At 42.1% G+C, this 57671-nt stretch carries 47 protein-coding genes, 4 pseudogenes and 2 riboswitches (2 of these 53 cut by a window edge); of the genes and pseudogenes, 30 read left to right on the top strand and 21 right to left on the bottom strand.

What is annotated here, in order from left to right:
• A protein-coding gene (gene gabT / locus E2R51_RS14790; RefSeq protein ID WP_133377867.1) for a 4-aminobutyrate--2-oxoglutarate transaminase crosses the window boundary here: on the bottom strand, window positions 1-563 show its start. 787 nt of this gene lie to the left of the window's left edge; the window shows 563 of its 1350 coding nt (coding positions 1-563); its start codon is at window positions 561-563; its stop codon lies beyond the left edge, outside the window.
• A gap of 12 nt (window positions 564-575) precedes the next feature.
• The gene (locus E2R51_RS14785; protein WP_133377866.1) at window positions 576-1229 is read right to left on the bottom strand and encodes a GntR family transcriptional regulator; all 654 of its coding nucleotides are present in this window, start codon (window positions 1227-1229) and stop codon (window positions 576-578) included.
• 784 nt (window positions 1230-2013) lie between these two features.
• Here E2R51_RS14785 and E2R51_RS14780 point away from each other — a divergent pair.
• Window positions 2014-2877: an AraC family transcriptional regulator gene (locus E2R51_RS14780; protein ID WP_133377865.1), complete on the top strand. Its 864-nt coding sequence runs from the start codon at window positions 2014-2016 to the stop codon at window positions 2875-2877.
• Window positions 2878-3088: 211 nt separating this feature from the next.
• Window positions 3089-4705, top strand: coding sequence for an FAD-dependent monooxygenase (locus E2R51_RS14775; RefSeq protein WP_165967239.1), 1617 nt, complete (start codon window positions 3089-3091; stop codon window positions 4703-4705).
• Between the two features lie 131 nt (window positions 4706-4836).
• Here E2R51_RS14775 and E2R51_RS14770 read toward each other — a convergent pair whose 3' ends face one another.
• Complete coding sequence (locus E2R51_RS14770) at window positions 4837-5418, bottom strand: TetR/AcrR family transcriptional regulator (protein WP_133377863.1); 582 nt, start codon at window positions 5416-5418, stop codon at window positions 4837-4839.
• A gap of 274 nt (window positions 5419-5692) precedes the next feature.
• Between E2R51_RS14770 and E2R51_RS14765 the strand changes: the two genes are divergently transcribed.
• The 4 genes from E2R51_RS14765 to E2R51_RS14750 all read left to right on the top strand — a co-directional run bounded on the left by E2R51_RS14765 (window position 5693) and on the right by E2R51_RS14750 (window position 11248).
• Complete coding sequence (locus tag E2R51_RS14765; RefSeq protein WP_165967238.1) at window positions 5693-7633, top strand: efflux RND transporter permease subunit; 1941 nt, start codon at window positions 5693-5695, stop codon at window positions 7631-7633.
• Between the two features lie 2 nt (window positions 7634-7635).
• Window positions 7636-9459, top strand: a complete 1824-nt coding sequence (locus E2R51_RS14760) for a YhgE/Pip domain-containing protein (protein WP_240733097.1) — start codon at window positions 7636-7638, stop codon at window positions 9457-9459.
• 266 nt (window positions 9460-9725) lie between these two features.
• Window positions 9726-10181, top strand: a complete 456-nt coding sequence (locus tag E2R51_RS14755) for an SRPBCC family protein (protein ID WP_133378028.1) — start codon at window positions 9726-9728, stop codon at window positions 10179-10181.
• A gap of 236 nt (window positions 10182-10417) precedes the next feature.
• Complete coding sequence (locus tag E2R51_RS14750; RefSeq protein ID WP_133377860.1) at window positions 10418-11248, top strand: aldo/keto reductase; 831 nt, start codon at window positions 10418-10420, stop codon at window positions 11246-11248.
• A gap of 181 nt (window positions 11249-11429) precedes the next feature.
• On the opposite strand, the gene E2R51_RS14745 is transcribed toward E2R51_RS14750, so the two are convergent.
• Together E2R51_RS14745 and E2R51_RS14740 are read right to left on the bottom strand one after the other, a co-directional pair.
• Window positions 11430-11678 (bottom strand): HPr family phosphocarrier protein, encoded by a 249-nt coding sequence (locus E2R51_RS14745; protein WP_133377859.1) that lies wholly within the window; start codon window positions 11676-11678, stop codon window positions 11430-11432.
• A gap of 195 nt (window positions 11679-11873) precedes the next feature.
• Window positions 11874-13001, bottom strand: a complete 1128-nt coding sequence (locus E2R51_RS14740) for a 2-methylaconitate cis-trans isomerase PrpF family protein (protein ID WP_133377858.1) — start codon at window positions 12999-13001, stop codon at window positions 11874-11876.
• Between the two features lie 119 nt (window positions 13002-13120).
• On the opposite strand from E2R51_RS14740, the gene E2R51_RS14735 reads away from it, so the two are divergent.
• Both E2R51_RS14735 and E2R51_RS14730 read left to right on the top strand, forming a co-directional pair.
• Complete coding sequence (locus tag E2R51_RS14735) at window positions 13121-13984, top strand: LysR family transcriptional regulator (RefSeq protein WP_133377857.1); 864 nt, start codon at window positions 13121-13123, stop codon at window positions 13982-13984.
• A gap of 150 nt (window positions 13985-14134) precedes the next feature.
• Window positions 14135-15451: a CitMHS family transporter gene (locus tag E2R51_RS14730; RefSeq protein ID WP_133377856.1), complete on the top strand. Its 1317-nt coding sequence runs from the start codon at window positions 14135-14137 to the stop codon at window positions 15449-15451.
• Between the two features lie 71 nt (window positions 15452-15522).
• Here E2R51_RS14730 and yyaC read toward each other — a convergent pair whose 3' ends face one another.
• A complete protein-coding gene (gene yyaC, locus E2R51_RS14725; RefSeq protein ID WP_240733096.1) occupies window positions 15523-16119 on the bottom strand; it encodes a spore protease YyaC in 597 nt (198 codons plus the stop codon).
• 207 nt (window positions 16120-16326) lie between these two features.
• Here yyaC and E2R51_RS14720 point away from each other — a divergent pair, with 207 nt between their 5' ends.
• A complete protein-coding gene (locus tag E2R51_RS14720; protein ID WP_133377855.1) occupies window positions 16327-16710 on the top strand; it encodes a glyoxalase superfamily protein in 384 nt (127 codons plus the stop codon).
• Between the two features lie 141 nt (window positions 16711-16851).
• Here the strand turns inward: E2R51_RS14720 and E2R51_RS14715 are convergent, their stop codons facing one another.
• On the bottom strand, window positions 16852-17268 hold the full coding sequence (locus E2R51_RS14715; RefSeq protein WP_133377854.1) for a universal stress protein: 417 nt from the start codon (window positions 17266-17268) through the stop codon (window positions 16852-16854).
• 20 nt (window positions 17269-17288) lie between these two features.
• A complete protein-coding gene (locus E2R51_RS14710) occupies window positions 17289-18749 on the bottom strand; it encodes a SulP family inorganic anion transporter (RefSeq protein WP_133377853.1) in 1461 nt (486 codons plus the stop codon).
• 566 nt (window positions 18750-19315) lie between these two features.
• Here E2R51_RS14710 and E2R51_RS14705 point away from each other — a divergent pair.
• The 3 genes from E2R51_RS14705 to E2R51_RS19875 all read left to right on the top strand — a co-directional run bounded on the left by E2R51_RS14705 (window position 19316) and on the right by E2R51_RS19875 (window position 20918).
• Window positions 19316-19498 (top strand): helix-turn-helix domain-containing protein, encoded by a 183-nt coding sequence (locus tag E2R51_RS14705; RefSeq protein WP_133377852.1) that lies wholly within the window; start codon window positions 19316-19318, stop codon window positions 19496-19498.
• Window positions 19499-19706: 208 nt separating this feature from the next.
• Window positions 19707-20501 (top strand): class D beta-lactamase, encoded by a 795-nt coding sequence (blaOXA, locus tag E2R51_RS14700; RefSeq protein ID WP_240733108.1) that lies wholly within the window; start codon window positions 19707-19709, stop codon window positions 20499-20501.
• A 261-nt stretch (window positions 20502-20762) separates the two neighbouring features.
• Window positions 20763-20918, top strand: a complete 156-nt coding sequence (locus E2R51_RS19875) for a hypothetical protein (protein WP_165967237.1) — start codon at window positions 20763-20765, stop codon at window positions 20916-20918.
• 513 nt (window positions 20919-21431) lie between these two features.
• On the opposite strand, the gene E2R51_RS14695 is transcribed toward E2R51_RS19875, so the two are convergent.
• Window positions 21432-22325, bottom strand: a complete 894-nt coding sequence (locus tag E2R51_RS14695; protein WP_133377850.1) for a fructose bisphosphate aldolase — start codon at window positions 22323-22325, stop codon at window positions 21432-21434.
• A 448-nt stretch (window positions 22326-22773) separates the two neighbouring features.
• On the opposite strand from E2R51_RS14695, the gene E2R51_RS14690 reads away from it, so the two are divergent.
• Window positions 22774-22959 carry a hypothetical protein gene (locus E2R51_RS14690; protein ID WP_133377849.1) on the top strand — a complete coding sequence of 62 codons (186 nt, stop codon included), beginning with the start codon at window positions 22774-22776 and terminating at the stop codon, window positions 22957-22959.
• A 203-nt stretch (window positions 22960-23162) separates the two neighbouring features.
• Entirely contained in the window at window positions 23163-23816 is a 654-nt protein-coding gene (locus tag E2R51_RS14685; protein ID WP_133377848.1) for a C40 family peptidase, read from the top strand.
• A 96-nt stretch (window positions 23817-23912) separates the two neighbouring features.
• On the opposite strand, the gene E2R51_RS14680 is transcribed toward E2R51_RS14685, so the two are convergent.
• The 5 genes and pseudogenes from E2R51_RS14680 to nagE all read right to left on the bottom strand — a co-directional run.
• A complete protein-coding gene (locus E2R51_RS14680; protein ID WP_133377847.1) occupies window positions 23913-24638 on the bottom strand; it encodes a sugar isomerase domain-containing protein in 726 nt (241 codons plus the stop codon).
• Window positions 24639-24657: 19 nt separating this feature from the next.
• Window positions 24658-25389 (bottom strand): GntR family transcriptional regulator, encoded by a 732-nt coding sequence (locus E2R51_RS14675; RefSeq protein WP_306462126.1) that lies wholly within the window; start codon window positions 25387-25389, stop codon window positions 24658-24660.
• Window positions 25386-26126 carry a glucosamine-6-phosphate deaminase gene (gene nagB / locus E2R51_RS14670; RefSeq protein ID WP_133377846.1) on the bottom strand — a complete coding sequence of 247 codons (741 nt, stop codon included), beginning with the start codon at window positions 26124-26126 and terminating at the stop codon, window positions 25386-25388. The genes E2R51_RS14675 and nagB overlap by 4 nt, the downstream gene beginning before the upstream one ends.
• Window positions 26123-27295, bottom strand: coding sequence for an N-acetylglucosamine-6-phosphate deacetylase (gene nagA, locus E2R51_RS14665; RefSeq protein WP_133377845.1), 1173 nt, complete (start codon window positions 27293-27295; stop codon window positions 26123-26125). The genes nagB and nagA overlap by 4 nt, the downstream gene beginning before the upstream one ends.
• Window positions 27296-27367: 72 nt before the next feature.
• A pseudogene (gene nagE, locus E2R51_RS14660) lies at window positions 27368-28765 on the bottom strand (N-acetylglucosamine-specific PTS transporter subunit IIBC); the annotation flags it as partial.
• 205 nt (window positions 28766-28970) lie between these two features.
• On the opposite strand from nagE, the gene E2R51_RS14655 reads away from it, so the two are divergent.
• The 3 genes from E2R51_RS14655 (at window position 28971) to safA (ending at window position 31480) form a co-directional block, all read left to right on the top strand.
• Window positions 28971-29255 (top strand): YhdT family protein, encoded by a 285-nt coding sequence (locus tag E2R51_RS14655; RefSeq protein WP_133377843.1) that lies wholly within the window; start codon window positions 28971-28973, stop codon window positions 29253-29255.
• The gene (gene panF / locus E2R51_RS14650) at window positions 29252-30697 is read left to right on the top strand and encodes a sodium/pantothenate symporter (RefSeq protein ID WP_133377842.1); all 1446 of its coding nucleotides are present in this window, start codon (window positions 29252-29254) and stop codon (window positions 30695-30697) included. The genes E2R51_RS14655 and panF overlap by 4 nt, the downstream gene beginning before the upstream one ends.
• A 156-nt stretch (window positions 30698-30853) precedes the next feature.
• The gene (gene safA, locus E2R51_RS14645) at window positions 30854-31480 is read left to right on the top strand and encodes a SafA/ExsA family spore coat assembly protein (RefSeq protein WP_133377841.1); all 627 of its coding nucleotides are present in this window, start codon (window positions 30854-30856) and stop codon (window positions 31478-31480) included.
• Window positions 31481-31781: 301 nt separating this feature from the next.
• Here the strand turns inward: safA and ssuD are convergent, their stop codons facing one another.
• Window positions 31782-32837, bottom strand: a complete 1056-nt coding sequence (gene ssuD, locus E2R51_RS14640) for an FMNH2-dependent alkanesulfonate monooxygenase (RefSeq protein ID WP_133377840.1) — start codon at window positions 32835-32837, stop codon at window positions 31782-31784.
• Between the two features lie 170 nt (window positions 32838-33007).
• Window positions 33008-33112: riboswitch (SAM riboswitch) on the bottom strand.
• Between the two features lie 244 nt (window positions 33113-33356).
• Here ssuD and E2R51_RS14635 point away from each other — a divergent pair.
• Together E2R51_RS14635 and E2R51_RS14630 are read left to right on the top strand one after the other, a co-directional pair.
• The gene (locus E2R51_RS14635; RefSeq protein ID WP_133377839.1) at window positions 33357-33509 is read left to right on the top strand and encodes a DUF1540 domain-containing protein; all 153 of its coding nucleotides are present in this window, start codon (window positions 33357-33359) and stop codon (window positions 33507-33509) included.
• A 264-nt stretch (window positions 33510-33773) separates the two neighbouring features.
• Window positions 33774-35009, top strand: a complete 1236-nt coding sequence (locus E2R51_RS14630) for an SGNH/GDSL hydrolase family protein (protein WP_133377838.1) — start codon at window positions 33774-33776, stop codon at window positions 35007-35009.
• A gap of 162 nt (window positions 35010-35171) precedes the next feature.
• On the opposite strand, the gene E2R51_RS14625 is transcribed toward E2R51_RS14630, so the two are convergent.
• The 4 genes and pseudogenes from E2R51_RS14625 to E2R51_RS14610 form a co-directional block, all read right to left on the bottom strand.
• Window positions 35172-35537: a hypothetical protein gene (locus E2R51_RS14625; RefSeq protein ID WP_133377837.1), complete on the bottom strand. Its 366-nt coding sequence runs from the start codon at window positions 35535-35537 to the stop codon at window positions 35172-35174.
• 18 nt (window positions 35538-35555) lie between these two features.
• Window positions 35556-36459: pseudogene (locus E2R51_RS14620) on the bottom strand (LCP family glycopolymer transferase).
• A 41-nt stretch (window positions 36460-36500) separates the two neighbouring features.
• On the bottom strand, window positions 36501-37895 hold the full coding sequence (locus tag E2R51_RS14615; protein ID WP_133377836.1) for a glycosyltransferase family 2 protein: 1395 nt from the start codon (window positions 37893-37895) through the stop codon (window positions 36501-36503).
• A gap of 52 nt (window positions 37896-37947) precedes the next feature.
• Window positions 37948-38874 carry a polysaccharide deacetylase family protein gene (locus tag E2R51_RS14610; protein WP_165967236.1) on the bottom strand — a complete coding sequence of 309 codons (927 nt, stop codon included), beginning with the start codon at window positions 38872-38874 and terminating at the stop codon, window positions 37948-37950.
• A 511-nt stretch (window positions 38875-39385) separates the two neighbouring features.
• On the opposite strand from E2R51_RS14610, the gene E2R51_RS14605 reads away from it, so the two are divergent.
• From E2R51_RS14605 to E2R51_RS14580, 6 genes and pseudogenes are all read left to right on the top strand, one after another.
• Window positions 39386-40822, top strand: coding sequence for an alanine/glycine:cation symporter family protein (locus E2R51_RS14605; protein ID WP_133377834.1), 1437 nt, complete (start codon window positions 39386-39388; stop codon window positions 40820-40822).
• 93 nt (window positions 40823-40915) lie between these two features.
• Window positions 40916-41018: riboswitch (SAM riboswitch) on the top strand.
• A 318-nt stretch (window positions 41019-41336) separates the two neighbouring features.
• Window positions 41337-43187 carry an assimilatory sulfite reductase (NADPH) flavoprotein subunit gene (locus tag E2R51_RS14600; RefSeq protein ID WP_133377833.1) on the top strand — a complete coding sequence of 617 codons (1851 nt, stop codon included), beginning with the start codon at window positions 41337-41339 and terminating at the stop codon, window positions 43185-43187.
• A 40-nt stretch (window positions 43188-43227) separates the two neighbouring features.
• Window positions 43228-44940 carry an assimilatory sulfite reductase (NADPH) hemoprotein subunit gene (gene cysI, locus E2R51_RS14595; protein WP_133377832.1) on the top strand — a complete coding sequence of 571 codons (1713 nt, stop codon included), beginning with the start codon at window positions 43228-43230 and terminating at the stop codon, window positions 44938-44940.
• Window positions 44941-45220: 280 nt separating this feature from the next.
• Window positions 45221-47221 (top strand): acyltransferase family protein, encoded by a 2001-nt coding sequence (locus E2R51_RS14590; protein WP_133377831.1) that lies wholly within the window; start codon window positions 45221-45223, stop codon window positions 47219-47221.
• Between the two features lie 373 nt (window positions 47222-47594).
• A pseudogene (locus tag E2R51_RS14585) lies at window positions 47595-48093 on the top strand (GNAT family N-acetyltransferase).
• A 33-nt stretch (window positions 48094-48126) separates the two neighbouring features.
• Window positions 48127-48498: a VOC family protein gene (locus tag E2R51_RS14580; RefSeq protein WP_133377830.1), complete on the top strand. Its 372-nt coding sequence runs from the start codon at window positions 48127-48129 to the stop codon at window positions 48496-48498.
• A 133-nt stretch (window positions 48499-48631) separates the two neighbouring features.
• Here the strand turns inward: E2R51_RS14580 and E2R51_RS14575 are convergent, their stop codons facing one another.
• A complete protein-coding gene (locus tag E2R51_RS14575) occupies window positions 48632-49411 on the bottom strand; it encodes a DeoR/GlpR family DNA-binding transcription regulator (RefSeq protein ID WP_133377829.1) in 780 nt (259 codons plus the stop codon).
• Window positions 49412-49933: 522 nt separating this feature from the next.
• On the opposite strand from E2R51_RS14575, the gene E2R51_RS14570 reads away from it, so the two are divergent.
• From E2R51_RS14570 to E2R51_RS14555, 5 genes and pseudogenes are all read left to right on the top strand, one after another.
• On the top strand, window positions 49934-50923 hold the full coding sequence (locus E2R51_RS14570; protein WP_240733095.1) for a substrate-binding domain-containing protein: 990 nt from the start codon (window positions 49934-49936) through the stop codon (window positions 50921-50923).
• Between the two features lie 66 nt (window positions 50924-50989).
• Window positions 50990-52543, top strand: a complete 1554-nt coding sequence (locus E2R51_RS14565; protein ID WP_306462125.1) for a sugar ABC transporter ATP-binding protein — start codon at window positions 50990-50992, stop codon at window positions 52541-52543.
• A gap of 1 nt (window position 52544) precedes the next feature.
• Window positions 52545-53528: an ABC transporter permease gene (locus tag E2R51_RS14560; protein WP_133377827.1), complete on the top strand. Its 984-nt coding sequence runs from the start codon at window positions 52545-52547 to the stop codon at window positions 53526-53528.
• A 102-nt stretch (window positions 53529-53630) separates the two neighbouring features.
• Window positions 53631-54212, top strand: a pseudogene (locus tag E2R51_RS20655) (glycoside hydrolase family 32 protein); the annotation flags it as partial.
• Window positions 54213-56648: a glycoside hydrolase family 32 protein gene (locus E2R51_RS14555; RefSeq protein ID WP_483299950.1), complete on the top strand. Its 2436-nt coding sequence runs from the start codon at window positions 54213-54215 to the stop codon at window positions 56646-56648.
• 108 nt (window positions 56649-56756) lie between these two features.
• Here the strand turns inward: E2R51_RS14555 and E2R51_RS14550 are convergent, their stop codons facing one another.
• Window positions 56757-57671, bottom strand: the 3' portion of a protein-coding gene (locus E2R51_RS14550) for a glycoside hydrolase family 32 protein (RefSeq protein WP_133377826.1). It continues 615 nt past the right edge of the window; the window shows 915 of its 1530 coding nt (coding positions 616-1530); its start codon lies off the right edge, out of view — the gene reads right to left on this strand; its stop codon occupies window positions 56757-56759.

Here is a 57671-nt window from a genome sequence, read left to right as displayed (position 1 = left end):
CGATATGTATAAGGAAACTGTGCTTTATATACTTCCGGTGCAAATGGTCCAAAGCCGAATTTATATGGCTTTACTTTGCTGGTCATTGTCATCGTCATGAGTGTGCGACCGTGAAACGCGTTGGCAAACGTAACGATTCCTTGTCGTCCTGTGTATTTCCGCGCAATTTTAACCGCATTTTCCACGGCTTCTGCACCGCTATTTTGGAGCAAAACCTTTTTATCGTGATGGCCCGGAGCAAGCCCGGCGAGTTTTTCCGCTAATGCCACATATGGTTCATACATCATGACGTTAAAGCCCGTGTGAATAAACTTATCGACTTGTTCATGAAGTGCCTCTTTCACCTTCGGATGGCTATGGCCTACATTGATGGTCCCGATTGCACCAACGAAATCAATAAATGTATTGCCGTCAACATCCGTAATCTTTGATCCTGATGCCGTTTCTGCAAAAGTTGGAACACCGTAGCTAACAGCATTCGGCACAATCGCGTGTCGGCGCTCGAGAAGGGATGAGGCCTTTGGTCCTGGAAGTGAAGTTTTAATCGATGCATGATTTGTCATGTTTGTTCCTCCTTAACTGAAAATGGATTCTTGATTGGATAAATCACTTAATGTGGATAATAAATGCAATTCAATTGCTTTTTTAACGGCTGGTAAATCTTTTTTTTGATAAGCATCATAAATCGCTTTGTGCTCTGGAATCGACTTCACATTCTTTAATTCCGTGGTGTAAAATTCATCACGCAAAATAAGGTAGCAATCCGACCATTGGTTTAAGGTCTCAACTTGCTGCATCAAAAACTTATTGTCTGCAATCTTAGCGGCAAACGAATGGATAAGCCCATTTACATGCATAAACTCTTCAAAATCTCTGGACTTATAAGAGGCAATCTCTTGTTCAAGAAGCTGTTCAAACTCTTTCAAATCGTTCTCTGAAATATGATTGATTGCGAGTTGGGCAGCATAGCCTTCAAGCATAATCCGTAAGTGGAATACATCTTCAAGCTCCTTATTCGAAGGATTGCATACAAATGCTCCTTTATGCGGGACAAGCTGAATCAACCCCTCGCTCTCCAATCGTTTGAAAGCAGCACGAATCGGCGTCCGGCTCATGTTCAGCTCCTGACTTACCCAGTCTTCGGTGATGCGCTGTCCAGGATTAAGCCGCTTCAGCATGATCGCTCTTTTTACCTTTTCATAAGCCAATTCTTCAGTTCGTTTTTTCATTGTCATATGGGCACCCTCTAATTGTATTCGTAGATTGTATACAATATCCTCCTGTTGCTAGCCATCATATCGTAAAAATTTCAATGTTGCAATAGTGAAATCTGAAAAGATAGAAAATTATAAATATGCAAACGGGTGGATTTTCCTGTTGTTTCGCAAGTTGATGGGTAAAATGTATACCTTTTAATTAAAGCAAGATTTTAAAGAAAAGTATTGATAACAGAATAATGATTTTCATATGCAACTTTAATCTTCTTTTGCTTTCAGCAGCTCTATTACCTTGTAGCCTCCTGAATTCGTAGCAAAGAGGCAGGGACTAATGGGTCTACCTAATGTAGCCGGCTCACTGCGCTTCAAATGCGCTTTCCGCAGGGACGGCGCTGAGCCTCCTCATGCTACGCCTTGCGGGGTCTCAGCTTGCCGTCAAATCCTGCAGGAGTCGCCACCTTACGCTCCGTTCACCTCATCGTTGCAAATAAAGCAGACTCAATTTACATAACTTTTGGAGTTATGTCCCAACCTCTTGTTTGTGAAAAATAGTAAATCCATCCTTCTGCTTTAATAATGTCTGCTTCTTTTTCCTCTAGCGGGTATTGCAGTTCTGGCAGTACTTTCCCCTCGCTTCCAAAAGCCACAGCATAAAGCGTACTAATACTGCATCATAAGCGGCTGTTCCCGCTACAGCACTCCATTCAAAAACTCTCAGAAGTCTGTTTATAAAAAGCAAAAATCGACATGTTTTCACTTCAGTAATCCATTATGATAAGTACAAGGAGTGAAGCTCATGAACTGGATCCAGTCATTGCAAGCATCCATTGATTATATGGAAGATCATCTTTTAGAGGAAATTCAACTGGAGAAAGTGGCACAACAGGCAAAAGTGTCACCGTTTCATTTTCAGCGCATGTTTCTGTTGCTGACGGATATGTCAGTGGGAGAATACGTACGCAAAAGAAGACTTACACTCGCAGCGCACGAGCTGGTAAGAGAAGATGTGAAAATCATTGATGCTGCTCTGAAATTTGGTTATCACACTCCCGAATCTTTTTCAAAGGCCTTTAAAAAACAGCATGGACTCTCACCAAAAGATGCAAAAAGTGGCAAGGGGAAGCTAAAATTTTATAATCGTCTGGTTATCCAGGTGACATTGAGAGGAGAAACGGCTATGAATGTCGAAATGATCGAAAAAGGTCCAGTTCAAATTGTTGGATTAAAACAGGATTTGCGGTGTGTGAATGGTGAAAATTTGATCCGGATTCCAAAGATCTGGGAAAGGGTCAATCAGGACGGGACGACGGATGAACTCGTTTCGATGAACAATGGATCTATTAAAGGTATATTGGGTGTTTGTGTGGATAAGAGTACTGTGATGCCTGACACGATTGAATACTGGGTAGCAGCGGCACATGCCGGGGACAGCGCGGGACGGTTTCAAACGATGGAGCTGCCAGCCTCCAAATGGGCAGTGTTTGAAGTAAGAGGAGCCATGCCGCATGCCATACAGGATATGTGGAATCGAATCTATACAGAATGGTTTCCATCAAGCAACTATAAACATGCAGGAACGCCTGACCTTGAAGTCTACTCTGATGGTGATCCAACATCAGAATCGTACTATTCTGAGATCTGGATTCCGGTGAAGAGCTAATGAAAAGGACGGATAAGCAGAGTGAGCATTTAAACTGAATGCTCACTCTGTTTTTTAATTCAGGCAATTTATGTGTTTTGCACGTGAATAAGGGTATCGTATGGTAAGTTCTTTTTAAAAGGAAACAGGTCTGTACAAACAAACAGGCTATGTTAACGTGAATATAAGCTGAAGATAAACAGGGCGACCGATGATGAAAGGAGCTATTGATATGTCAGTGATCGAAACAGATGTGTTGATTGTCGGAGCAGGACCAGCCGGGCTGATGGCTGCGAACGTGATGCAGAAAAGAGGGGTCGATTATGTCTGCCTTGAGAAAAAGCCGGGACGGTCGGTACTCTCAAAAGCACTCGGTATTCAGGCGAGGTCGCTTGAATTGTTTGAGTTTCTGGGTGTGAATCAGCCGTTTCTGAAAAGAGGCTACCCTGGTCCGGGTGCCAAGCTTCATTTGGCAGGAAAAAAGCCATCCTATGTAGAGATGTATCATATTAAAAGCAGGTATCCATACCTTTTAATCATCCCCCAGCATGAAATCGAAGAAATACTTGAGAATCACCTGAATGACCGCGGAGGCGAAATCTCCCGGGAGCATGAGGTTCTTGAGGTAGTCCAAAAAGCTGGGGGCGTAGAAGTAACAGCCGTGCACAACGGGGAAACTAAAACCTATTTCTCAAAGTACTTACTTGCTTGCGACGGTGCCCATAGTAAAGTACGGCAGCTGCTCGATGTTGAATTTGAAGGGGAGGATGAGGGCATCACCTTTTTCACAGGGGATGTTGAGATTCCGACGATGAAAGAAATTCATATTAATCTTCATATTAACGACCGGGGAGCCGCTGCTTTCTTTCCTTATAAAGACGGGACGTATCGCGTTGTTGGATTTGACCGGACCAGACAGGGCGGACCACGCAAAAGGGAAATGAAGCTGCATGAGCTGCAGACAACACTGGATACAATTTTAACGACGTCTTATGAGGTAGAGAACCCTAAATGGCTGGCCTATTTTGGCACTGCGCACAGACAGGTGCCGAATTACAGGGAAGGCCGGGTGTTTTTCGTTGGGGATGCAGCCCATGTTAACAATCCCCTCGGCGGGCAGGGGATGAACATCGGGCTTGAGGATGTGGCGAACCTTTGCTGGAAAATAGATACAGTGTTAAAAGGGTATGCCGGCAATCCTTTTTTAGATACCTACCATGAGGAAAGGGCGCCAGTCGCCAGAGAAGTTATCCGAAATACAACGATGGAGCTGAAAATGATCCAGCTGAAAGGGCTTCCCGGAAAAATCCGCAATTGGGCAGGTAAAGCGGCGCTGTCGCAGAACTGGGTACAGGCGATCTTTGCACAAGCTCTATCGCATGTACATAACGATTATGATAAAACGCCGATTAACCGTTCGTTTAAGGACGCTTCTTTGCCAAGACGGGCAATTCAGGCAGGAGAACGTGTGCCAGATCAGCTGTTATTTATGAACGGAACAACCGATGAACGGCTCTTCCCACTGATCCAAAGGCTGGGCTACGTCTGTTTGATTTACATTGATTCTTATCAGCAGGATCTGGTTGACTATGCCTATGCCTTTAAAGAAAAAGCAAATGAAGCCTTTCCCGATATGATAAAGGTTTTTCTTGTGGCCAGAGGCGGAACGGTTCTGACAGACAGGGATGAGCTGCCTATTATTTATGATTCATATCGGCACCTGGATAAAAACCTGGGGATGAAAAAGGGAAGTACACTTTTTATTCGTCCGGATGGACACGCAGGGTTTCATGACGGATCTGCAGATTTGAAAAAGGTGATGGGGAAGCTGAAGCGGTATTTTATCTAACTGAATGAGGATGGTATTAAACTTATATAATGACAACAAGAGTGTCTTCATGAACGAATTCATGAGGGACACTCTTTATTTTGTACAGAATTTATTTTCCTTGTTTTTTGGAGAAATGGTCAGTGTCTCTATTATCGCTTTGCCGACTGCTCCAAGTATGAAAAACCATAATTAACGAAACTGTTAATCATCACCGCCATCTCAGCAGGCGATTGATCCATATCATTTTCAATCCAGTCCTTAATCACATGAATCGCACCACTCATAACAAAGGTGCTTAAATACTCTGATTCTGTGATTTTCACTTCATTGGCATTCATCCAGTTATTCATCAGGTACTGCCTGGTGAGCTTCATCAGCTTTTTTTCAAAAGCAGTGGAGCCATCGTTGGTCAGGAGGGTTTGAAGCATTCGTTTGTTTTCAATAATATATTCCAGTATTTTTTCGGTAATCTGAATGGCCTCTTCTTCCGCTTCATAGCTATAGCTGTGCAGGTAGGTGTTCATATCTTCGATGATTTCTTCTTCTATTTTATTAAGGAGGTCTAAATGATCGGAATAGTGGGTGTAGAAAGTTGATCGATTAATGTCTGCCATCAGGCAGATTTCCTTGACGGTAATGGACGAAATCGGTTTTTTTTCAAGCAGGGTAATGAGGCTCTCTTTTAACACTTTTCTTGTGTATTTCTTGCGCTGATCCAGTTTTTTATTCATTTTTATAGACCTCCTTATATTAACGATTTGTGAATATCCAACACTAAACAGCATTGTGTTGGAAAACTGACGCTAATGCTTGAACTGTTTGTTGAATATCCAACACAGTGTCAATACAATAGTAGAGTGTAGGAATGGTAGATGCAAGAGAGGATGACGCTTTATCGATTGGACAGCTCGAGTTATTAAATATAAAAAAAGTATCGTCATTACATTTTTCCTTGTTGCCCTGTTAAGTGTGGCAGCTCAATTCGCAGTATCGGTTAATTATAATATGGCTGATTATTTGCCGGAGGATGCCCCCTCCCTTGAAGCTATCGAATTGATGGAAGCAGAGTTTGATGATCCAGTGCCCAATGCGCGGGTCATGATACAGGATGTGTCGGTGACAGAAGCGTTAGACTACAAGAAAGAATTAGAGGACATTGAAGGCGTGAGTGCCGTTACGTGGATGGATGATGTAATGGATCTGACAGTTCCTCTCGAAATGGCCGATCAGGATATGCTGACATCTTATTATCAGGATGAGGCTGCCTTAATTTCGGTTACGATTCAGGAGGGTAAAGAGGTTGAGGCTACCAATGCAATCTATGAGCTGATCGGCGAGGACAATGCCATAACCGGTGAAGCGGTGACAACTGCGGTTTCCCAGGAAATGGCTGGACAGGAATCAATGTATGCAGCTCTTTTACTTGTGCCGATCATTATTTTGATTTTGATTTTATCAACCAATTCCTGGGTCGAGCCTGTGCTCTTTTTAACAGCGATCGGGATTTCAATACTGATCAATTTAGGAACAAATATTTTTATTGGAGAAGTGTCGTTTATTACCCAGTCGGTGGCACCAATCCTGCAGCTTGCGGTGTCGCTAGATTACGCGATTTTCCTGCTTCACAGCTTTTCTGATTACAGGAAAAAAGTGGCGGATCCGACTGAAGCAATGAAGCTTGCGATGCAGCGTTCGTTCCCTGCCATCGTAGCCAGTGCGTCAACAACCTTTTTTGGGTTTATGGCATTAACGTTTATGGAGTTTGGAATCGGTTCTGACTTGGGAATTAATCTTGTAAAAGGAATTTTACTGAGTTTTCTCAGCGTCATTGTCTTTTTACCTGCGTTAACACTGCTGTTTTATAAATGGATTGACCGGACAAAACATAAGCAGTTTATTCCTGATTTTAAACATATCGGATCAAAGGTAATGAAGCTGAGAATACCCAGCCTGCTGATCGTTTTGCTCCTAATCGTCCCTGCTTTTTTAGCGCAGAGTAATACAACCTTCATTTACGGTGCTGGTGAGCATCCGGAAAACACGCGCGCAGGCCAGGATGCTTCGGCAGTAGAGGACATCTTCGGCAAAGAAATGCCGATCGTACTTCTGATTCCGGAAGAAGACCGTGGAAAGGAAGAGCAGCTTGTTCAGGAGCTTGAAAGGATTCCGAATGTTTCAAGTGTCATTTCCTATGTGAATATGGTGGGTTCTGCTATTCCGCCTGAGTATTTAGAGGAAACGATGACCGAACAATTTTATTCCGGGAACTACGCCCGGATCACGCTGTATACCGAAACAGATGCAGAAGGAGATGCAGCCTTCGCCCTGATTGACCAGGTGAAGGAGACAGCTGATTCCTATTATGAAGATACCCATCTTTTGGGTGAGAGCGTCACCCTCTACGATATGAAGGAAATCGTACAGAAGGATAACACATTTGTAAATGTCATGACGGTAGTAACGGTCGCACTCGTGCTGCTGATTACGTTCCGCTCATTATCCATTCCGGTTGTGCTGTTACTGGCGATTCAGGCATCTGTCTGGATTAACCTTGCGATTCCATACTTTACCGATGCACCGCTTGTCTATATCGGCTATCTGCTCATCAGCACGATTCAGCTGGCAGCGACGGTTGATTACGGGATCTTATTTACGGAAAATTATTATAAGCTCAGACAGGAGATGCCTGCCATGCAGGCCATCAAGAAAACGATTGACGAAAAGCTTTTTGCGATTTTAGTATCAGCTTCAATTCTTTCCAGTGTTGGATTTATTTTATGGATTACATCATCAAATCCGGTTGTTTCATCAATTGGTCTCTTATTAGGACGGGGAGCGCTGCTGGCCTTTATCATGGTTCTGTTTGTCCTGCCGGCACTGCTCGTGATTTTCGATCGGATTATTGAAAAAACATCATGGAAAGCAAATTTTTATAAGGGGAAATGAACATGAAATTAAAACGCACGAGCGCAGCCTTCACGGCATTTCTTCTTGTCATGCCGACATTCGTTGTATCAGCGGAGACAAATCAGGATTCCAAAAAAGAGGATGCACCTAAAGGACAAGGCTCCTACACGGAAAAAAGCGAAGTGGTCTATGCGACACTGAATGCATCAGGCGGACAGGGAGCAATGTATGTCGTCAACAACTTCACGATCGATGAACCAGGAAAAATCAGTGATTACGGCCCTTACACCAGCGTACAGAATTTAACAGATCCATCAGCAATCCAACAAAAAGAGGACCGCGTCCAATTTACGACTGAAGAGGAAGAGTTTTACTACCAGGGGGATCTAAAAGGCGTTGCGTTGCCATGGGACTTTGATGTCGCCTACCGGTTGGAGGGAAAGTCTGTTAAGCCTGAGGATCTGTTAGGAAAAGATGGAGAGCTTGAGATCCAAATTGACAGTTCGAAAAACGATAAGGGAGAGGAGCTGTTTTTCGAAAATTATCTTCTGCAAATCACCCTGACATTTGATTCCGAACGCTATAAAAATATTGAGGCGCCGGATGGAACGATTGCGAATGCAGGGAAAAACAGACAGGTGACCTTTACCGCCATGCCTGAAAAAGAAGAAAGCTTTACGATCAAAACAGACGTCTCTGACTTGGAAATGGAAGCGATAGAAATTGCAGCTGTCCCATCCTCGATGTCAATTGATGCACCGGATGCTGACGACATGCAAAAGGATATGACGTCTTTATCGGATGCTACAGCAGAAATTAATTACGGTGTCGGCGAGTTGAAAAATGGCATTGCCGAACTCAATAATGGTGCAGCAAGCCTCTATGATGGTTCGGCTCAGTACCAGCAAGGAATCAATGAACTTCAGGGAAGTTCAGCCGGCTTGGTGGAAGGTTCTGCCTCCATCCAGTCAGCCCTGCAGCAAGTGAATGAATCAGTCCAAATAGCGGGCTCAGGCGGCATTGATGTAAGCCAATTCACTGAATTGGAGAATGGCCTGCGGGAATTTGCAGGAGGGCTGGAAGAAATCGAAAGCGGCCTTACAAATCTTAACGGTCAATACAGCCAGGCACATCAGACACTGGATGAAACGATTAAGTCGATTCCTGCGGAGCCTGTTTCAGAGGCTGATATCCAGGCATTATATGATAGTGGAGCCGATCAGGAAGTGGTAGACAGATTGGTGCAGCATTACGAGGCGGCACGCGCAACGAGAGAAACCTATGCCGGTGTTCAAGAAGCATTCAACGCTATCAATCCTGCACTGGAAACAAGCAGCGGCTCGCTGAATGAAATGAGTGCCAATGTTTATTCGATTGCAGATGAATTAAACAGCAGTCTCTCTGCCATCGATGTGGAAGCATCGATCGCCCAATTACAAGATGGGCTGCAGACATTGACGGCCAATTATAATAATTTTCACTCTGGCCTGGTCGCCTACACTGGCGGTGTAGAAGAACTGGCTGGCTCCTATCAGCAGGTTCACAACGGTATCTCCGGATTAACTGGCGGCACGTCTGAACTGGAGGCAGGTTCAGCTGAACTGCAAAACGGAACATCCCAATTAGCTTCATCAACCAGTGATCTGCCTGACCAGCTTCAAAAGGAAATCGATGACATGATTAGTGAATACGATAAATCAGATTTTGAGCCGGTTTCATTTGTATCTGACCAAAATGAAAAAGTTGAAACCGTGCAATTTGTCATTAAAACCGAAAGCATAAAGAATGATGAAAAAGAAAATGGTGCAGCAGAGGATCAAAAGGAAAAAAGCTTTTGGGACCGACTCAAGGCGCTTTTTAACTAAAGAAGAAAAGCGGTCAGGCAATCACCTGGCCGTTTTTTTGTGGTTCAATTTATATTATTGATTAAGTAGTAGTTTTTTGCTGGTTCACTATTGAATCCTAAAGACCTATATACCGGGTTAATTATTATCTTTAAGTATACTAATATCAGGTTCATAATCTGAGACTACTATGAAAAATTCATCTCGTGTGCTATACAAGTGGACCTGGCTATACGATAAAGTGGAGGAAATTGATCAATTTATTTTATCAGGAAAGGGTGAAGGAAATGATCCGCTGGAATGAAGAAATCATTATTAATACAAATATAGAAGAGGTGTGGAATCTATTTCGTGATAAAAACATTAGTAGAATTATGCCAAAAGTGATGTCTCATGAGTTGATTGAAGGAAGTGAAGAGGAAGCGGGAGCTAAACATCTGCAAACGTATCGAGAGGGAAAAAGGGTTGAAACCTATACAGTTCACACGCTGGCTTATGAGGACCATGAGACAGAGAAATATAAAAAAATTAATTTTGTTTTAGGCAAAGCGTTTGAGATTACCTTTTCCTTCACTTTAATACAATTGAATGATTGTCAAACCAAGCTAATTTATGAAGGAGAAAACAAAGGAGCCAATTTTGTTGGACGGGCGATGATGAGACTTGCCGGGAAAAATCAGGATAACAAAGTCGTTTTTGAGTTTTTGGAAAGAGTGAAAAAAGAAGCGGAGCAAGCTGGATAAGCGTCTTAAATGGAAACATATAATCCCATAAACACCCTAAACACAAAAAGAGCAGCTGCCAACTGCTCTTTTTTGTATTTGGGCTATCCGGCTGTGCTTTTGGGCACTTTAAAGTACCTATATTACTCGAAAGTGCCTACTGTTCAGTGGGAACCATATGCTTTAACATGAACCGTGTAATCACAGACTGGTTTAATCCACAGGAAATCATAGGTAATGAAAAGGGGAATAAAGCAATGACAATAAAGAATAGAACTTTAAACAATGGTTTGGAAATGCCTGAGGTTGGCTACGGTGTATTTCGAGTAGAGGAAGGGAAAGAGTTGGAAGAGGCGGTAAAAATGGCGATTCAGCTTGGGTACCGCAGCATTGACACTGCGGCCATTTATGGAAACGAGAAAAGTGTTGGAAACGGTATTCGCCTTGCTATCCAGGAAGGAATTGTAACGCGTGAGGAGTTATTCATCACGTCAAAGGTGTGGAATGATGGATTAACTTATGATGAAACAATCATGGCTTACGAAGAAACCCTGAAGAAAATGGATCTTGCGTATTTAAATCTTTATTTAATTCATTGGCCGGGACAGGATAAATACCTTGAGGCGTGGAAAGCGCTGGAGACACTTTACAAGGAAGGACGCATCAAGGCCATTGGGGTAAGTAATTTCCAGGTGCATCATTTAGAAAACCTGTTAGAGCATGCAGAAGTCACGCCGGTAATTAACCAGATTGAATTTCATCCTAAATTGACTCAGGAGAAGGTCAGAGAATATTGCCTCAAACACAATATTCAAGTAGAAGCCTGGTCACCGCTTATGAATGCAGAATTGCTTACTAATAAAAAGGTTCAGGAGATCGCAGAGAAACACACAAAATCGGCAGCTCAAGTAATTCTTCGCTGGGATCTGCAGCATGATGTGATTACCATACCGAAATCAATGACGCCTTCCCGAATGAAAGAAAACATCAGCCATAATTTCTCCCTCACAGAAGATGAAATGAGCCAGCTCGACGGGCTTAATGAGAACCTTCGAAGCGGGCCACACCCGGATGAATTTAATTTTTAAGATTAACTAAACAGTCAAGAGCCATTGTTTGAAGTGGGAAGCGTCCGCCTGCAACGGAAATCAACAGCCTCATTAAAAAAGATAATCAATAATTGAAAATGCTCACTAAAAGCCTCTTCGCCATTTAAAAAATGGCAGAGAGGCTTTTTTGTGAACTATACTTTATATAATGTTTTCTTCTTTAGCTCACTGATACGGGTAAACCGCTTTTTCTAAATATCTGCTGCATGGCTGTTTTAGCTTGATCCTCATCAGGACCATGAATATCAAGGTGAAAGGAGGAGGAGGTTAAAATACTATTTGTTAGTCCTAATATACTTTTAGCATCTATCATAGCTTTATCTGTTTTTATAACAATACTGGATTGATACTTATTAGCAGTCTGGTTGATTTGAACAACCACTTTTACGAGGGTTTTATCTATTGCCATCTTCATCCACCTCACTTATAGTTTATAACTGGATCATTATAATAGATTACTTGAGTCAGTACTTTACAACCACTTATCTTTGAAAAATTAAACATTGCTTCTTTCTTCGTATCATATTCAAACATTTGAATACGCTGACCTTTAAATAATGTAATAATCCACATAGTGACACCCCTTTTAAATTTTATATTTATATCAGGCATGCTGTTCAAGCAGGTGATAAGAGTTCTTTGTGTATACAGCACCTTCTAAAATCATTCTTGCCGTTCTGGCCACCTTAATTGCTGCAATATGTCCGCCAACTAACTCTACTTTAGTGTCCATGATTCCTGCAGGATGACCCAGGCGAAATACTTCATTTTTGATCTGAATGAAATCCGAAAGAATATTTCCATCCAGAAAGGCACAAGCCGTGGCACAGATTGCTCCAGTAATCGCAAGGGCCTGATGGGGCTTTTGCATTGACATCATCCGTATTAGCAGGTCCATTTCACGAGAAGAATGGAAATTACCATTCGTATCCATGTAGTCAGCTGGCTCAGCGACAATGGTCAATTTTGGAACGGCAGGTGATAGTTTAGTTGCATTCTCTCTATTAGAAAAACCACATTTCTCTGCAGCGAGTGCTCGAATCTGTTCAAATTCTTTAAGCTGCTCTTTTGTATACTCAGTTGGCAATTCTGTACCCAAAAGACCCAGATCACTTGCACGAACTAAAACCAGGGGATTGGCAACATCCACAATTGAGATGTTCAATAATCGATTGCCAAGCTTTATTTGGTCTTGGGGTTTGCCGGTGGGATATAACTTACCTGTTACAGCACCTTCTGGCTGTGAAAAAGACAGAAAAACAGGTGCACCTGTACCAGGAACTCCAGGAATCGAATAACAACCTTCTGTCTTAACTTCTCCTTTTTCAACTTGCACTTCAGCAACGATGATTTTATTAGTGTTAGTATTTAAAATACGCACGGATGTTACAGGTTCTTTCGTAGAAACGAATCCTTTCGATATCGCATATGGGCCTACTGCAGAAGAAATGTTTCCGCAATTTCCTTTGAAATCTACGAATTGGTCATGTATGCTCACTTGAGCAAACGTATATTCAATATCATAATTCGGCGATAACGACGGTTGAATAATTGCTACCTTACTTGTTAGTGAGTTCCCGCCACCGAGTCCATCTATTTGACGATGGTCTGGGCTCCCCATTATATCCAGTAAAAAAGCTTCCCATAACTCACGATGGATCGGCATATGCTGTTGATCAATGAATACCCCTTTACTTGTTCCACCCCTCATCAATGCAATTGGTATTCTCATGTTCGTTCGCCCCTTTTTTGTTAGTAACCACATCGTATGCTAAACTGCTTTATAAGTGAAATACATATTTTATTAGTAGTATGTAAAAAAAAACTTATAACAAGAAGAGGTGAGTATTCATGGATGAAAAGGACTGGCATGCACTGCATGTTTTATTAGAAGAAAAAAATATTAGCCGGGCAGCAGAACGGTTATATGTATCCCAACCAGCTTTAACCTATCGCCTTAAAAACATTGAACGAAAATTCGGAACAACATTATTTTTCAAGACGAAAACGGGGGTTGAACTAACTTCGGAGGGAATACACTTAGCAAATTATGCAATAGAAATGAAGAAACAGCTTCAAACAACGAAAGATTATCTCCAAAATATGAAGCCGGAGGTTCGTGGAACACTTCGAATTGGTGTATCTAGTAATTTTGCACAATATAAATTACCAGCTTTACTAAAAGCATTTTCCACAAAGTATCCCCATGTTCAATTCAGTGTGCGAACTGGATGGAGTACTGAAATTATGGATTTACTTAATTCCTCCCACGTACACCTTGGAATTTTAAGAGGAAACTATGATTGGTATGGTACAAAAACCTTATTGCATAAGGAACGATTGTGTTTAATCTCAAAACGAGAAGTTAAATTGGAAACCTTGCCTAAGCTTCCTTTTATTAATTACAATACAGACAGTTCATTAAAAGGATTAATTAATGGGTGGTGGCATGATCATTTTTCCACCCCGCCTCTTGTTACAATGGAAAACGATCGTCAAGAAACATGTAAAGAAATGGTTAAGCATGATTTAGGTGTATCAATACTCCCGGAAATTTGCCTGCAGCCTTCTGATCATCTGAATATTTATGGACTTTCTTATAAAAACGGAGAACCTGTATTGCGTAATACTTGGCTTATGTATAATGAGGATGCCCTAAAATTAACAACCATAAAAACCTTTGTTGATTTTCTGACTTCTTATGACGAACTTTAATGTTTTTACCTTTGTTCTATCAACGTTATAAATTTTTTTATAACTCCCCCCCTAAAATTATGTATTATACTTATGTGTTTATTTGAACTATTCTAACAATAATTTACGGATGATTTTTGTAAGCGTTTACTTTAAAAAGGGGTGGGAATTGTGCTTACATTTTTAGGACTGTCGATGGTGATTACCTTTACTTATTTGATTATGACGAAGAAACTATCACCAGTTGTTGCGTTAACGATTGTGCCAATTGTGTTCGGATTAATTGGAGGATTCGGTCCGCGGTTGGGAGAAATGATGTTCGAAGGATTAAAAATGGTAGCTCCTTCTGCGGCTTTGCTGCTCTTTGCGATTTTGTTTTTCGGGGTGTTGATTGATGCTGGATTATTCGATCCTTTGATTCGGAAAATGCTGCAAATTGTGAAAGGGGATCCTGTTAAAATTACAATTGGAACGGGGGTTTTGGCTATAGTTGCTGCACTTGACGGTGATGGCACAACGACCCATATGATCACGATTTCTGCTATGCTGCCACTTTATAAACGAATTGGCATGCGTCCAATTGTACTTGCCACTATTTCACTGTTGTCGTTAAGTATAATGAGCGGCATGACTCCTTGGGGAGGGCCTGCTACCCGAGCAATCACTGCACTCGGATTAGACGCAGGAGAGTTTTTCATTCCATTATTGCCGACAATGGCCGGAGGCATTTTATGTGTATTAATGATCTCTTTTGTGTTAGGAAAAGGTGAAAGAAAGCGCATTGGACTAATTTCATTCGATCACGTTCCAATGGAAGCTCCATCACTATCTGAGGCTGCAGCGGCATATGCTTTGCAGGAGAATACGAAAAGACCGCATTTAATTTGGATCAACTTCTTCTTAGTTTTAGTTGTTATGACTGTTTTGGTTATGGGATTATTACCGGTTCCTGTTTTGTTTTTAATCGGTTTTGTCCTGGCATCAATGATTAATTATCCTAACTTAGAACAACAAAAAGAAAGAATGATTGCGCATGCTGGAAACGCATTAACTGTGGTGACACTGGTTTTTGCTGCTGGAATTTTTACTGGTATTTTTGAAGGAACAGAAATGGTTGGAGCTATCGCCAATTCTCTTGTAACATTAATTCCTGAGTCTTTAGGTTCCTTTTACCCGCTTGTGGTAGCCCTGACAAGTATGCCATTCACGTTTGTATTATCCAACGATGCGTATTATTTCGGGGTTTTACCGATCTTAGCCGAAGCCGGAGCAGCTTATGGAGTTGAACCGATTGAAGTTGCACGAGCATCAGTACTTGGTCAGCCGGTGCATTTTTTAAGTCCACTCGTTGCTTCAACACTTTTACTTGTAGGTATGGTTAAAATCGATTTAGGAGAATTCCAGCGTTTTGCCATTAAATGGTCAGTGATCTGTTCTCTCTTTATCATTTTGGTCGCATTTTTGACGGGTGCTATCTCTGCATTTTAGTGACTATGATCTACGATGAATATACTTAATTGGCCGGTCTTTCACGACTGGCCTTTTTCATGGAGAAGATCTTAAAAAAGCTCTTTTTCCGAGATTATTTTTGTGATTATCTTTGACAACGAATACACAGTCAGCAAACGTGTGTCATTTAAAAATTGAGCTGAAGGCAAAGGGTCTAAATAGTTTACAACACCTAAGATATGATAGTCACCAATTGGTAATAACGTTTTCTTAAGTGCGGATCCCGGTTGAATAGGTCCTTTATTAAGAATAACTGAACCAACTACGTCCTTCTCAGCTAAACTTGCATCAATACAAATGATGAGGGGATTAAAAAATGTCTTTTTTATCTTTTTATAAACACTTTTTAGGTTAAATGAATGAACGGGTTCTTCCAATGTGCCATAGATATTAAGAGTGGGGTCTATGCTTCTTAAAAAAGTACCGGTGAGCGGACCAAGAGAATCTCCGACTGACCGATCAGATCCAATACAGATAAAAACACATTGTCTTTTCTCCATCATAGCTTTCTCCATTACAATAGAAAGTGCTTTTTGAAGTGTACTAAGCTGTCCAGAGTAATATGTGGAATTTGGATCGACCATTCCTATTAACTCAATGTTCGATTCATTTTTTTCAGCTTTATGATAATTAAACAGTTCTTTCATTTTACCACTCCTCTTCTTTCATTTTACCACTCCTTATTTTATTTTGACGTCCTCATTAAAAAAGCAATCAACTGTTATACAATATATGCAATGGTTTTAGTCCAAGTTATTTAGTTTTTTTGAAAACTAATAAGATAGTTAATGGTTTATAATAGTTTTGAAGAGAATCGCAGCATTTAAAATACATAGAAGAAAGGTGGCACCACCATGAGCACATCCGGCATCATAATGAAGAGTCCCACTCCCATTTTACGAATTTTTGATGAGGAGAAGGCGAAGGAGTTTTATGTAGCATTTTTGGATTTTAAGGTGGATTGGGAGCACCGTTTTGAGGAAGGTCTGCCATTATACATGCAAGTGTCAAATGGAGATTGTATCATCCATCTATCAGAAAATCACGGAGACTGCTGCCCTGGTGCGGCACTCAGGATTGAGGTAGAAAACATTGAGCTTCTCCATTCAAACCTTATCTCAAAGAACTACAAATTTGCCCGTCCCGGCATCGAAGAAACCCCTTGGAACACGAGGGAAGTGCGGATTGGAGACCCATTTGGCAATCGGATTGTGTTTTTTGAGAGTACTTTAAACTAGCACAACAGCTTACATCAATAAATGGGCGCCCTGCCAAAAATAATAGTCTCTTAACCTAGCTTGTTAAAAGTAAATCGTATTTAAAAGAGCAGCGCCAGGAAGTTAGCCTCCAAGCGCTGCTCTGATTATGTTTACTCACTATCATTTAACGACCATAACAGGGGCATCAATATGTTTTATCAGCTTGTGACTCACACTGCCTAAAAGCATAGTTTGCAGTTTGTTTCGGCCGCGGCTTCCGACTAACACTAAATCATAGCTGCCATTGTTTGCGTAATCGATCAGGGTTTCAGAAGCGGAACCATGAAGAATTTTAATGTCTGTTTGAAGTCCGGCTTCACGTGCAATCTCAGCCTGCTGCTCCATCATCTTCTGACGCTTGAAGCTTGCTGTATCTGAATCACCGTAATGCAGCACGTCAGCTTTTGATGTGTCACCATCCACCACATAGACAAGATCGATCGTGACACTTTCCTGTGAAGAACCAATTTGGATCGCTTTTTTAAGCGCTCTGGTTGAATGGTCTGAACCATCTGAAGCAACCATGATTTTTTTCATTTTGAAACCTCCATTCCTTTTTAATGGCCAGAACTTTTTGAAATGCCGCCAATTTTATTCATTAATTTTGTGCTCTCAATGTTCAAGCCTTTAACAATCACTTTGGTCCCGTTTTGTTCGAATTTCATTTCTATTTTATCGATGGCACCGGCAGCGGAATCATCCCAAAGATGAGCAGCGGTAAAGTCCAGCTCCACTTCATCAATGTTTTCCTGGAAGTCGAACTCAGCAAGAAAATCCGTAATCGAAGCAAAGAAAATCTGTCCTCTAATATAGTAAATGCGCTTGTCTCCGCTATTCACTAACAAAGACATTACTTTCACTTTTGAGATTTTAGCGGCGAAGAACAAGGCGCTGAGAACGACTCCAGCTAAAACGCCTTTAGATAAATCATGTGTGTAAACAACCACGGAAACGGTAGCGACCATAACGGCCACATCGGTTTTGGGAACGATATGCATCGTTTTAATGGATGACCAGTCAAAGGTGCTGATCGATACCATAATCATGACACCGGCTAATGCAGCCATTGGAATTTGTACGACCACATTACCCAAAAGAACAATTAATACCATTAAAAAGACACCGGCAACTAAAGTGGATAGTCTTCCTCGACCGCCTGATTTAACATTAATAACGGATTGTCCAATCATGGCACAACCAGCCATTCCACCGAAAAATCCGGCAGTAATATTGGCGATACCCTGCCCGCGTGACTCCATGTTTTTATCACTTTCCGTATCCGTTGCATCATCAACAATCGATGCTGTAAGAAGCGACTCTAAAAGTCCAACAACCGTCAATGCAATCGCGTACGGGAAAATAATTTGCAATGTTTCAAAATTCAAAGGAATATCCGGGATTAAAAACATCGGAAGAGTTTGAGTTAAAGCACCCATATCTCCAACGGTTCGCACGTCAATATTCATAAAGATGGCAACTGCTGTAATTGCAACGATTGCAACAAGTGTTGATGGAACAACTTTTGTCACAAGCGGCAATAAATAAATAATGGCTAACGTAGCTGCAACCAGTACGTACATAATCCAAGTTTCACCAACAAAATGCTGTAATTGAGAAGTGAATATTAAAATTGCTAATGCATTAACGAATCCGATCATAACGGATCGCGGTATGAACTTCATGTATTTAGCAAGCTTAAAAACACCAGCCAGGATCTGAAGAATTCCTGTTAAAATCGTAGCTGCAAACAGGTACTGCAAGCCATGATCTGCTACAAGAGTAACCATTAATAAGGCCATAGCACCTGTAGCTGCTGAGATCATCCCCGGTCTGCCCCCTACGAATGAAATCACGACTGCAATACAAAATGACGCATAAAGACCGACCATCGGGTCAACGCCGGCAATAATTGAGAATGCAATGGCTTCTGGTATCAGTGCTAAAGCAACCACTATGCCTGCAAGAACATCACCTCGAACATTCCCAAACCATTGTTCTTTTGTAAAAACACCTTTCATTTTCTTCCCTCTTTCTATTAATAAATTGCATCCGTATGCGATACATGCGCTAAATATAACGACATCATTTAAGAACGATGATAAGTATAACATGGTATAACTATTTAAAACTAGGGGTATTTAAGCATAATTAAGAGTAAATAAGAATTAATAAACAATATCACTTATTTGGCGGGTAATAGCGAAAATAAAAAAAATCCATGATATTTTCATGGATTCGAATGGATATATTTATCATGATAGGTTCCTGTAAACAATTTTTAGCCTAAGGTAGCCTTATCCCGAAGATTCTGATAGCACATGATCATATTAATTGAATTTTTGTCAGGTTTTTTTACATACTGTGTTAATACAATCCCTATTATTATAAATAGATATAATTGGGTATAATTTATTATAAATAAACGTAAAAAGAATGGTTTGCCGAACATGTTCTGTGAACCATTTCGTTATCAGCAATAAAGTAAAATAATTAACTTGAAGTGACCGACAGCTTGTATAACCATTGTGAACACGCTTCTATCTATAGTATGATAAAAAGAACCAACTTGCTTGGAGGAAAAGAAATGAAACATGAAATCATGACCATTACACAGGTCTCAGAATACTTGCAGCTAAGTGAAATGACGACGTATAAACTGGTGCAGACAGGCAAAATACCAGGTTTTAAAATCGGACGTCACTGGAGAGTAAGACGTGATGATTTAGATGAATTAATTGAACGGTTAAAAAATGGTGAACGAATCTAATGCGTTGCTGATCATATGACATGATCAGCAGCGTTTTTGTTTTGTTATTGATATCAGTGTAAATATTAAATTAAACTTGTTCCATTAACTATATGGTAAAATGTAGAAAACACCATAGATTTCCACAATATGAAATTTCCAATCACCCACCTGTCCCCTTTTAGTATTAAAAGTGAAAAATTAAAAAAGGAGGTACAAAATGAAAGTAATGAAGGTTGTTGGCGTTTTATTCCTTATTGTCATGCTGAGTTTCATAGGAACGATCACGGTGACGAAAGCACACCAGGAACAGGGAAAAGAAATGAACATTGAAAAGCTGTTCAATGGCAAACAGGGCACAATGGTTCTTAAAAATCTAAAAAAAGATAAAGTATATCTCTACAACAAGGAAAGAAGCTCGCAAAGGTTCACTCCTGAATCTACCTTCAAAGTAGCAAATGCATTAATTGGGCTTCAAACATCAGCTGTAAGGGATGAGTATGAAGTCAAGCGATGGGATGGGGTAGTAAGAGAATTTGACAGCTGGAACCGTGATCACTCACTTGCTTCTGCCATGAGGGAGTCTGCCATTTGGTTTTATCAGGATATGGCAAGAGACATTGGGGAAACAAGGATGCAAGAAAACATTGAAAAGCTGACATACGGTAATCAGGATATATCAGGCGGAATTGATTCTTTTTGGCTGGACAGCAGCCTGGCCATTTCAGCATTTGAGCAAACAAATTTTATTGAGAAATTAGTCGAGGAAAAACTTCCGTTTGAAGAACAGCATCAAAAAACGGTAAAACGGATGATGATACAGGACGAACAGGATGACTACACCCTGCACGGAAAGACAGGAACCAGGTTATCCGACTTCGGATTGGGCTGGTATGTCGGTTTTGTTGAAACCAAAAAAGAAACCTGGGTTTTTGCAGTGAATATAGACGGTTCAGGAACAGAAGCAAAAAATGCAGCACTCGAAGCATTGAAACAAATGGAAGTTATCAAAACAGAGAAATAAACTTTAGATCAAAAAAGATCTCCTGCTCATTTTATAGGATGGGCGGGAGGTCTTTTTGCTTTGCTCCTAGAGGAATATTTTGCTCTCATCAAACTTTAATGTGTTTCTAACTAATTTGCCCATTTTTTAGAGTTGGGTAAGTGGGGGCAGAACGATAAAACAGGAAAGATGATCGATATCCCGCTAAAGTTGATAGATAAAAGAGCAAAGATATACGATAAATCGAGCGAGAGGAGGAGAAAGTAAGATAAAACTGAGAAAGTGATCGATATTGCGCGGGAGATGTATGATAAAAGTGAAAAAGTGATCGATAAGTTCGAAAAGATGATCGATAAAATCGAAAACTGTGTAGCTATGGAGAACGATAAACCAGTAAAGATGATCGATAAAACCACAGGCCGTGTCGATATGCCCTAGCTTATCTGCAAAATCGACCCCTATTCATCAGACGAGACTGCCTTTCAAAGAAAGCAGTCTCATTCGTGTTCGCCATACTCTAATTAGCTTTTCTTTTCCGATAAAGCGTTTCTCTGAAATTTAACACCACAAAAAGTTCGTTTGAGTTTTTCTTTTTGTCATTTGATTTTTTCTTCATTTCACCATCACCTTTTTCCTATAGTGTGTACTGGGAGAAGTAAATTATCCATTGTGGATTCGTTTTTTTGCCGTCGGAAATAATCGAGAATCCTTTATTCAATTTTGAATATAGCAACAGCAATTTGGCATGCTAAAAACCATAAGAAATTTTAAAATGCAGTCCCGTATTAAGGTTAAATAAACGGTAAAAAGCGCTTGGAAAGAAATCCAAACGCTTTTTGAATCATTTATAGTTAAAGCATCAAATTTTAAAGCATTTTTGAGGTTATTAAATAGTATTAATCAAATAAAACCAGATGTTCTGGGAGGAACATCTGGTTTCAATTAAGCATCTTAACTGTTTTTATTTACAGAAGCATCATAAATCGACTCTACAGCATTTTTCAGCGCTTCATCAAACTCTTCACCTGAATGATTGGCTCTAAGGTCTGATGCTAACGCGCGGGAGAAACTGCCGATTAAGCCGTCGTTTTCTTTCAGTTTCTTATTCGCTTCGTCGCGTGAATAGCCGCCTGAAAGAGCAACAACACGCACAACGCGAGGGTGTTCGATCAATTCTTTGTAGGCATTTTTCTTTGTTGGTATAGTTAGCTTCAGCATGATGTTTTCATTTTCAGACAGGTTATTCAGCTGTTTCATGATCTCATCACACATAATTTCTTCACATTTTTCTTTGTTTTCACTGTGAATATTGACTTCCGGTTCAATGATCGGAACAAGATCGGCCGCAATGATTCGTTTGGCTATTTCAAATTGCTGTTCGACAACTTCTTTGATTCCGGCTGGATTTGGTTCGTTTATGACAGAACGCATTTTCGTGCCAAATATATTCCGTTCATTGGCGCGGCGCAATGTCTCATCCAAATCGTCAATGGATTTCATCAGCTGGACGCCATTCTTTTCCTCAGCCAATCCTTTATCAACCTTTAAAAAGGGAACAATGCCTTTATCGGCAAGATAATCTGCTGTATATTTGCCCTCAATTTCGCGGTCCATGGTTTGTTCAAATAAAATAGTTCCAAGAATATGGCTGGCATCAAAGGCAGGGGAGGTAATGATTCGGGTGCGCATTTGATGAACCTGGTCAAACATTTCATCGTCACCAGAATAAGCATCTTCCAGCACGCCGTAGGCTGCTAACGCCTTGGGTGTACTTCCGCCGCTTTGATCGAGTGCCGCAATAAACCCTTTACTATTTTTCATTTTATCAAATTGACTTTTGTTCATGTTTTCCACTCCTTTTTTTAGTGTGAAAAATATATCCACTTACTCTCTTCCCTGTTTTACAGCCCGCTTAACACAAATATGGCAAATAATGCTGTTTTCTTTTTTATATTAGCTTTGTTAAAGTCGATTGTTGATATTTGCACACTGTTGATTGGAGCTGTAGGTGTGAGACTCCTGCGGGATGCAGTGGGAAAGGTGAGACCTCTGAACATCATCGCTGTGAAGATGGCTCACCCCGCCCCGCGGAAAGCGAGCGCCTTCGTGCTGCAATCAACAGCCACGTTTAACAAGGAATTTATTTTAAAACTGTTTGTAAACTCGGCTAGTACTGATATTTACAAAATCATTACAATCGTTGTGCTATTTTAAGGCTATTTACAATATCTATATTAAATTAATTGAATTATCTGATATAATAGATTTAGTTCAGTTAGAGGAGGATTCTGATATGATGGATATTCGAAGCAACCCGCAAACAAGGCAGCCAGATCAAACTACTGAAAATATGTCCTCATTTGATCTGCTGAAGAAAAAACATGAAAAAGAAATGAATGACTTGTACCTTAGGCTTCAGGAACTATTGGAAGAGTTTAAGATGTGCCATTATTTTAAGGATGATAGGGAAGTTCGATAGATTAAAAGAAGAAGCCTGGCTTGGATGCCAGGCTATTTTTATGGATTAAAATGTAGATATTAAGGAAAATTTAGGGTGAAGTGTAATAAAAAAACTTGGAAAGATGTAGTATTTTGTAACAAAAGTGAAATATTCCTGATATTCTCCTGTAACCTCTTCCGATTATACTGAGTTTACTATAAAGCACTCGGGGGTAAACTACTTTGTTAAAAAGAATACTAGCATTATTGTTGATTTTTACTCTAGTAACCACTGTCGCACCGTCATTTGATAAAGCTTCTGCCGCTGGAACCAGCTACTATGTAAATATAGATTCGGGACACTTGAATTTACGAAAAGCTGCTTCTACATCGTCAGCGATTATTGGGAAGTTAGTAAGAAATCAAACCGTTACTGTTTACTCTCAATCAAATGGATGGGCAAAAGTAAAAGCTAGTGGAAAATCAGGTTTTGTTAGTACAAAATACATAACAAAGAAAAAGGCTGCCACAAGCACGAATTATAAATCAAAAGCAATATCTGTCGCAAAGAGTAATTTGGGCGTGAAATATCTTTGGGGGGGAACCACGACCAAAGGGTTTGACTGCTCAGGCCTTGTGAAGTATTCATTTGGAAAAGCAGGGAAGACTTTGCCGCGTACGGCTGGTGAAATGTACACCAAAGGTACACGTGTTACTTCTTTGAAAGCAGGAGACCTTATGTTTTATGCGACTTCAGGCGGAAAAAAAGTGACCCATGTTGCTATTTATATCGGCAATGGTCAAATGATTCACTCCGCTTCAAATAAAGGAGTTTCGATCGCAAGCATCAATAACTCCTACTGGAAACAAAGATATATCGGCGCAAAACGTTTATAATTTAGAAGAGCTGCTGAAAAGCCATTCTTACAGACCGATGAAAAAAGCCCCGTTTCAACAATTGTTGAAACGGGGCTTTTTTGTTTTGACCGATGCTTAAAACTGAATCCGGTCACTGTAGCGCTGAACCAGTTTCTCATTGTGCTCCTGGCTGTCATCGTCATTTCCGCTCTTAAAAACAGGGGGTTCGATCCCCTGTTTTTCCGTAAGCCGGATGACCTGTGTCAGTACCGCATTGAGCAAAGCAATGCCCAGAATGGAAGAAGAGGACCCATAAAGTTGATGTGAATTGGTTGTTAAAATCCCATCGCCGACTGGTGAATGGTTGTTCAGGCTGTCATCAACCACCTCTTCCAGCCTCAAACCGCTATGGTGCCTGGAGGGATGTGAGTCGGCCGTATAATTGCGGGATAGAATTCCTACTGTATAAATACCGGAAGTGCTGGCAGCCCGAGCAACCTCAATCGGCGCAGGGTTGCGGCCTGAGTTTGAGATCACAATCAATGTGTCATATTTTCCGAATGTAAGGTTTTTGACAATCTCTTTGCTGACGTCTGTGTCTTTCTCATTGACAGATGCCTGCACTGCACCGTTATGCAGCATAATTGGTTCACTGTTAATGGGCATAACCGGAACAAGTCCGCCGGCGCGATAGAAGGGTTCCTGCGCAATCAGGTTTGAGTGGCCACAGCCGAACAGTTGAACAATTCCTCCTTTGGCCAGTCGATCCGTCATTACAGCTGCAATTCGTTCAATCGCCATTTTTTCTGTACTGTAAGCTTCCTGCAATAGTTCCTGAATACGGGCCAGATAGTCACTCATGTCCTCACTCTTTCTCACGTTAGCGCTTATTTTCACTTTGGAATTTATATCGGTCTGCACGGTACGTACTGCGTACGAGTTCAAACGGAATGCCGGTTGTAAGATAACTCAGCCGTTCGATTTGAAGGACGGCTGAGGGCTCTCGTATGAGCAGAAGAGCTGCTTCATCTTTTTTTGCAATTGCAGCTTCGATTGTCTGCCTGGCATGACTAATTGTCAGCTGCTTTTTTTCTTGAATATAAGCATAAAAAGATTGTTTTACCGCTTCTTGATTCAAATCAGAAAAAAGTGTTACAGGGATGTAAGTCGTTTCAATTGCCATCGGCCTGCTGTCCGCATGCCGGATTCTTTTCATGACAACAACCTGATCTGTTTCATGTAGCTGAAGCTTAACTGTTACTTCAGATGGAGGAGCAGCAGTATAAAACTCAAGCATTTCACTTCCTGGCGTCATCCCACGGGCCTTCATATCTTCTGTAAAACTCGTTAATCCCTGTAAGGGCTGTTCAATTTTCTCCTCTGAAACAAACGTGCCTTTGCCAATGGCTCTGTATAGCAGCCCTTCGTTTACCAGATTGGTAATGGCCTGACGGACCGTCATTCGGCTTACTTCATACGTCTCAGTGAGCTCTCTTTCAGAGGGGATGGGACTGCCTGCTTGAAACATTCCCTTTTGAATTTTTTTCTTTAGGTTTTGGGCGATCTGCGCATACATCGGTAGTGGTGATTGTTTATCAAGCAAGGTGTTCACTTACTTTCATCTGAAATTAAATGATACGCCTGCCGGTCAATCACAAGCGTAACATCCGGATGCTGATGCAGGGCAGAGGCTGGGAAGTGCTCATCAATGGCTCCATCCATTAATTTCTTAACAGCCCATGCTTTATTTTCACCCGAGGCAAGCAGGAGAATCCGTTTGCTTTTTAAAATGGATTGAACACCCATTGTGATGGCATGTGTCGGCACTTCTTCCTGTGAGTTGAAAAACCGGGCATTTGCCTTGCGCGTTGAAGGGTCCAGCTGAATCACCTGAGTAGTTCCGCTGAAGTCGCTGCCAGGCTCATTAAATCCTATGTGACCATTTTCCCCAATTCCTAGAATTTGAATATCTGCTGGTCCAATCTCCGTGATCAGCTGTTCGTATCTGCTGCATTCTTCTTCGAGGGATTGGGCCGTGCCGTCTGGAATATGGGTTTGAGCAGCAGGCAGATTGATATGGCTGAACAAATGCTTTTTCATAAAAAAATGATAGCTTTGCGGATGCGTGGGCTCAAGGCCAACATACTCATCAAGGTTAAGTGTTTGGACATCTTTGTAGGAGATCTCCCGGTTATGACAGCCTTCAATGAGTGACTGATAAAGACCAAGAGGGGTGCTGCCGGTAGCAAGACCAAGAACCGTTTTGTGATTCGAACGAATTTGTGCCTCAATAATGGCAGCAGCCTGCTCGCTCATTGATGTATAATCATCATTTACTAATAGATTCATCGGTTATCCTCCTTCTGAAAGGCGATATGACCGCGGCAGATTGTCAATTGTACAGATTGGTTTTGATCAAGGATAACCAGGTCAGCATCTTTATTTTCCTCAATGCTTCCTTTTCTGTCATAGATGCCAAGCTGTCTGGCGGCATTGGCGGACGTCATGGCGATCAGTTCAGAATGGGAACATCCCGTAATCATTTGCATATTTTTTACGGCATCCTCCATCGTTAAAATACTGCCTGCAAGTGTACCATCCGCTAAACGTGCGTCATCCGAGGTAACCGATACCTGCTGTCCACCCAGGTCGTATGTGCCTGCAGGCAAGCCTTTTGCCCGCATGGCGTCGGTTATCAGGATGATCTTTTCAGCACCTTTTTGTCGGTAGGCCATTTTCACAGCCTGTTTGTGGCTGTGAATAAAATCCGCAATGATTTCCACTGACAATGCATCTTCCAGCAAAGCAGCTCCAACAACTCCGGGCTCCCGATGATGAAAGGGGCGCATCTGATTATAAAGATGAGTCACATGGCGAACACCATGTTGAATCGCTTCGTTAACCTGATCATAACTTGCATCTGAATGGCCGATTGAAACAACGATATTTCGTTTAGCGAGCTCCTTAATGCATTCAAATCCATTCATTGTCTCTGGAGCTAAGGTGATCAGTCGGATTGACTGGCGGCTTTGCCTTTGCCATGCATCAAATTGATCAATAGAGGGAGGGATGATATGTTCAACTGGCTGAGCACCTGCCCGTTCAGGTGAAATGAATGGTCCCTCTAGATGCACACCGAGCAGTTCAGCTTCTCCTGCGGCTCCATCGAATGCACCTGCTTGTTGCAGGGCGGATGAGATGGCCTCTTTATGCTGTGTCATCGTTGTTGCAAGAAAACTGGTGGTTCCTTCTTTTGGCAGTGCTGCTGCGATGCCATGCAGGGCCTCTGGTGTTGCATCCATTGCATCATGGCCGGCTGCGCCATGTATATGCAAATCAATAAACCCCGGAAGAAGCGACCAGTCCCGTCCCGCAGCATCAATGATTTTCTCAGCCTTCTCTGTTAATGCCGGCGCAACTTTTTTAATTTTCCCCTTTTCGATGAATACATCTCCTCTAAAGGAAGTGCCGATCCCTGTATGAATGAGGATCTGTTTGATCATCATTGACTGTGTCATCGTTATCCCCCTCCATTATTATTTCTTATCTTTTTCATCAGTTGATATGTCTGAATGGGTGTTATTTTCCTCAGGCAATGGATTGCCATTTTGCATACGGTTCTTCATGGCGTCTCCCAGGAATTCTACGGTGGTTCCTATAATTACCTGAATAGACGTCCGGCTGATCTTCATAATCCCTTTAGCTCCCTGGCGCTTAAGTGCTTTTTCATCAGCGAGACTTGAATCTTTCACTTGAAGGCGGAGGCGGGTGGCACAATAATCAACGGATGTGATGTTATCGATTCCGCCAAGAGCTTCAATCGTGTGGTAGGCACGGTGATCAACATCGTCGGAAACTGTTCCTTGTGAGGCAGCGTCCTCCTCTGTATCATCCTCGCGGCCCGGTGTCTTAAGGTCAAGCTTGATAATTAAGAAATAAAAGATAAAGAAATAGATGACGGCCATCCCTAAACCAACAACCAGCAGGAGAAGAGGATTTTTGGCTAACCCAAAATTCAGCAGATAGTCAATGGCTCCAGCTGAAAATCCAAAACCGTGGTGTATATCCAAAAAGTACGTAATTACCATGGAAACTCCGGTTAGTAAGGCATGGATTACATATAGCAATGGTGAAAGAAACATAAATGAAAATTCAATTGGTTCTGTGATTCCGGTAAGAAATGCAGTCAAGGCAATGCTTAAAAGCATTCCTCCGACTACGGCTTTGTTTTCTTTTTTGGCGGCCATAAACATCGCAAGACAAGCGGCAGGAAGTCCGAACATCATAACCGGGAAAAACCCTGACAGAAATGGTCCTGCAGTTTCATCCCCTTGCAGAAAACGGTTGATTTCTCCTCTGACAACCTCTCCAGTATCAGTTGTAAAAGTTCCGAAATCAAACCACACAATGGTGTTGATGACATGGTGCAGCCCCACTGGAATAAGCAGACGGTTGAAAAATCCGTACGCACCAACGCCAAGAGCCCCGGCATTCAGCATCCATTCTCCAGTCGCATCAATTACTGCCTGAATCGGCGGCCATACAAAGCCGAATAAGGCAGCCAGCAAAACCATGGCAGCAGCCGTCACAATAGGCACAAATCGTTTTCCTCCAAAGAAGGCGAGCCAGTCTGGCAGTTTAATATTATAAAAGCGGTTATACAGCAATCCGGCGACGACCCCTGATATGATCCCTGCAAATACCCCCATATCAATTGATTCATCGATGGTGACAATGGCTTCTGTTAATACCAGATAGCCAACTGCGCCGGCCAGAGCTGCCCCGCCGCTGCCGTCATGAGCAAATCCCATCGCAATCCCGATGGCGAATATCAAAGCTAAGTTATTTAAAATACCAGCCCCGGCTGCAGCCATGAATGGAATATCAAAAAAGTCCTCCTGGCCAAGCCTTAGCAACAGAGCAGCGGCAGGGAGAGTAGCAATTGGAAACATCAATGATTTACCTATTTTCTGTAAAAAAGATAACATAACTCCACCTCAAATTCGTTTATTTTGAACACGGTTACTTTACCATATTGAAGGTATAGTTGTCTATACCAATTTAGATGTCAGATTGGTGTAATATGGTTAGGAAAAGGAGAAGATGCAGAAGGTTCGGTTTGAGGTGTAGAATGGAGTATAGTTGGAATTTCATTTGAAAAAGCGTTTACTACAACGCTAGTAAAGGAGTGGATTGAAGTTGAGACAGGAAAAAGAAGATCCCAGATTTAAAATCGCCAATCGGGAAGCATTAATTGGGGTTGGACTGGTACTTTTCAATTTTATTTGGTGGTTTGGCTTTGCCTATGGCATGGGTTCAAAATCACCCGAAGAGTATACCTACGTTTTGGGACTGCCAGCATGGTTTTTTTATAGCTGTGTGCTTGGATTGATCGTGATGTCTGTGCTTGTTTTTATCATCGTTAAGTTCTTTTTTGTGGATGTTTCTTTTGAGGAGGAAGGAGAGGAAAGCTCTTGAACTGGGCAGTAATCATTCCGCTGGTCGTGTTTTTAATAATTATTTTTTTCATAGGATTCTGGTCCAGCAAGTTTATCCGTTCATCATCGGACTCTTTTCTTTCTGAATATTTTCTTGGCGGCAGGGAATTAGGCGGATTTATTCTTGCGATGACGATGATCGCAACGTATGGCAGTGCCAGCAGTTTTATTGGCGGTCCGGGTATTGCCTATACTCAGGGGTTTGGATGGGTGCTTCTTTCCATGTCCCAGGTGGCGACCGGATATTTTGTCTTAATGATTTTGGGGAAAAAATTTGCGATTATGTCCCGCAGATACAATGCCATTACCTTAATCGATTTTCTTAAGGAGCGGTATAAAAGCAAGTGGGTCGTGTTATTCTCTGCTTTCAGTATTATTATCTTTTTGTTTTCCGCTATGGCGGCGCAATGGATTGGCGGCGCCAGATTAATTGAATCGCTAACTGGCATCTCTTATTTAGGAGCATTATTTATCTTCGCGGTTTCGGTTCTTATTTATGTCGTTATCGGAGGGTTTCGTGCTGTGGCGCTGACTGATGCCGTCCAGGGTGTTGTGATGTTTGCCGGTACATTGATTTTATTGATTGCTGTCATCATTGCAGGGGGAGGAGTATCTAATATTGTAGATGGTCTTCAAACGGAAAATCCTAACTTAATTACCCCATATGGATTTGATGGAAATCTTACTGCTACATATGTATCGTCATTTTGGATTCTTGTCGGCGTCGGGGTTGTTGGCCTGCCTCAGGTAACAGTCCGTGCCATGTCTTACAAAAACTCTAAAGCGATGCACCGTGCTTTGGTTGTTGGAACCATTTTTGTTGGCTTCATTATGCTGAATATGCATTTGATCGGTGTTTTTGCCCGTCCCATTCTTCCGGGTATTGAGGTTGGGGACAAAGTAATGCCGCTGATCGCATTGGAGGTTCTGCCCGCCTGGCTTGCGGGGATCGTGCTGGCCGCTCCTATGGCTGCCATCATGTCAACGGTGGATTCCTTGCTGCTATTAGTCAGCTCTTCTGTCGTGAAGGATGTTTATTTAAATTATATTGAACCAAATGCTTCTTATACGAAAGTGAAAAAGATGAGTTTCGGTGTGACAGCAATTCTTGGAATATTAGTCTTTTTATTAGCGCTTGACCCTCCCAATCTATTAATCTGGCTGAATTTATTTGCATTTGGCGGGCTGGAGGCTGCTTTTATCTGGCCGGTAGTATTGGGACTTTATTGGAGCAGGGGAAACAAGCATGGCGCGCTTGCCTCAATGCTGACAGGTATTATATCTTATACTCTGTTACATAATTTTTACCCTTCAGCATTTGGCATGCATACTGTGGTATTGCCAATCATCCTGTCGTTCGTTGCATTTATCTTAGTCAGTTTGATGACAGAGGATGCAAGAACAGCTGCAAATGATTACTAATTGCTGTGATTATGTTTAGGTGAGTAAGTGCATGGGGGTGGGTTACCTGTCAGCAGGAGGTAAAAGTAAGGACTTTTATAAACTATACATTTAATAACCTTCTAAACCATCAATTACCGCTATACTTACTTAAAAAAATTAAATATTATAATATGTATGAAATATTTTAGAAGATTTACCTCAATATTATTGTTGTCTGTTGCTCTAGTTTATGGATTAGGTCAAAGTAATGCAGAAGCTTCCACTGCTCATACGGTTTCCCCGGGAGATACGATGTGGAAGGTCGCTGTTCAATACCAGGTTGGAGTCCCTGAGATTATTCAGGCGAATCCGCAAATATCGAATCCGAATCTGCTGTATCCAGGTCAGCGTCTGGTTATTCCAAGTGCAGGAAGCTTTATTTCGATAGAGGAAGAAGTGGTTCGTCTTGTCAATCAGGAACGTGCCGAGAATGGCTTGCAGCCGCTGAAAAGCAATTGGGAGCTGTCGCGTGTCGCAAGGTTTAAATCAGAAGATATGCGTGATGCAAACTTTTTCAGTCATACTTCACCTACATATGGCAGTCCGCATCAAATGATCCGCGATTTTGGTGTTACATACAATTCATCGGGTGAAAATATTGCAGCCGGGCAAACATCCGCTCAAGCGGTCGTTGATGCCTGGATGAACAGTACAGGACACCGTCAAAATATCCTGTCATCAAGCTACACACATATGGGTGTTGGCTACGCAAAAGGAGGATCGTACGGTCACTATTGGACACAAATGTTTATTAGCCAATAAAATGACATAAAGAATGCTTTTCATGATCAATCATGAAAAGCATTCTTTAATTTGTGAAGTATCATTTTAATTCACTGTAAATATTTAAACACTTAGGTTCATTGGAGCGGAAGGCGGCGACTCCAGCGTGATAAAGCGGGAAGGGTGAGACTCAATGATGCGGCTGCATCGGGGAGGCTCACCTCCCGCCACGCGGAAAGCGTCCGTCTGCAGCGGAAATGAACCGGTCTTTTTTTAGAGAAATAGTCGGTGTCTCCATTAACCCCCAAACCTTCTGTAATTTCAACTAAGCATGTGTTATTTATGCCTTCGTATCCAAAATAGGAAATAATAGCTCGGCCACCCGGTAGGCTTCTTCTAAATGTGGATAGCCTGACAAGATGAACGTATCGATTCCTGCTTTTTCGTATTTCTCCATATTTTCTTTCACCTGCTCAGGCGTACCGACAAGAGCCGTTCCGGCACCCTCTCTGGCTAATCCGACACCTGCCCATATACCGGGGCTGATCTCAAGCGACTCCCTATTTGTTACAGACTGGCTGGTCATCGATTGCTGGGCATGCGAATCGAAGGATTTAAACTTTTCTTTTGTTTTCGCTATCACATCATCATCTACATACTTAATCAATTCATCAGCCGCCTGCCACGCCTCTTCTTCTGTTTCTCTGACGATAATGTGCATCCGAATGCCAAATTTAAGGGTTCTGCCTTTTTCCTCAGCCAGCGCTTTTACCTTGTTGATTCGCTGCTCTACTTTTTCAACAGGTTCTCCCCAGGTCAGATAGTAATCCACATGATCAGCCGCCACTTGAAGTCCCGCATCCGAACTGCCGCCTAAATAAAGAGGAGGATAGGGCTTTTGCGTGGAAAGATAGTCGAGTTTACCTTCTTTAATGTTTATATAGTCACCATTGTAATTCACCACTTCTTGCTCAAACAACGATCTCCAGACCGTTAAGAATTCATTTGTGAGTTCATAACGCTGGCTGTGTGATAAATGCAGCCCATCTCCCGCAAGCTCTACAGGATTTCCGCCCTGTACGATATTCAAAAGGAGCCTGCCGTTGGAAAAACGGTCAAAAGTAGATGCCATTCTGGCCGCAACCGCTGGAGACATCATCCCCGGCCGCAATGCGATTAAAAATTTCATTCTTTTAGTAAGCGGGATCAGGCTTGAAGCGGTCACCCACGAATCCTCGCATGCTCTGCCGGTAGGAAGAAGTGCACCTTCAAACCCTAATTGGTCGACAGCCTGTGCCACCTGTTGCAGATAATCAATTGTAACGGTTCTGTTGCCTTTTGTTGTCCCCAAGTATTTACTGTCACCGGCTGTCGGTAAAAACCAAAAAATATTCATATGAATCCTCCTAGAAATAATATTAATCTTATCTTTTTAGTTGGTTATAGGAATGGAAATATATCTATTTTCTATTACACCCTATTCTTATTCCAAGCATATATGTAAGTAGAATAGCTCATGAAAAAACCTCTTCTACAAAAAGAAGAGGTGAGCTTTGCGCTTTTCCCTCCTCATTTTTCAGACGCCAGGTCTGCTGGAAGTAGCACCTTCATACACGATGTGGTTGCTGCGGGATCATAAGACCAGTTTCTTCCCCCGTCTCTTAATAAGGAATAATTTAAATATGTTCAAGTCACGTACTAATTTATAGAACTATTCTGAATATGTCAAACGTTTTCTAGATTGCTAGTGGTTCTCATAAAAAAGACTTTACCGAAAACAATTGTTTATCCAATAAATAATTGGGTATTTATTAAATAACAGAATATTCTTTCTTTTTAATTGTGTTTTTGGTATAGTTGAAAAAAGAAATGAATTTTGTCGAATGAACGATTTTGAATGAGGGGAGGGATAGGAATGGCGCAGGATGTCATTTGTGAAGTGTCGAGCTGCAGGTTCAATCGGGAGGGCCGTAAGTGTGGTGCAACAGAAATTTATGTGGGACCGCATAAAGGATCTAAAGCAGAAAAAAGTGAGGAAACAGACTGCAAAACATTTACGCCATTGTAATCGGTGCTCCGGCAACCCTCCATTCAGGGTTGTCAGCTTTTTCCTCCATAATGATAATAAGAATCAATCCCAGTAAACAAGCTCTATGACAGAGGTTGTTTTTTTGTGCGGAAAACGAGGGAACCGGCCACAACCCTTTAATTTTAAACTTTACTTATCAATTTAACCCCTTCACAAAAACCTCTCCAGGATATCAATGTATATAATTCGAAAAATCCCTTATAATAAGCAATTAATGATTTTAACACGAAAGGCAAGGATTTTATGAAGCAATTACTTACTGTTTTTTTACCGATCCTGGTGATCTCTTTTATTTTTTTAGCAGTGTATGAAAATGGAGAGAAGGGGTCATCCAGCAATCTGTCATCGGAAAAAGAAAAATGGGTTGGCGCCTGGACTGCCAGCATGCAGGCTCCTTTTAAAGATGGCATTTCCCATGAAGGGTTTGAGGATCAGACTCTTAGATTCGTTGTGCATCCCAGTGCGGAAGGCGACAACATTCGTCTGCGTTTATCCAATGCATTTGGTGAAGAACCCTTAAAAATTGAAGAAGTACGTGTAGCCGTATCAACGAAAGGACCTGACATTATTTCTGGTACTGACCAGCAGGTTACCTTCGGAGGTGACAAACAAGTGACGATCCCTGCAGGAGAGAGAGAGTTTAGTGATTCCATCCCGGCAGATTTAACACACGGGAAGGATCTTGTCGTCAGTCTGTATGTCCAGGATAAAACAGGACCTGCAACCTGGCATCCGAAATCAATGCAGACAACTTATATTACAAGCGGGAATCATGTTTTAGATGCAGATGAATCGGCGTTTAGCACAAAGGAAGAGGCATGGTTTTGGCTGGACGGTGTGGATGTAACAGCAGCTTCTACTGAAGATGAAGCTCTTGTGATAGTAGGGAGCTCCATTGAAAACGGAAATTATTCCACGGTTGATGCCAATCATCGGTGGTCTGACTTTTTGGCGAAAAGGTTGAATCAGAAAGCTTCAGTTAATCATATTTCTGTCTTGAACGCAGGCATCTCCGCCAATCAATTAATTAACAGCTCAATGGATAAAGGAGAGAATACGCTGGCAAGGCTTGAACGGGATGTTTTTAGCCAGTCCGGTGTCAAAGCTGTTATCCTGCATCAGGGATTAAATGATATAAGGCATTATCCTGAATACGATGCAGACAAAATTATTGCTGCCTTAAAAGAAGTGATCGACTCTACTCATGATGAGGGGCTAAAAATTTATGGCAGCACCCTAACTCCTTTTAGGGGTTCTGGGAAATACACTGAAAAGGGGGAAGAAACCAGGCAAAAGGTGAATGACTGGATCAGAACAAGCGGAGAGTTTGATGGGGTGATTGATTTTGATAAAGCGCTGAGAGATCCGGACGATCCGAAACGCTACCTTCCCGAATATGACGCCGGAGATCATCTGCATCCCAATGATGCCGGGTATAAAAAAATGGCTGAAGCTGTCGATCTGTCTATGTTTGAATAGCGAAGCTCATAGAGATGGAAGATACTTAGTCAAAACTGAAAAAAGATACCTTCACGAACTAGTTCCATGTCCGTGAAGGTATTTTTCGTGTAATATTTCTTAATTTGAACAGCCTGGCTCATTGCACGCCTATAGGAAAGCGAAAACTTAACACCCATTCACTTAACTATTATTTGCAAAAGTTTTATCGCATCTTTTCTTTACTTCATATAGAAGCTTTTGCCTGTTTACTTCACTCGCATGTTTAGAAATAATCTCTGCACTATCTACGTATTCTTTAAAATCATTAATCTTCATTTCATACTCGCTTTGCATTTTTTTTACGAGCTTTTCTTTTTCATTTTGATGATTCTTTTCTACTTTTGAAAGACCTTCCACCGCTTCCGCTTCCAAATCCTTCACCCATTCGTCATAGCTTTTGAATTTTCTTTTTGTAGAAAAAAGCAAGCTTAGGATTACGCAAAGTAAGAGGATTATGACAGATAGCAAAATGGTATAATTCATAAAAAAACTGGCAACCGATTCCATACAGCCATCCTCCTTGTCCTACTGATCAGAATTTAATTCCAGATGTTCTTTCATTTGATCCGAAATCTTTTGAAGTTCCTTTTCGTCAGGGAAGTAATAGTAAGTGCCATTTACTTCTTTGCCTGTACCATCAATTTTGTGATTAGTCAGGTTTTCCTGTGCGCCCCTGTAATTGGATTGGACCTCCCACATATCTTTCATATTTAAGTTTGTCTTCACATTATGTTCAACAACTTTAACGATTTCACCAAATTTTGTCACAGAGGAGATATGGGCACCTTTATTTACCACAGCCTCAATCACCTGACGCTGGCGTTTTTGACGGCCAAAGTCACCTTCAGGATCCAATTTTCTCATTCGCGTATAAAGTAAAGCTTCTTTTCCGGATAAATTAATCTTTCCTTCTTCAAAGTGGACTCCTTTATAAGTGAAATCTAAGTCATTGTTCACTTCCACACCGCCCACTGCATCTACAATATCAGTGAAACTCTTCATATTTACCTTAATAATCAACCGGTACATCAAGGAGGTTCTCAACAGAATTAAGGGTCATTTTTGTCCCGCCGACTTGATAAGCGCTGTTGATCTTATCCTCAGCCCCCTTAATTTTGGTATAAGTATCACGGGGGATGCTGACCATATGCATTGATTTGGTCTTCGGATTAATCGTTAATAGCACCATGGAATCGGCTCGTCCGCCTGTCTCACCTTTACGGGTATCCAATCCAATGACTAAAATGGATATCGGATCGCCGTCTTCAAAATTAATTTGATCCAGCCGGCCTTCGAACTTTTCGTTTCGTTCGATATCCTGATGAATACTGAGAGAGGTCGAAGTAAAAAACTGAAATGCATAACTGACTGTGCCTAATAGTAATACCGTAAAAGAGGTTAAACTAAAAAGCAGCATTTTCTTCCTCATATTAAAACCTCCATGCTGAACACTTGCAGCTCTGTGATTCCTTAGGCGGCCGATTCAGACTCTTCCTTATGATAGCTGCGTCCGGTACGGTCGACCTTGTTCCATTTTTTGTTGAAGAAATATGAAATACTGCCATACATGACAAAGTACATCGTGACAAATCTGTAAATGAATATATCAAAAAGAATGGCAGTAATCAGGCGCAAGCCGTCTTTTAAATCAAATTTAAATCCGTAATATCTTCCAAGCCAAAGGGCTACCAGATCGTATACCAAGCCGAATAATAAGATCCAAAACATATAGAAAAACACGTAATTCAAATAGGAGTTTTGAGGATCGGTAATCATATTTGTAATAACAATTACGGTCATCATATAAGAGGCCAGGGTTCCGATAAGAAATGACTCAAAGATATAAAAGAATGATACTGGCTTTGTAAATAAGGTTTTTACAAAGAAAGCCCAGAAATGAATGACACAGTCGATGTATGCTTTTTGCCACCTTACACGCTGTTTTGTTAGATCTTTCCATTTTTCAGGCAGTTCGGTGTATCCGACCGCTTCTGAAATAAAGCTGATTCGTAAATGTTTATACTTTGATATGAATTTCTGCACCCGCAGGGTAATATCAATGTCTTCGCCAATTGTATTGCGGTAGCCGCCTACGTCCAGAAGAACCTGTTTTCTGAATATGCCAAAAGCACCTGAGATTACAGCCAATGCTTTAAAACGGACGAGAGACCGCTTGGAAATATAAAATGCTTTCATAAAATCAAGTACCTGAATACGGATCAGCATATTTGCATAAAGCAATGACAGGCGGTTAAGGGGTTTGTCTGTTTTCGTCTGCAGAACATGAACCATCCCGCCAGCTGCCACAACATCCTCATCCTGAAAGGTATCATTAACTGCTGATAAGGCATTATGAACCAAAATGGTATCAGCATCCAACGTGATCACCACTTCGTTGCTGGCATATTCAATGCCTGCATTGAGCGAATCGGCTTTTCCTCCATTTGCTTTATCAATTACATAAATATTCGGGTAGAGCTCTGATTGATAAAAGCCGTTAATTTTTTCAAAAGACAGTTTACCTTCTGGTGTCATGGAAGAAGGCTTCAGCTGCAGCAGCTTATTTAAATGGGGCATTGTACCATCTGTTGAGCCATCGTTAATATAAATGACCTCGAATTTTTTGTAAGCCAGCTGTCTCATACTCTCTATAGACGTTTCGATAATCACCTGCTCATTGTAGCAGGGGACTAAAATACTCATCCCTTTTTCATCTTCATGGCCATTTTCAATCATCCATTGTTTCAGTTTTGAGCTGCGCCTGGACCCTTCGGTCGATTCACTGAACATTGGCAGGCAATGATATAAATGCAGTACTGGAAACGTAACACTTAATAAGAAAAAGACAGTAATCATTATTTCCATCAAAACACTCCTTTGGTAAAACAGGCTTCCAATCTTCCAGATCGATTGCTATTTATTCATCTATGAGTGTTGGGACAGTCACAAACTCGTAGCCATCAGCGCGTAATTCATCAATAATTTCAGGTAATGCCTTCACAGTTTCAAAGTCTCCTGAAGCATGGTAGTTATGCTGCAGCGCGATCACTCCCGGGCTTGCATCCTGTTTCACTCTTGAAACAATTTCTTCAGCAGAAATTCCCATCCAGTCCTTGGAGTCGGCAGTCCACATAATCATCCGGTAGCCTTGAGAATGTAATAACTTAGCCTGGCGATCCTCGATCTCTCCAAATGGCGGTCTGAGTAGATCAGGTTTAGTACCTGTGATGCTTTCAATCTCTTGTGTCGTTGTCTTGATGGTTTTGTTTAATTCCTTATCACTAAGATCTGGCAGGCTCGGGTGATCCCAGGTATGGTTGCCGATTACATGGCCGTCGTCGTGAATTTGTTTTAATCGCTCAGGGTATTCTTTGACGTGCTGGCCTGTCACAAAGAAAGTGGCTTTAACGTCTTTTTCTTTTAATATATCCAGAATTTCTGGCGTATACGTGTCTTCCGGGCCGTCATCAAAGGTTAGGGCGATTCTTTTTTCACTCGGATCTCCCATGTAGATCATTCCGTTTTTTGCAGAATCATTTATGGTTTTTAGTTTTGATTTTTCCACTTCTGCTAATGGGATGCCGAGTTTAAGCGCAATTCTGTTTCTAACATCGTCTCTGTTCATTTTGTACAGACTGGGAATTTCTAATGTCTGGCCTTCAGCAAGCATTGTAGATAGTAATTTATTCTGGTTTGCAATATCATCCTCCGGCACGCCATACTTGTCCGAAATTTTTGCAAGAGTATCATTTGGCTGTACCTGATAGGTAACAGCCATTGCATCTTGTCCTGCCACCAGGAGGCAGATGAGCGGAATTATAAAACCGGATATTTTTTTGAACATTTTCTCCACATCCTTAATACAAAATGAAAAGACTAAACGATAAAAAGGAAAACAACGCCTGTCCCCGATCATTTTATCTGAAGGGGAGAAGCGTTTCTTGCAGGCAAAATAAAACGCCCTTCTAATTAAGAAGGACGGCGAACTTTATACATGAATAAAATAGTAGCATATTGAATTTTCATTACAATAAGGCTTATTGTCCTCATTTTTTTGTAGGGCAACCTCTTTAATCAATGGGCGAATATCGACATTCGATTGGGTATTTTCTATTATTTTACGATTATACCCCCAGAATATTTTATCGAATGTATTTACATAGAAGGGTATATCTTCTAAAAATGATTATTAATTAGAAAATCAACCTTAGATAACCAGCAATAAATAGGGAATTAGTAGCCGTTTGTTCTTCAGATAAGGTCCAATACACAACGACATATAGTTATGTTAGAATAGCATAGGAACTAAGTTGAAAATATGAAAGCGTTATCTATTCGAGGTGGATGTTGTGGATATGTTGGAGCTGTTAGGTAAAATTAACAATGTTTTATGGGGTGCACCAAGTTTAATTTTGTTGTTTGGAACAGGCTTATTTTTAACAGTAATTCTAAAAGGATTACAATTTCGGCGCTTACTCTATGCTTTTAAAATTGGGTTTGGCAAAGAAGACAGTAAGGACGCAGGTGCAGAAGGGGATGTTAGTCATTTTAAAGCCCTGATGACAGCGCTCGCTGCAACGATAGGAAACGGGAATATTGCTGGGGTGGCAACTGCAATTACACTCGGCGGTCCCGGTGCGATCTTCTGGATGTGGATTGTCGGCCTGCTTGGCATGGCGACAAAGTATGCGGAAGCACTGCTTGCAGTGAAATACCGCGTGAAAAATAATAACGGTGAATATTCAAGCGGTCCGATGTATTACATTGAGCGGGGGCTTGGGCGTAAATTTAAATTTCTTGCGGTAGCTTTCGCCTTTTTCGGGGCGTTTGCCGCTCTGGGGATTGGCAATAGTGTGCAGTCAAATACCATTGCTGATGTGACAAGCACCAGCTTTGGCATGCCCAACTGGGTAACCGGTTTAATTCTCGTTATTCTTGTCAGTGTGATTATCCTGGGAGGAATTCAGCGCATTAGTACCGTAGCAAGCGTTTTTGTTCCTGTTATGGCTTTTCTTTATATGGGCGGAGCATTGCTAATTTTAATCATCAATTATGATATGATTCTTCCGGCTTTTGAATTAATTTTTTATTATGCTTTTAATCCTGTAGCAGCTGCTGGAGGTTTTATTGGTGTGGTTGTTTCAGAGGCTATACGAAACGGTGTGGCCCGCGGAATCTTTTCTAATGAATCGGGTCTTGGCACCGCTGCTCTAATTGCAGGGAATGCCCGTGCGGATCACCCAGTTAAACAGGCGCTTGTTGCAATGACGGGTACATTTATTGTTACAATTATCGTCTGCACAGCAACAGGTTTAACGCTTCTTATTACAGGGTTCTGGGACCCATCAGGCGGAGCGCTCTCCGGGGTTGCCCATGACGCTTCACTTGAAGGAGGCGCATTAACCAGCGCAGCATTCGGTTCCGTGCTGGGGGCAGCTGGGGAATACATTGTGTCCTTTTCTGTTATCTTTTTTGGCTTCTCGACCATTGTGGGCTGGTATGTATACGGGGAAAAATGCTTTGAGTATTTAGCAGGACCAAAAGGCATTGCAGGCTACCGGCTTGTTTACATCGCTGCCTGCGGTATTGGAACGATTGCCAACCTGGCTACGGTGTGGGCATTTGCTGATATGGCCAATGCATTAATGATGATTCCAAACTTAATTGCGCTTCTTTTGCTTTGGAAGGTTGTAGTTGCAGAAACAGACGATTACTTTACCAATTTCTATGAACAAACAAAAAAATCGGAAGTAAAAGCAAATTTAGCAGGCAATAAACAAAAAGCTGGCTGATTAAAAACAGTACATTTGAGTGTTTGACATTTTATACACGATAAAATATACTAGGTGAAATTGAAATTTTCGTACAATTACAAAATCATAGCGTTCTTATCAAGAGAGACGGAGGGATTGGCCCTTTGATGTCTCAGCAACCAGCCTCTGGAGGGCACGGTGCTAATTCCTATAGGCTTGTCCTAGAAGATAAGAAGAATGTTTCTAATCCGGGACCTTCTTCTTATTGAAGAAGGTCTTTTTATTATCATCGGAAAGATAGAACTATTTTGCCTTAACGGATAGACTGGAAACTGCAGGAGGTTTACAATTTAGTAGGTAAATAGTAAAAAATAAAAAACATGGGCGGGGCATATTCTTTAGAAAGGAAGCTCGTTCGCTTAATTTCCGAGTAAATGTATTGGTTTATTTAGTTTAATAGCCTAAAGTAAGGAGACAGGAAAATCCGCAAATTCTTTCTTATGGATACCAATTGAAGTAGGAAAGTTAAAATATTTTTTATGAGGTGTTTAATGTGCTGCAGGTAAAGAATAGTCCTTTTGATGAAGAACAGGTAGAACTGCTTAATCGTTTATTCGTGACACTGACAGATAGCCAAAAGGTATGGTTAACCGGCTATCTTGCCGGCGTTCAGATTCAGTCACCGGAGGCTTCGGCCACTGTGACAGATGTATCCCCTGGAAATTCAGGTGCTGCTGCGCCTGCTCCACAGGCAGACAAGGCTGTCACGCGTGAGGTCACCATTTTGGTAGGCTCGCACACAGGAAACGGCCAGTCCGTAGCCGACGATGTGGAACAAAAGCTGAAAAAACAAGAGTATAAGGTATCCAGGTACTCAATGGATGACTTTAAACCGAAGTCGTTAACTAAACTGGAGGATGTACTGGTCATAACAAGTACGCACGGCGATGGTGATCCGCCTGATAACGCGATTGAGCTTTATGAGTTTTTGCATAGCAAAAGGGCGCCAAAGCTTGATGGCCTGAGATTTTCAGTACTGGCTTTAGGGGACAGCTCATATGAATTCTTCTGCCAAACAGGAAAGGACTTTGATCAGCGCCTGGAAGAGCTCGGCGGAGAAAGAATCTACCCACGCGCAGATTGTGACCTGGATTTTGAAGAGCCGGCAGATGATTGGTTTAAGGGTGTTCTTGATGAGTTAAATGCATCGAAAGGCACGACTGATTCAGGCAGCTCAGACAATCAGACAGCACAAGCAGATGCAGCTGAAAAGCCGGTCTACTCGCGGTCAAATCCCTTCCATGCAGAGATAATTGAAAATATAAACTTGAATGGACGGGGCTCAAACAAAGAAACCCGTCATCTTGAACTGGATTTAGAAGGCTCTAATTTAACATATAAACCAGGTGACAGCATGGGAATTCTGCCTCAAAATGATCCTGCGCTGGTGGAACAGCTGATTCAGGCAGCCGGCTGGAATCCGGATGAATCAGTGGCCATCGGCAAAGAAGGCGAGATTGGCTCCCTGCGCGATGCGCTGATCTCAACTTTTGAAATTACAAGCCTGTCAAAACCATTAATTGAAAAAATAGCGAAGATCTCACCGCATGAAGAGCTGACAAGGCTTCTTGAACCGGAAAATAAGGAGGAGCTGCAAACCTATCTTTACGGCCGGGACTTAATTGATTTAATAGAAGATTACGGACCGCTGAAAGTATCTGCTTCTGAGTTTATTACAGTTCTTCGCAAAATACCGGCACGTCTCTACTCCATTGCAAGCAGCATTGAAGCCAATCCGGATGAGGTCCATTTGACAGTTGGAGCTCTGAGATACGATTCAAACGGCCGCAATCGAACAGGTGTCTGCTCTGTACAATGTGCGGAACGAGCTGAGCCTGGCAGTACATTGCCGGTCTTTATTCAAAGCAATCAAAACTTCAGATTGCCGGAGAATCCGGATACGCCAATTATTATGATTGGAGCGGGAACAGGCGTAGCACCATACCGTTCTTTCATGGAGGAAAGAGAGGAAACCGGTGCGGAAGGAAACGCTTGGCTGTTCTTTGGCGAGCAGCATTTTGTGACTGATTTCCTTTACCAGACTGAATGGCAGAGATGGCTGAAAGAAGGCATCCTGACGAAAATGGATGTGGCATTTTCCCGTGATACCGCAGAAAAAGTATATGTTCAGCACCGCATTCTAGAAAAGAGTAAGGAATTTTATAAATGGCTTGAAGCTGGCGCATCTGTTTATGTGTGCGGGGACGAAAAATACATGGCGAAAGATGTTCATGCAGCAATTCTTTCCATTATTCAATCAGAGGGTAATCATACCCTTGAAGAAGCAGAAGCTTACCTTGCAAATCTGCGCAGCGAGAAGCGCTACCTGCGTGATGTATATTAATCAATCGGCATAACCGTTATAAGAGGAAGGGGATCCATACATGACAACTAAAGGAGTAAATCAGCAAGCTGGACCGCCAAGTGAAATGGAACATATTAAGGACCGGAGCAATTTTCTGCGGGGAACGCTTGTAGAAAGCTTTGAGGAGCGCCTTACAGCATCCATTCCTGACGATGATGGAAAGCTGTTAAAATTCCACGGCAGCTATATGCAGGATGACCGGGATATTCGTAATGAGCGAAAACGGCAAAAGCTGGAGCCGGTCTATGCCTTTATGATTCGTGTTCGCCTGGCCGGAGGGGTTGCAACGCCGGATCAGTGGCTGACGATGGACAATCTTGCCAACACTTATGGCAATGGCACACTAAAACTGACGACCCGCCAAACGTTTCAGCTCCATGGAATTTTAAAGTGGAATATGAAAAAAACCATTCAGGAAATGGATCAGGCGCTGATGGATACGATCGCTGCCTGCGGTGATGTAAACCGGAACGTAATGAGCACCGCCAATCCTTATCAGTCTGATATCCATGCTGAAGTGTATGAGGTGTCCAAACAGATCAGTGATCATCTTCTGCCAAAAACAAGAGCATATCATGAGATCTGGCTTGACGAGGAAAAAGTGCTCGAAAGCAGCAAGGTGGAGTCAGAGCCGATGTACGGCCCGTTATACCTGCCGCGTAAATTTAAAATTGGCGTAGCCATTCCCCCATCTAATGATGTAGACATTTACTCCCAGGATCTCGGCTTTATTGCCATTATCGAAGATGGCAAGCTTCAGGGATTTAATGTCACTGCAGGTGGAGGCATGGGCATGACGCATGGAGACACTGACACGTACCCTCAGCTCGCCCGCGTCATTGGCTTCTGTCCAGTTGATAAAGTGTCAGAGGTTGCTGAGAAAATAATCACCATTCAACGTGATTTCGGCAATCGCTCTGAAAGAAAAAATGCCCGTTTTAAATATACAATTGACAGACATGGGCTGCCTTGGCTGAAGGAAGAATTAAATGAACGATTGGGCTGGGATCTGGAAGAAGCCCGTCCGTTCCATTTTGAACACAATGGAGATCGTTATGGATGGCTTGAAAATGACGGAAAATGGCACCTCACCTTGTTTATCGAAAATGGCCGGGTGAAGGATACAGAAGAATATCCGTTAATGACCGGTCTTCGTGAAATTGCCAAGGTGCATACTGGGGATTTCCGTCTGACGCCAAGCCAAAACCTTATCATCAGCAACGTATCACGTAAAAATAAGAAAAAAATAGATGAGCTGGTACAGCAATATGGACTGACAGACGGAAAAGAGAATTCTGCACTACGCAGAAATTCAATTGCCTGTGTGGCGCTTCCGACTTGCGGATTGGCGATGGCTGAAGCGGAACGCTATCTTCCATCATTGATATCAAAAATAGAGGATATACTGGATGAAAACGGACTTCGCGATGAAGAAATTGTCATTCGCATGTCAGGCTGTCCAAACAGCTGTTCACGTCCAGCTTTAGGGGAAATCGCCTTTATCGGCAAAGCGCCTGGCAAATACAATATGTATTTAGGGGCCGGCTTTGCAGGCGACCGATTAAATAAAATGTATAAAGAGAATATCGGAGAAGAAGAAATACTGGAAACACTAAAGCCGATCTTTTCCCACTATGCAAAAGAACGAAATGAAAAAGAGCACTTTGGTGACTTTGTCGTTCGCACCGGTTATGTCGCAGAAGTGACGTCCGGCCTTAACTTTCACACATAAAGCTTAATACATTTTAAGAGTTACACAGGAACGCCCCCCTGTGTAACTCTTTTTTTGTTCGTTTATTGATTGGTATTTACAAAAACTTAACAATGATTAATAAAAAAGGGAGTTCCCCCCGTAAATATTCCCATGGTATGGTAGAATATATGGGGTATTGTCACAGGTAATGTGAAATCCTTTAAAAACGACAAGATAAGCATGGAAAACATAATAGGCGTGCAGCTAAAGAAGCCTGATAGTTTAATTAATTACTAGTAATGAAATGGAGTTGTATTCGTTGGCTGATTTAAGAGCACCGGAAAAAAAGTTCCGCCCCGAATTGGAAGGGGTGCGGGCTGTTGCGGCGTTGCTGGTCGCAGTTTATCACATTTGGCTAGGGTCTGTTTCCGGCGGTGTGGATGTATTTTTTATCGTATCAGGATACTTGATCACAACGTCTTTATTATCACGAATGGTAAGAGAAGGTCGGATTAATATTATTGAATACTTATTGGGACTTGGAAGGCGGCTATTTCCTATTGCCTTCACTGTACTATTATTTACTACAGTAGTCTCAATTCTCATTCTGCCACAGGCACGCTGGGTACAAACGATTCCTGAAATCTTTTCCTCAGCCTTCTACTATCAGAACTGGCAGCTGGCAACCAACGCAGTTGACTATCTGGCTCAAAACAATGCAGCCAGCCCTTTTCAGCATTTTTGGGCGCTGTCTATACAAGGGCAATTTTATGTAACCTGGCCGCTCGTTATTATCGGCGTTTATTTTCTCGCAATGAAAGTGTTTAAAACACCTGTGCGAAAAACACTTTTATTTGTGTTAAGCATCATTTTCTCTGCATCTCTTTTCTATTCAGTATACATAACCGCTGCGAACCAGCCATGGGCATATTTTGATACGTTTGCCCGAGCATGGGAATTCAGCTTAGGCGGGATGCTGGCTATTCTGATTCCATATCTGAAGTTTAAAAAGCCGATCAGCCTGGCCATAGGCTGGCTGGGACTCGCCATTATTTGTTTTACGGGCATCCTGCTGCCTGTCTCCAGTGTTTTTCCGGGATATGCAGCCCTGCTTCCTACGTATGGCGTTATGCTGGTCATCATTTCAGCTGAAAATGGCAGCCGCTTTGGTGTTGGAAGACTGCTGGGTTCAAAACCATTTTTATATTTTGGCAGCATCTCCTATGGATTTTATCTATGGCACTGGCCGCTGCTGGTATTCTATTATGCCTATTTTGAACGGGAAACCGTATCGAACCTGGCTGGAGTTGCCATCCTATTAATTACTTTTGTTTTATCCGTCCTATCAATTAAAAAGCTTGAAGCACCAATTAGAAAAATAAATATTAAACAATCAAAAGTCAAACTGACCGGTATTTTAGCTTCTTTAATGCTTCCTGTCGTCATTGTAGGTATTTCCTGGAGCATGTATGTGAATCAGTCTCAAGCCGTAATGAGCGATGATTTAATCGAAGAAGATTATCCGGGAGCGCGCGCTGTTTCAGATAATATTCAGCCTACTGCTGACAAAGAGCCGATTCCTACAGCTCTCCAGGCAAAGGAACATTTGCCGACATTTTATGAAAATAAAGAATGTTTCTCCACGGGACAATCCTCCAAGGTAAAAACATGTTCATTTGGAGTGACGGAGAATCCGGATTATACGATTGCACTTGTAGGCGGATCCCACTCCGGCCACTGGTTCCCGGCGCTGGAAGAAATGTCTGAAAGGCTTAACCTGAAAATTGATGTCTACAACAAAGATGCCTGCCGCTTTTCAGCTGATGATTTTGACGGTCAGCTGGACGAGGCATGCATGGAGTGGAATTATAAAGTAATGGAGCCATTGCTTGCAGATCCTCCGGATTTAGTCTTCACTACCGCGAATGTAAACAGTGAAGACTTTATCCCTCAGGCCTATATCAGCAAATGGGAAGAGCTTGAAGGAGTTGCGGAAGTATTTGCTGTGCGGGACAATCCAAGGATGGCCGAAGAACCGCCATTATGTATGGAAGAAAAAAATCTTGAGGACTGCTCAGTGCCAAGAGAGGGCGCTCTATCTCAAAACGTACCCTGGGAAAATGCCCAAAATGTACCTGATAACGTAACCTTCGCCGATATGTCTGAGTATTTTTGCGATGAGGAGACCTGTTATCCGGTAATTGGAAACGTATTGGTATACCGCGACAAACATCACATCACAACCCTCTATGCCGAAACAATGGCGCCGGGATTGGAAAAACATATTGTGGATGCTTTGGAGAAAACAAAAGAAAGTTAGTTTGTATTGAGGCTGCCGATGAGGCAGTCTTTTTTTTTTCGGGGTCCAGGAGGGAATGGAATCGTAGTCTGAGCAGCTTGTATCCGCGGGTTTGGAGGGCGAATCAAAGGCTTGTTGACCTCTATCCGCGGGTTCAGCGATCGAATCGAAGGGTAGCGGCTATCAATCCGCTTTTTGTGACAAAATACCTATATATCAAATGGACCGCAGCTCAACTTTTTTAGAAGAATACGAAACTCCAAGGTATGTTACTCGCTTTTACTATAATAAAAATAGAATTCAAATAGTTTGATTTGTGTTTTCCTTTTGTTAGTCTATTTACCAAAGCTCTTTTACCAGAAAGCGGGGAGTAAGCGTGGTTATACGGCAAGAGATGGAACGGGATTATGAGAAAACAGAACAGATCGTAAAGCTTGCATTTCAACATGAAGAATACAGTGATAAAAAGGAACATGACCTTGTCAGCCGTATTCGAAGGTCAGCGGAATTTGTTCCTGAATTGTCATTAGTAACGGATCTAGACGGAATTATTGGCCATATTCTACTGTCCAAAATTGTCATAACAGATGGCGATAAATCCACTGATTCACTGGCGCTGGCTCCGGTCTCTGTATTGCCTGAGTATCAAGGGCGGTATAGGCAGCAGTCTGATTGCCGAGGGTTTACAAAAAGCGAAGCAGCTAGGCTATCTGTCTGTTATTGTGTTGGGTCATAAAGACTATTATCCTAAGTTTGGCTTTAAGAAAGCTTCGTCCTGGGAGATCCGGGCACCTTTTGACGTTCCTGATGACGTGTTTATGGCACTGGAGCTGACTGACAATTCATTAGAAAATGTTAAAGGGCAGGTTCAATATCCAGCTGCATTTGACTGAAAGTGCAGCCTGAAAAAAGAAAGAGGTGGTTTAATGTACGAGGGAATTCATCATGTCTCGATACTGGTAACAGATCTGGAAAAATCGAAGCAATTTTACGAAGAGGTACTCGGATTTCAAGAAAGCAGTGAACGCCCGGATTTCGACTTCCCGGGGGCATGGTATCAATTAGGTAATACGCAGCTTCATTTAATTGTGCATAAAGATGGAAAAACACTGCGGGGAACATCAAAAATTGACTCCCGTGACGGACATTTTGCAATACGGGTAAAAGATATAGAAAAGTTTATTGCTCGATTGAAAACGTTTCAAGTTGAAATTCTAAATAAACCCGATAATAAAACCGATTGGCATCAGGTATTTATCAGCGATCCGGATGGGAATTTGATTGAATTCAATCGGTAAAATCGGTAAATGGATTGTTTTCCTGAGATAAGAGGCTGGATCAAAACTCATCAAATGACAAATAGAATGTCTTCATGAGCATATTCCTGAAGACATTCTTTGTTTTTTATAATCATTTTCCACTGGTGCAGAGTTAAGTGGTTCTTGGTTGAACTAAATGGGTATTTACCTGCCATTTACTCATATCTTTTTCATAGTAATCGGGCACACGATTGTCAGAAATACACACATCAATCTCACTCAAATCAGCAACCTTGGCAAAGTTGACCTTGCCGATTTTACTGTGATCTGCAAGGAGGATTGTCTGCCGTGCATTGGTAATCATCAGCCTTTTGATTCTGGCCTCTGTAAGGTTTGGTGTTGTGATGATGCCCTCTTCAAGATCGATTCCGTTCGTTCCGATAAATGCTTTATCAACCCGGATCATGCTGAGGGATTGTTCAGCAAACGGACCAACCAAAGCGGATGTTTCTCTTCGTAAATTTCCCCCAAGCAGCATAACGTCCAGGCCTGGTATATGAGCCAGCTCCTGAATGATGATAATGGAATTTGTCACGATGGAAAGGTGGGAAAAGGTTTTTAATTCTTTCACCAGCTCGTATGTAGTTGTGCCGGAATCCAGTAGAATGGCATCCCCGGAATTAATAAACTCCACAGCTTTTCTAGCGATCGCTTTCTTTTCTGCGGTATAATTTTTTTCCTTCTCTCTCATAGCAGGTTCAAAGCTGACTGTTTGTGATAGAATCGCCCCTCCATGTGTCCTCTGTATGCTATCGGTTTCCTCCAATTCCTTCAAATCTCTTCGTATCGTTGAATCCGAAACGTTAAAATGACTGCTTAAGTCCTGCACAGACGCGCGGGACATATGTCGCAGATAGTCTAAAATCTGCGCTTTCCGTTCCTCCATGAACATAAAAAAATTCTCCTTTCCCTGATCTTTTTTATTATAAGGGATGACCGCTTCGTAAATAAAACGTTTACATTTTTAAATGGTGGTGGATTTAAGTGTTTTTATGACTGTTTCGTTGTTAAACAGTCAAATTCATCGAACTGATTTCCTATAATAGCAATTATCATACTAAATTTTCCATAAAAATAAATGACATAAATGAATAAAACGATCATAAATGATCATGGTGTTTCAAAGCGATTTCATGTAGTTTTATCAGATGAAAAACGTATAAATATTGATTTAAAGCCTTTTATAAACAATGTCTGAATTGTTAAAAAAATCATTGACATTAATTAACTGTGGTTATATGATCATTAATAAGCAAAAACAATCATGTTTAATCTTATCAAGTCACGAAATTCATCGACACCCAGAGAACCAGCCATTTTGTTTTTTGCGTATTCAAAAATGGAAAGGAGAGATTAGTAATTAATGAAATGTAAGCGCATTCATTTAATGAAAATTGATAGAGGGGGAGAAACAATGAACAGAGTAAACAAGCGTATAAACGGCCTGATGGTGTTAAGCATTTTACTTTTATTGCTGACAGCGTGTACGAGTGGAGAGTCGTCTTCTGGAGAGGGCGAGGACGGGGCTGTTGCGACAAGCGGTGAGGGCAGCAAAGAACTTAAGATTGGCTTGACGGTTAACAATCTGGATAATCCATTTTTTGTATCAATGAGTAATGCTGCTGAAGCGCATGCAGAGGAGCTGGGTGCAGAAATTATCGTACAGGCAGCTGATGCTGATCTGGCAAAACAAACATCACAAATCGAAAATTTTATTACTCAGGGCGTTGATCTGATTCTGTTAAACGCGGTTGATTCCAAAGGGATTGCAGGAGCAGTCGCGCAGGCAGATGCAGCGGGAATTCCGATTATTTCTGTGGACGTTGGTGCAGATGGGGGAATTGAGGGAACAGTGACATCTGACAATTATCAGGCAGGTGTTCTGGCAGCTGAATATATGATTGAAGATCTTGGAGGAAAAGGAAATGTTGTTGTTATTGACGGACCTCCTGTAACGGCTGTGAAAGACCGTATTGCAGGGTTTGAAGATACGATTGAAGGTACAGATATCAACGTTATTGCAAAACAAAATGGGGAAGGAAACCGTGAAAAAGGACTTCAGGTAATGGAAAGTATCCTGCAGGCTAATAAACCGGGAACCATCGATGCGGTATTTGCCAATAATGACCCTGTAGCAATTGGTGCTGAAATTGCCCAGCAGCAGGCTGGACGCCAGGATGAATTTTATATCGTGGGGGTTGATGGGTCTCCGGACGTCATTGAAGCCATGAAAAAAGAGGGGAGCTCAATTGCCGGAACCTCAGCACAGCATCCGGATGACATGATCGTAAAAGCAATGGATGTAGGCATCCAGGTAATAGAGGGTGAATCAGTTGAGGAAGTGACAAAAATCCCGGTTGATTTGGTTACCCAGGATAATCTTTCGTCATACTCTGGCTGGTAAAAAAGATGGGCAGTTTCTCATGTCAGCAGGAACTGTCCATTTATTAGAGTAAAGGAGTGAATGCTCATGCTGATTAAAGAAAACGTAAAGACATCGGTTGATTCCATGCGGCCTATTTTAAAAATGGAGGGGATCAGCAAAACATTCTCCGGCACAACCGTTTTAAAAAATGTTGATATTGAGCTTTATCCTGGCGAAGTCCATGCACTGATGGGGGAGAATGGCGCAGGGAAATCTACATTAATGAAAATACTTTCCGGTATTCATCTTCCTGATCAGGAAAGCGGTGCAATCACCTATAAAGGGGAGCGGGTGATGTGGAAGGATCCGCTCATTGCAAGAAAATTGGGAGTTGGAGTAATTCATCAGGAGCTAAATCTTTCTCCCAATCTATCAATCAGTGAAAATATCCTAATGGGCACTGTGTTTCCAAGAAACAAGCTGGGAATGGTGAAGTGGAAGCAGGTACATAGCCGGGCACAGGAGGTGTTAACCTCTATGGATTCGGATTTAAAAGCTGAGACGCTCGTGTCAGCGTTAAGCGTAGCCCAGCAGCAAATCGTTGAAATAGCCAGAGCACTATCCTACAAAGCGGAAGTCTTAATTATGGATGAACCGACAGCGTCGTTAACGGATAAAGAAATCGACCGGTTATTCACGATCATTAACGATCTGCGGGAGCAGGGTGTGGCGATAGTCTATATTTCTCACAGAATGGAAGAAATTTTTAAAGTATCTGACCGGTATACGGTCCTGCGTGATGGAGAGTGTATTCAAAGCGGACCAATAATGGAAACGAACCCCGATCATTTAGTCAGCTTAATGGTTGGCCGCGATTTAAAGGATCTGTTTCAGCGTGGAGCCAGTCAGTATGTGAAAACGGATATGCCGTATAAGCCGGTGATTGAAGTGAAAAATCTAAGTGATTCAACGTTTGTAAAAAATTTGTCGTTCAGCATTTATCCAGGGGAAATAGTAGGATTTGCAGGACTAATAGGTGCCGGGCGGACTGAACTGGTGCGTTCGATCTTCGGTGTCTCCGAAATTCAGCAGGGAGAAGTGCTGATTGAGGGTGATAAAGTATCAATTAAATCGCCAATTGATGCCATTAAAAATGGAATCGCCCTTGTGCCTGAAAGCCGAAAAGAGCAGGGACTGTTCCTCGATATGTCGGTAAAAGAAAACATTCTGATGGCTGATCTGCAGATGTTTATTAAAAAAGGAACGATTAATTGGAGAAAACTGGATCGGGAAGCGAGAGACTATATTAAAAACCTGAATATCCGCGCGGCTTCGCCTGACCAGGCTATATCAGGGTTAAGCGGAGGGAACCAGCAAAAAGCCGTCATTGCCAGGTGGCTGTCTACGAATCCTAAAGTTCTGCTGCTGGATGAGCCGACACGCGGCGTTGATATTGGAGCAAAAACAGAGATTCATAAAATCATATCTGAGCTTGCAGATGCAGGTCTTGCGGTGTTAATGATTTCATCCGAACTTCCGGAAGTGCTTGGGGTAAGTGACAGAATCTTCGTCATGCATGAAGGCCGGATAACAGGCGAGCTGGAGAAAAAAGAGGCGACGCAGGAAAAAATAATGCATTACGCTACGGGAGGTCATTAACATGAAATTGGGTTTACAGCCAAGCGCACATCCTGAGGCGCAGCGGGGGTTTAAATTGGGGCATAATTTTTCTGCTCTTTGGGACCGGCTTGGAATGATCATCATATTGATTCTGCTGTGTATTGTCATGACCATCATGGCACCAAACTTTCTTGAGGCAGCGAATATGACGAATATTTTAAAACAGGTGTCCGTCATTGCGATCTTAGCAGCCGGCATGACAATTGTTATTTTAACGGGAGGGATTGACCTTTCCGTCGGATCGATTGTAGCGCTGTCCGGTGTGGTTTCAGTAATGGCTTCTCAGGCTGGTGTCAATCCATTGCTTGCGATGGCGTTGGGTATGGGAGCAGGGTATATTATTGGATTTATTAATGGTTTTTTTACAGCAAAGCTTGGCCTGCCTGCTTTTATCGTAACGCTTGCCAGTATGACGTATGTACGCGGACTTGCCTATGTAACGAGCGGGGGATATCCGGTTGTGCTTGAAGATAGTACATTCAGGTTTATTGGATCAGGCGCTATTTTTGCTATTCCAACACCGATCTATTTCATGGTTGTGATTTATATTATTATGTTCTATGTGTTGAAATACACCATGTTCGGCCGCCATATTTATGCCATTGGCGGGAATGAAGAGGCTGCGAGATTAACAGGGATCAAAGTAAAAAAGACACTGGTAAATGTGTACTCCATCAGTGGCTTGCTTGCCGGCTTAGGCGGGGTCATTTTGGCTGGACGTTTATATTCCGGCCAGCCGACAGCCGGAAATATGTATGAGCTGGATGCGATCGCGGCGGTCATTTTAGGCGGTTCCAAGTTGACTGGTGGTGTGGGGAAGATTCAGGGGACAATTATTGGGGTTTTGATTATGGGAGTGATCACAAACGGTCTTACACTGATGGATGTCAGCTATTACTGGCAGTTAGTCATAAAAGGCGGAGTTATTCTGTCGGCTGTTATCATCGATCGCTTACGCTCGTAACCAGTTTAGTCTAATACGACAGGAGGAGGACAAGATTTGTTCAGGTCCGGCAGGAAGAAGATTTTCATTCTGTTGCTCTGTTTATCCGTCGTTTTTTTGCCAATGAAGACGCCAGCCCAGACGGTTGGTTATTATGATGAAACGTATCGTAATCAGGTTCATTTTTCACCTGAAGCCAACTGGATGAATGATCCAAATGGGATGGTTTACTATGAAGGGGAGTATCACTTATTTTATCAGTATCATCCATATGGAACCACATGGGGGCCAATGCACTGGGGGCATGCGATCAGCGAAGATCTGGTGAACTGGGAGCATATGCCGATTGCCCTTTACCCGGATGAACTGGGTCAAATATTTTCGGGCAGCGCTGTAATTGACTGGAATAATACTGCAGGGTTTGGAAAAGAAGCGATGGTTGCAATCTTTACCCATTCAGGTTCAATCGGCCAAGTTCAAAGTCTGGCTTACAGTCTGGATAAAGGTAGAACATGGGAAAAGTATACAGGAAATCCTGTCATGCCTGATCCGCCTGTAGAAGACTGGCGTGATCCCAAAGTATTTTGGCATGAAGACACCAATCAGTGGATCATGTCATTAGCAGCCAAAGATAAAATCATGTTTTATACCTCTCCAAATTTAAAAAACTGGACATTTGCAAGCGAGTTTGGACCTGATGGCGGCATTCAATCTAATAGTCTGGACCGTACTTCTTATACGATGTCAGAATACAGCGGCGGTTCCTTTCAGTATGAAGGAGACATTACACTTAATAAGAAAAACGGCAGAGAAGGTTCCGGCGGACTTATTTTCCGTTCTGACAAAAATGGCAGCAATGGCTATACGGCCAGTATAGATGCAAAAAATGACGCAGTTGTATTAAGTAAAAATGTGAATGGTGCGGTACAGGAAATTGCCCGCAAAGCAATGCCGATTGACACATCTACTTACCATCTCAAGGTTGTCGCAGACCAGAACAACATCTCGGTTTTTGTTGATGACACAAAAACCATTGAGGTAACCGATCCGACGTTTGAACACGGGTTTTATGGACTGGTATCAGAAACTTCAACGGCAGTTTACCGGGATGTTCGCTTTGAGAACACCACAAATTTCTTAAGCAATTTGTCAGGGTGGAAAGCGATAAATGGGGAATGGGAAAACACATTGGCAGGTAAAACAGGAGCCGGGAGTACGGACGTTTTTAACATGAGTGCCCAAAACGCTGATAACTTTTTATATGAAGCTGATATTAAGGTTTCAGGGGAAAAGGGAGCAGGGGGAGCGGGTGCGCTTGTTTTTCGGTCAGATGAAAAGGCAGAAAACGGCTATATCGCAAATATTGATGCGTTGCATGATACGGTAAAACTCATGAAGATTGAAAACGGCGTTATTACGGTTTTAGCTGAAAAACCCATGAAGATTGATATGAATAAAACCTACAACCTGAAAGTGGATGTATATGATGACTCGTTAAAAGTAATTGTAGATGGTGTCATCATGCATGATATAAAGGATGATTCCTATTCAAGCGGTCAGCTGGGTTTGAATGTTTGGAATTCGTCCGCTTTATTTCAAAACGTGAAGATGGGCAACAATATCAAAACCACACAAAATGAAATAGCTAATCATGATTTTGAAACAGGCGATCTATCAGGGTGGAAAGCAGTTAACGGAAATGCTTTTACCACTGATCACGTATCCTCTGCAACGAATTATTGGGGTGGATTGTTCAGCCAGCAGGGAACGTATCATTTATGGGGGTTTTCCGATCTTCATAACGGCGATGCTGCAACAGGCGAGCTTCATTCCTCTTACTTTAAACTCGGGGGATCAGGGGAAATCAACCTGCTTCTGGGTGCAGGAAATGACCGCAGCAGCCGCTATGTGTCACTGGTGCGAGCATCTGATGACGCAGAATTAATCCGTCAGGCCAATACAAAATTTAATGAGGATGAAACATATAAACGATATGTATGGGATGCTTCTGACTATATAGATGAAGTATTTTATATTAAAGCTGTGGACCAGTCTGCAGGCGGATGGGGTCATATCAATTTGGATGATGTAAATGTCTATAATCAGGGTGCTGTGTCTGAGGAAGTTGACCAGGTTGCGAAAGAACCTGAACAGGGCGACATCATTCAAAATGGGTTTATTTCCGAATGGTCAGCTGTTTCCGGTGACTGGGTCAATTCCACACATGGAAGCAACGGAGGGATTTGGGAGTGTCCGACACTGGTTGAACTGCCCATCGATGGTGATCCCAATAACACCAAATGGGTGCTTCAGGTAAGTATTAATGACGGTGCCCCTGCCGGCGGATCCGGAATGCAGTATTTTGTTGGAGATTTTGACGGCAAAACGTTTACCAGTGAAAACCCGTCCAATCAAACACTGTGGACTGATTATGGAGCAGACTTTTATGCAGCAGTTGAGTGGAGCGGGATCGAGGGCAATCAAGGCGAAAAGTATTGGATTGGCTGGATGAGCAACTGGCAATATGCCAATTACACGCCAACTTCAGGCTGGAGAAGCGCCACTACGCTGGCCCGTAAAAAGGAGTTAACGCAGACTGTGGAGGGGACGAGGCTGAAGCAATCACCGGTTTCCTTAAATGGTATTCGAAATAATAGCAAAAAAATTACCCGCAGCAATAGGATCATAACTGGAAACAGCAGTCTTCTCTCCGGTTTTCAGGGGGATGTCTATGAGATGATTGCTGAATTTGACATAACGGACGCCAATGCAGATGAATTCGGATTCAGAGTTCGCAAAGGCAATGGAGAATATACGACAATTGGCTACAATATTAATGAAGAAACACTGTTTGTGGATCGCACCAGGTCGGATGATTTTGACTATGGAAATAATATTGTTGATAACCACCATGGCCCTTTGTCTGTTACAAATGGGAAAGTAAAAATGCAGGTGATTGTTGATCGTTCTTCAGTGGAAGTATTCGGCACTAACGGGGAGACCGTTATTACTGATCAAATTTTTCCTGACCCTTCAAGCAAGGGGGTTGAAATATACAGTAAGGGAGGAAAGGTTACGCTGGAATCCTTGGAAATTTATCCTTTGACGAGTATTTGGAAAGATAAACAGCCTTCGCAATAAAGCATTAACAGATGTTCTAGATGGGTTTTCGATTGTTTAATAACATATAAAAAGATAGGGTGGGGGCCGTTTCTGGCCCTGTACCCTATCTTTAATTCTGCATCCGATTTAATGAATGGAATTGAAATGTGTGATTTTTATATTTTCAAAGGCTGCTGTGCCGCCTTCAGAGAAAAGGGTAATCCCTTTATCTTCATGTTCAGGGAAAATTAAATTCGAATAGGCAACCTTGCCATCATCCACAAAAACCTCAATGCTGGTTTTATCAACGAGAATTTTCAGATGAACCTCTTTTTTACCTTCTTCAAAGGGAGCCGTATTTTCGACCATTTCGTTACTTTCATCAGGATGATGAGTAAAGGCACGGTTAACATAGGAATAATTCTGTTCTGGAAAAATCCCCACATCCACGTGACGTTCATGATCATCTGATTCGCGAAGTCTGAAGCCTGCGTTCGTAAGTTCTTCCCAGGAAATATCCGCCTCTATCTGATAGGAATCGCCGGTAACATCGAGTGTTTCTGAACCATCCACTTCGATCCGATCAATGGAATCGGTCTTCTGTGTTAATGTATCCAGTGCTTCGACAGGCTGGGAGGACAGGGCATAATGACCATCATTTTCATGCTTTAATTCAATTTCCCGGACAATGGAGTCCATCCCGTTAAATCCTTCCTCCATTGTTGGTGTGTTATCTGCATACGCCCAATTGTTCATCCAGGCAAGAGCGTATCTTTTATTGTATTTATCCGGATCTGTCCCGCTTTCAAACGTAACTCCGCCATACCAGTCAAAGCCGTAGTCCAGCCACTTCGGCTCCTGGTGATCAGGAATAAAATCTTTTCCATCAAAGCTTCCAGTCCAGTATGCATACGTATTTGGTTTGCCAATTGATTCACCATTGGCGCTGGCACCAAGGACCCATTGGAGTGTCCCGTCATCAGCGCGCATGATATAAAGATCCGGGCATTCCAGCAGACCAATGTTTTCAGTTTCAAAACTGCTCGTATACTGCCAATCCTT

Origin of the sequence: Jeotgalibacillus sp. S-D1 (genome assembly GCF_004358665.1) — a bacterium.
Taxonomy (GTDB): domain Bacteria; phylum Bacillota; class Bacilli; order Bacillales; family Jeotgalibacillaceae; genus Jeotgalibacillus.
The sequence above is the reverse complement of the archived record's forward strand: the minus strand, read 5'-3'. Positions and strand labels throughout refer to the sequence as shown.

Coding starts and splice junctions, on each gene's coding strand:
- E2R51_RS14680 (WP_133377847.1), bottom strand. CDS start 24,638: ATGAGTGACTATCTGGCCCGTATTCAGGAACTATTGCAGGAAGCTTAC.
- E2R51_RS14565 (WP_306462125.1), top strand. CDS start 50,990: ATGCTGATTAAAGAAAACGTAAAGACATCGGTTGATTCCATGCGGCCT.
- ssuD (WP_133377840.1), bottom strand. CDS start 32,837: ATGAATATTTTTTGGTTTTTACCGACAGCCGGTGACAGTAAATACTTG.
- E2R51_RS14610 (WP_165967236.1), bottom strand. CDS start 38,874: ATGTTCAAAAAAATATCCGGTTTTATAATTCCGCTCATCTGCCTCCTG.
- E2R51_RS14775 (WP_165967239.1), top strand. CDS start 3,089: ATGTCAGTGATCGAAACAGATGTGTTGATTGTCGGAGCAGGACCAGCC.
- E2R51_RS14635 (WP_133377839.1), top strand. CDS start 33,357: ATGGCGCAGGATGTCATTTGTGAAGTGTCGAGCTGCAGGTTCAATCGG.
- E2R51_RS14560 (WP_133377827.1), top strand. CDS start 52,545: ATGAAATTGGGTTTACAGCCAAGCGCACATCCTGAGGCGCAGCGGGGG.
- E2R51_RS14780 (WP_133377865.1), top strand. CDS start 2,014: ATGAACTGGATCCAGTCATTGCAAGCATCCATTGATTATATGGAAGAT.
- E2R51_RS14785 (WP_133377866.1), bottom strand. CDS start 1,229: ATGAAAAAACGAACTGAAGAATTGGCTTATGAAAAGGTAAAAAGAGCG.
- E2R51_RS14765 (WP_165967238.1), top strand. CDS start 5,693: ATGGCTGATTATTTGCCGGAGGATGCCCCCTCCCTTGAAGCTATCGAA.
- E2R51_RS14615 (WP_133377836.1), bottom strand. CDS start 37,895: ATGGAAATAATGATTACTGTCTTTTTCTTATTAAGTGTTACGTTTCCA.
- safA (WP_133377841.1), top strand. CDS start 30,854: ATGAAATATTTTAGAAGATTTACCTCAATATTATTGTTGTCTGTTGCT.
- E2R51_RS14770 (WP_133377863.1), bottom strand. CDS start 5,418: ATGAATAAAAAACTGGATCAGCGCAAGAAATACACAAGAAAAGTGTTA.
- yyaC (WP_240733096.1), bottom strand. CDS start 16,119: ATGAAAGAACTGTTTAATTATCATAAAGCTGAAAAAAATGAATCGAAC.
- E2R51_RS14740 (WP_133377858.1), bottom strand. CDS start 13,001: ATGAGAATACCAATTGCATTGATGAGGGGTGGAACAAGTAAAGGGGTA.
- E2R51_RS14580 (WP_133377830.1), top strand. CDS start 48,127: ATGTACGAGGGAATTCATCATGTCTCGATACTGGTAACAGATCTGGAA.
- nagB (WP_133377846.1), bottom strand. CDS start 26,126: ATGAATCTATTAGTAAATGATGATTATACATCAATGAGCGAGCAGGCT.
- E2R51_RS14745 (WP_133377859.1), bottom strand. CDS start 11,678: ATGGCAATAGATAAAACCCTCGTAAAAGTGGTTGTTCAAATCAACCAG.
- E2R51_RS14720 (WP_133377855.1), top strand. CDS start 16,327: ATGAGCACATCCGGCATCATAATGAAGAGTCCCACTCCCATTTTACGA.
- blaOXA (WP_240733108.1), top strand. CDS start 19,707: ATGAAGGTTGTTGGCGTTTTATTCCTTATTGTCATGCTGAGTTTCATA.
- E2R51_RS14715 (WP_133377854.1), bottom strand. CDS start 17,268: ATGAAAAAAATCATGGTTGCTTCAGATGGTTCAGACCATTCAACCAGA.
- E2R51_RS14625 (WP_133377837.1), bottom strand. CDS start 35,537: ATGGAATCGGTTGCCAGTTTTTTTATGAATTATACCATTTTGCTATCT.
- E2R51_RS14760 (WP_240733097.1), top strand. CDS start 7,636: ATGAAATTAAAACGCACGAGCGCAGCCTTCACGGCATTTCTTCTTGTC.
- E2R51_RS14735 (WP_133377857.1), top strand. CDS start 13,121: ATGGATGAAAAGGACTGGCATGCACTGCATGTTTTATTAGAAGAAAAA.
- E2R51_RS14750 (WP_133377860.1), top strand. CDS start 10,418: ATGACAATAAAGAATAGAACTTTAAACAATGGTTTGGAAATGCCTGAG.
- E2R51_RS14710 (WP_133377853.1), bottom strand. CDS start 18,749: ATGAAAGGTGTTTTTACAAAAGAACAATGGTTTGGGAATGTTCGAGGT.
- E2R51_RS14690 (WP_133377849.1), top strand. CDS start 22,774: ATGATGGATATTCGAAGCAACCCGCAAACAAGGCAGCCAGATCAAACT.
- E2R51_RS14755 (WP_133378028.1), top strand. CDS start 9,726: ATGATCCGCTGGAATGAAGAAATCATTATTAATACAAATATAGAAGAG.
- E2R51_RS14630 (WP_133377838.1), top strand. CDS start 33,774: ATGAAGCAATTACTTACTGTTTTTTTACCGATCCTGGTGATCTCTTTT.
- E2R51_RS14695 (WP_133377850.1), bottom strand. CDS start 22,325: ATGAACAAAAGTCAATTTGATAAAATGAAAAATAGTAAAGGGTTTATT.
- E2R51_RS14605 (WP_133377834.1), top strand. CDS start 39,386: ATGTTGGAGCTGTTAGGTAAAATTAACAATGTTTTATGGGGTGCACCA.
- E2R51_RS14575 (WP_133377829.1), bottom strand. CDS start 49,411: ATGTTCATGGAGGAACGGAAAGCGCAGATTTTAGACTATCTGCGACAT.
- E2R51_RS14570 (WP_240733095.1), top strand. CDS start 49,934: ATGAACAGAGTAAACAAGCGTATAAACGGCCTGATGGTGTTAAGCATT.
- E2R51_RS14705 (WP_133377852.1), top strand. CDS start 19,316: ATGAAACATGAAATCATGACCATTACACAGGTCTCAGAATACTTGCAG.
- nagA (WP_133377845.1), bottom strand. CDS start 27,295: ATGACACAGTCAATGATGATCAAACAGATCCTCATTCATACAGGGATC.
- cysI (WP_133377832.1), top strand. CDS start 43,228: ATGACAACTAAAGGAGTAAATCAGCAAGCTGGACCGCCAAGTGAAATG.